Genomic DNA, 52,146 nt, shown 5'->3' with positions numbered 1-52,146 from the left:
TCGGGCCGGGTGGTCGGGCCGGGTGGTCGGGCCGGGGGGCTGCCGGGGCCGATGACAGGCGCCGGGATGGATCATCGATGTAGTCGGCCAGCAATGGGCGTCGCGAGTCTTCGGGTCGGGACCGTGCGGTCGTCGCTGTCACCAGCGCCGATCTCGGCCGCAACAGCCATCAAGGCCCGGCCTGACGCCACGAGCGCGGCAGCTCGTCACCGACTCGCACGGATTCGCGTGCTCCTCGGGCCGCAGCCCGCAAGGAGCGATCGTCAGCAGTGAGGGGCCTGTCATGTGGGACACCGTCGACACGCAAGCGCATCCACTGTCACATGAGATGCCCTGCCCCGAGTGCGGGCACCCGTGGCACACCTACCTCCCGTGCTCCGACGAGTGCGCCTGCGCCGCGACCCGACTGCACGACGTGGCTCGGGCCGACTGACGCCGACCCGGTCCCCGGCATCCGGGAGAGGTGCCGGGGATCGTCGAGACGGCGTCGAGGCCGGCCGGCGACTCGAGGAGCCGTACCTGCAGCTCGTCCAACGCACGTAGCCGGAAAGGTCCTTCCCGATGTGTTCGACCGCTGAGCCGGGCGGATCGTCGTACGACCACGCCCGCATCAGCGTGCACGCCGCCTGCCGTCCGCAGGTCCGGGTAGCGAGCCTGTCCCTTGCAGCGTCACGCGTACGGGTTGGGCTGCCTGCGAGCCGGTCCCGATCGACCGCGTCCCGCTGGCAGGTACTGGCTGCCACCGATCTGGATCAGGTCGTCTTCGGGAGTCTCAGCAATGATCGAGCCGCCAGCTCATGCATCAGGATCGTCAACCGCTGCCTCACGTGTGGTCGGTCGCATCGCCGGCCCCCGTCATCCCGGCCCGCCGCCCGGCCGTCAGCGGCTCAGACTCTCCGCGAACCCGGCGCCGGTAGTCGGGGAACTTGTCCAGGAAGCGGGCGACGCTGTCGCAGTAGTTCGCGACCCTCGTCCCGGCGGCGACGAGGTCGTCGAGGGCACTCGCGATCAGTGTCGTCCCCAGACCGTGACCCCGGCGATCCTCTCGGACCACGGCGTGCGTGATCCCGACCTGCTGCAGGTTCTTCTCGTACACCAGCAATGCGACCGAGGTGCCGTCGGCCAACAGCTCGTAGAACCTGTCCTCCGCGTGGTGCACCACCTCGACAACCCCCTGTCCCGCCAGGTCGCCCAGGTCGCCCAGGTCACTCAGAGCGACGGGCTGCCCGGCGTCCGGCCCGTAGCGGGCCGCGGGGGCGGCAGGCCGGCTCGCCGGAGGACCTTCGGTGGGAGCTGCGATCGATGCTGCCGAACTGTCTGAGGTCGTCACGGTTTGATCCTCGTCTCTCCTGCTCGCCGGGGTTGCTGCGGCAGCGGTCCCCGTTCCTGACCCAGTGAGTCGCCCCTCGCGCCGCCGTTCTTACCCTCCTGCGCTGCGGGTTCCCGTGGCCCGGGCGGGCGACGTGGTCGAGTGAACCCGGACGAGTCGCGAGGTCCGTAAGGCCTGCCCGCTCCGGCGTCACCAAGACCAGTGGACGACCCGGTTATCAGCGCGAGAGGCGGGAGGGGCAGATGAGTGTCATCAGCAGGGGATTCGGCGGTCGCGGCAGTGGGTCGGACCCCAGGGTGCCGCCGGGACAGTACGTCACGGACGACTTCCCGGTGCTGTCGGCGGGTCCGACTCAGTACGTCGACACCGAGGACTGGCGCTTCGACATCACGGACATCGACGGCTCGCGCACCACGCTGACGTGGGAGAGGCTAATGGCCCTTCCCAGCGAGGAGTTCACGGTCGACATCCACTGCGTCACCAAGTGGAGCAAGCTGGGCACGACCTGGCGCGGGGTGCCGGTCAGCTCGCTCTTGGACGGCCTCGGCACCGAGGCGGAATATGCTCTCGTCCACTGCTACGGCGGCTACTCCACGAACATCCCGCTCGAGGATCTGCTCGACGGGAAGGCCTGGATCGTCTTCGAGTACGACGGCGGGGAGCTGGACCCGGTTCACGGTGGACCGGCGCGGTTGCTGGTCCCGCATCTGTACCTCTGGAAGTCGGCCAAGTGGGTCAATGGCATCGAGCTGCGTCTGGACGAGCAGCTGGGATTCTGGGAGAGCCTCGGGTACCACGAGTACGGCGACCCGTGGCTGGAACAGCGCTACATCGGCGATTGATGAGCGGAAGCCTGCGACGCGGCGCACTCCGCTGGCTCCGTGCGCGCCTTGAGGCGAGCCGTACGGAGACCACCTCGGCCCGGACGCTCCGGTTGACCGTGCCGGGTTGGTCCGGCCACGAGGCCGGCCAGCACGTCGACGTCAAGCTGACAGCCGAAGACGGTTACAGCGCCCAGCGCAGCTACTCCATCGCGTCGGCCGCCGATGGAGACGGCCTGGAGCTCACGGTCCAGGCCGTCGACAGGGGGGAGGTGTCGCCGTACCTGGTCGAGGTCATGCAGCCCGGCGACGAGCTCGAGCTGCGAGGGCCGATCGGCGGATGGTTCACGTGGTCGGCGAAGCTCTCCGGGCCGATCCTGCTCGTCGGGGGTGGATCGGGGATCGTCCCGCTCATGGCGATGCTTCGACAGCGCATCCGCGCGGGCTCGGCGAGTCCGTTCCATCTCGTGTACTCGGCACGCAGCCCGGACCACGTGTTCTACCAGGACGAGCTGCAGGACATCGGCCGGCGATCGCGGGGCGTGACCATCGACAAGATCTTCACCCGCTCGGGCTCCCTGGGTGACGAGCGATCGCCCGGGCGGCTGAGGGCCGAGGACCTGCCGGCGGCATCGGGGGAGATCTCCCCGGCGACCGGACCCACGGCGTCGGACGCGGCCGGGCGAACCCGCGTGTACGTGTGCGGCCCGACCGCCTTCGTGGAGAGAGCCACGCAGCTGCTGATCGAGCGTGGGCACCCGGCTGACGTAATCCGGACCGAACGTTTTGGCCCCACAGGAGGATGAGATGAACCACCCAGACGACTTCGCACTCGACGGGAACGCCGTCGCCGGGCCGCTATCGGAGATCTTCGGTGTCGACGTCACCTCGATCCGGGTCACCTGCGAAGATTGCGGGGCTACGGCACCCCTGGCCAGGGTCGCCGCGTACGTGCGCGGTCCCGGATCGGTCCTCCGCTGTCGCAGCTGCACCTCGGTCATCGGGCGCTTCGCCAGGAGCCGCGACTCCATCTGGTTGGACCTGCGCGGATCGACCTCCTGGCAGCTCCGCGCGACGTCGTGAGCGGCGGGCCGGACCCGAAGGACTTTCCCGGACCGACGGGTGCGAACCCAGGTCGGGTGAAGTCGGCACGCGTGGCCGTGCTGGGCACGGGCGTCATGGGAGCAGGCGTGGCGCGTTCGCTCCTGAGGGCCGGGCACCGGGTCTCGGTCTGGAACCGGACCCACGACAGAGCCGCGCCCCTGGGGCGGAGCGGTGCGATCGTGACGACCGAAATCGGCGAGTGCGTCCTGGATGCCTCCGTGGTGATCACGCTGCTGTACGACGCCTCCGCCACCCTCGACGTGAAGCCGCACCTCCTCGAGTCGATGGGGCCGGAGGCTGTATGGGTGCAGTCGGCGACCATCGGCCCGGACGGAGCACGACAGGTGGCACGAGGCGTGCGACGGTTCCTCGATGCTCCAGTGCTCGGGACCCGAGGACCGGCGGAAGCCGGTCAGCTGGTCAGCCTCGTCTCGGGTGCCGCTGACGTGGCGGCCGCAGCCAGGCCTGTCATCGACGGCTACAGCAGTAGGGTCGTCGAGGCCGGTCCCGAGATCGGACGCGCGAGTGCGCTCAAGCTGGTCTGCAACGCCTGGGTCGATCTCCTCGTCGCGGGGGTGGGTCAGTCGATCGCGATGGCCGAGCAGCTCGACCTGGATCCCGCCCTGTTCCTGCGGGCGATCGAAGGTGGACCGGTCGACGCGCCGGTCGCACAGGCCAAGGGTGCCGCCATCCTCGATGATTCGACGGGAGTTCCCTCCTTCGCACTCCCCGGCGTGGTGAAGGACATCGGTCTGATGTTCTCAGCGGTCGCTGCGACCGAGCTACGCACCGAGCTGATGGTCGCGATGCGCGATGCGTACGAGAGGGTCGAGGAGACGGAGTACCGCGACCACGACATGGCCGCAGTCTGGCGGGGATTCCTCCGCTAGGACGGATAGGCCGGCGAAAGATCGGGCCGGGGCGACGGCACCCACAGGACACCCGGGCACAGCGCTCAAGCCGGCCATCACGTGCCGGGGCGCTCGCAACGGTGGGGGCGGTGCACGTGCGCCCGCACTCCGAGTGCCCTGCGCAACCACCACATCGAACAGGTGCAGCTCATGCAGGCAGCCAACGGATCCGTCCGAGTGATCATCAATCCGATCTCCACGCAGTTCGAGGCCGTCCGAGGTGCGGAGGCGGTCGGAGTCCTGGCCTACGAGCGCGCGGGCAAGCGCTTCGACCTGCGTCACACCTTCGTGCCGAAGAGTCAGCGCGGGCAGGGGGTCGCCGGCGCGCTGGTGAAGGGTGCCCTCGACGCCATCCGCGTGTCCGGCGGGGCCATCACGCCATCGTGCACGTACGTCGAGTCGTTCGTCCAAGCGCATCCCGAGTACGCGGACCTGATCGATCCGGAACCCTTCCCGAGGCGAGAGGAGCCGTCGGCCGCTCCGTCGCCGCTCGCCGACATCACGGACCGCACCCGGATGGACCTCGTCAACGTGCAGATCGACGAGATCGCCAGCAACCGACTCGTCCTCCGGCCCTGGTCCCTCGACGACACCGACAGCGCGCTGCCCATCTACCAGGACGAGGAAGTGGTCCGGTGGACGCTGCCGCCCATCGGCCCTGAGCCGGACCGGAACGCGATGCGTCGTCGAATTGACGGGTGGATCTCTGAGTCCAACCGGGCGCCGCATCCGCAAGGGCGGTGGGCCATCGAGCTCGCCGACTCTGGTGCGCTCGTCGGTGGAACGTCGCTCTTCGACCTGGCCCTCGACGGCGTCGAGGTGCTCACGATGTCGTGGGAGCTGGCCTCGTCGGCGACCGGGCACGGCCTGGCGGCCGAGGCCGGGCATGCGCTGCTGCACTTCGCGTTTCAGCTGAGCAACGCGCGCGCGGTCCATTCCGTGGTGCAGCGCGGCAACCGTCGCGGCGTGGCGACCCTGCAGAGGCTCGGGATGGTCCGACTGTCGGGAGCTCACCTGCTCCACGGACGCGAGGTGGATCTGTACGCCGTGAATCGGGACGACCTCGAACTGAGTGCCGCCCGCCGGTCGCTCAGCCTGACCGATTGACGGACTGACCGGGGCCGGCTTGCACGCCGTCGGCGAGTTCCTCGACGACGCGAGGCGCGCGCACTCCACCGGCTCCGCGTGTGTGACGTGGGCCGGGACCCGTGCTCTCCCTGATTCGAACGACCCGCACAGAGGTCAAGCGTGGCACAAGCCGCTGAACGGCCGGCCCACCGTCAACCAGGGAGGCGACCATGCCCGACGTCCACCACCGCTACGCCACGATCGACGGCCATCAGATCTTCTATCGGGAGGCCGGATCGACTGCGGCGCCGACAGTCGTCCTGCTGCACGGATTTCCCACGAGCAGTCTCATGTTCCGCAACCTGCTGCCGGCGCTGGCCGACCGCTTCCACGTGATCGCGCCGGATCATCTCGGCTTCGGACTCTCCGATGCCCCCTCGGTCTTGGAGTTCGACTACACGTTCGACGCGCTGACTGATCTCACCAGCGCGCTGCTGGAGCACCTGGGAGTCGACCGGTACGCGCTCTACGTCCAGGACTATGGCGCGCCGATCGGGTGGCGCCTCGCGCTGCGGACCCCGGAGGCCATCACCGCGATCATCAGTCAGAACGGCAACGGCTACACCGACGGCTTCGTCGAGAGCTTCTGGATGACGGTCTGGGCCTACCAGGCCGAGCAGAACGCAGACACCGAGGCGGCGATCCGTACGGCCCTCAGCCTCGAAGCGACCAAGTGGCAGTACCTGACCGGAGTCCCGGACGAGACGCTCGTCGCGCCGGAGATCTGGTTGCACGACTTCGCACTCCTCTCCCGCCCGGGCAACGACCAGATCCAGCTCAAGCTGTTCCGGGACTACGCGACCAACGCCCCTATGTATCCGGAGCTCCACGACTACCTGCGAACCAGCGCGGTTCCGCTGCTTGCCGTGTGGGGCAGCGGTGACGAGATCTTCGGCCCGGAGGGCGCCAAGGCGTTCGCCGCCGACGCCGTCGCTCCAGAGATCCACCTCCTCGAAGGAGGGCACTTCCTGCTCGAGACCGCCAACGACGATGTCGCGAGGCTCGTCAGGGACTTCCTCGACCGCCGGCTGCCCGACACTCCCGGGTGACTGCCACATCGATGTGCAACGCGGCTCCCGACCGGGCAGGTCCGGCTGACCGGGCACCCCCCTGATGCGAAGCAGCGCAGCCGCGACGAACGTAGCCAGGGCGGGGTCGCCGCGCTCGACGCGGGCCCCGAACCGATGTCCGTAGGTACGAGGAAGGAAGATCGATGAGCAAGACCTTCGAAGGCCGCAAGGTGATCGTGGTGGGCGGCAGCAGCGGGATCGGCCGCCGCACGGCGACCCACATCGTCGAGCACGGCGGCAGTGCGGTCGTCATCGGACGACGGCAGGACCGAGTGGACGAGACCGTCCAGGCGGCGGCCGACCAGGGCAAGACCTGGGGGATCACTGCCGACCTCTCGGACCGCACCCAGGTCGAGGACCTGCGCCGGCAGCTCGCCAGTGAGCACTCCGACGCCACGCTGCTGGTCAACGCCGCGGGTGTCTTCGTGCCCACGGGCTTCCTCGATCACGACGGGCGGGCCTACGACTCCTACCACGAGCTGAACCGCGCGATCTTCTTCCTCACGCAGACCGTCGCCGGCGCCATGGTCGCGGGCGGGAACGGCGGCTCGATCGTGAACATCGGGAGCATGTGGGCCCACCAGGCCATCAAGGCGACCCCGTCGAGCGCCTACTCGATGGCCAAGGCCGGTCTTCATGCGATGACGCACAACCTGGCCATGGAACTGGCGGACGCGTACATCCGGGTCAACGCCGTCGCTCCCGCGGTGGTGGCCACGCCGATCTACGAGGCCTTCGTCCCCGCCGACAAGATCCAGGAGACACTGGAGGGCTTCGACGCCTTCCATCCTCTGGGTCGCGTCGGTACGCCGCAGGATGTGGCCTCGACCATCTGCTTCCTCCTCTCGGACGACGCCGCCTGGATCACCGGCGCCATCGTGAACGTCGACGGCGGTGTGATGGCTGGCCGCAACTGACATGTGGCCAGGTGCTGTCGAGGGGCAGGGCGAGGCGCCTGTCCTGATCGTTCGGGACGGGCGCCTCGTCCCTCGTCGTCGGCTACATGCGCACTGTGCCTGCTGGTCACCACCGACCGGCGTCACATGTGACGGTCTCTGAATGCGGCCGCCGGCGTCGTGGGCGGGGCCGCTGGCGGCGCGCGTCTACGTGTGCGGACCCTCCGGTCTCGTCGGCCACGCCACCGACCTGCTTCGGGGACTTGGATACCCCGACGACTGCATCCGCACTGAAGATCTGAACCTACTGGAGCTGACCGATGACTTCCGATGTCTCGACCTCAACCACCAATCAATACACGGACCGACGACGCGCGGTCCTGGACGGAAGTGCAGCCGCCGGCGAGTTCGCTGGAGTTCTCGCAGGCGATCCCACGACCGTCACAGTTCGCTGCGGCTTCTGCGCTGCAACACAGCCATTCGGGCGACTGCGGGCCTATCGGGGCGGACCAGGGACAGTGCTGCGCTGCCGCGAGTGCGAGACGATGGTTGCCCGAGTGGCCCGGACGGCTCGGGGCACGTGGCTCGACATCTCGGGCTCGAGCTCGTGGTTGTTCCTTCCCACGCCCGACTCACCCTAGTAGGGGTCGCCACCGGTCTCGGGCTCCGGCTCAGCCTCGCCGGACCGGCATGGCGTCGGGGCACGGGATAGGACCGAACATGCCGCCCGAGACCACCGTTGACTGTTCGAGCGCGAAGGCTACTTCGGCTGAGTCGGTTCGAGATGGTCATGCGCGCTCCGCTCCGCGTCGACCGGCGGTCCAGCTCTGCGAAGCCGTCGGGAGCGCTGGATAGGGGATCCCCTGGGTTGCGGTGTAGCCGGGGCTCACTTCGGGTGCGCTTTGAATCGCAAGGGACCGGAGTCCGGGCCGACGCGTTCAAGCTCCCATCAACGCAGCGCCTCAGGTCAGCCCGCACCTTCTCTCGAGATTGCAGCTGTCGACAGGGGATGTCTCTCACGCTCAACCACGTCTGAGTCTTCCCGATGACCCACCAAGTGGCGTGCGTGGCGCTGCTGGGGCCGGCTCAGCGGCGCGAGGCGTAGACCCGCCGCACGATCTCCTCGACGTCCGGCTCCTCGATCGCCAGGTCGACGATCTCGGTCCGACCGGCGAGCGCGGCGAGGACCCGCGCCGCCGTCGTGGCGTCGGGGTCGAAGGCGAGTCGCTGACGCAGACCGTCGCCCTCGCTGCCGAGATGGCGCGTGTCCGGCACGTCGACGAGGTCGGGCGTGGGGGTGGCGAGGTCGACGACGAGCACCCGCTCGGCGCCGACCGTGCGGGAGAGGCCGGCCAGGGTGCCGTCGTAGACCAGCGAGCCGCGATCGACGAGCAGGATGCGGTCGCAGAGCCGCTCGACGTCGCCCATGTCGTGGGTGGTGAGCAGCAGCGTGGTGCCGTGCGTGCGTCGCTCGGCCACCAGGAACTCGCGCAGTCGCTGCTTCGAGAGCACGTCGAGTCCGATCGTCGGCTCGTCGAGGATCACCAGGCGCGGCGAGTGCAGCAGGGCCGCCGCCACCTCGGCGCGCATCCGCTGCCCCAGTGACAGCTGGCGCACCGGCGTCCCGAGGAACTCGCCGAGCTCGAGCCGGTCGACGAGCTCGTCGGTGCGGGTGCGCTCGGCGGCGGGGCCGAGGGAGTGGATCGAGGCCAGCAACCGCAGCGAGTCGCGGACCGGCAGGTCCCACCACAGTTGGGTGCGCTGCCCGAAGACGACTCCGACCTCGCGCGCCAGCCGGCGCCGGTCGGCGACCGGGCGCAGCCCGCACGTCGTGACCGTGCCGCGGGTGGGCACGAGGATGCCGGTGAGCATCTTGATCGTCGTCGACTTGCCGGCGCCGTTCGCACCGATGTAACCGACGGCCTCGCCGGGTTCGATGCGCAGGCTCAGCCGCTCGACCGCGACCACCGTGCGTCGGCGTACGCCGTCGCGGACCTTGAAGTCCCGGCCGAGGCCGTCGGTCTCGACGATCGTGTTCACCCGCCACCTCCTTGGTAGTGACGTACGCCGGCGCGCCAGGTCAGCAGCGCGAGCGCCCACGCCCAGAGGGCCGCGAGCGGAGCGCACCAGCCGAGCCAGCCGGGCATCCAGTCCGGCCCGGGCAGGCCGAGCAGCGTGACCACCGGCAGGTAGGCCGTGAACGCCATCGGGAAGAAGAAGCCGAAGACGACGACCAGCGGTCGGCCCCAGACCGAGGCCGGCTGGGTCGCGGCGTACCGCCCGCCGTAGACGAACGCGTTGGTCGCCTCGGCGCCGTCGACGAGGTAGAACTGGGCGCCCGCGGCCCAGACGAACATCGCCGCGAACGTCGCGACCCCGCTGACCAGCGACAGCACGACGAGCGCGACCGACCCCACGCTCCACGGCACGTCGTTCACCGCGAGCCCGACGCCGAGCGCGACGGCGCCCACGGCGGCGCGGGCCAGCCGGCGCAGGGAGATGTCGCTGGTGACCAGCTGGAGCAGGAGCGGCTGGGGGCGGAGGTAGAAGACGTCGAGGGTGCCGGCGCGCAGGTAGGTCGGCAGCGTGTCGCAGTGGCCGAAGGCCAGGTCGGCGAGCGAGAACGCCAGGTCGGCGAGGCCGAAGACCAGCACGACCGCGGCGAGGTCGAGGCCGCCGAGCTCGGTGACGGCGTGGAAGACCACCCACACCTCGGCCAGCTCGACGAGGCCGACCAGGACCGAGCTCGACAGGTCGAGCAGGAAGCTGGTGCGGTAGCTGCGCTGCGCGCGGATGCGCGAGCCGAGCACCGCCCGGTAGGGCGCGGTCAGGCCGGCCAGGTCACCCACCCTGCACCTCCAGTCGTCGTCGACCGGCCCGGGTCGCGAGCTGGCCGGCGGTGACCGTGACGGCGAGCCACAGCACCTGGAGCGCGACCAGGCCGACCGCGGCCGCACCGTCGACGCGGCCCGACAGCACGTCGACCGGATACATCATCATCGACGGGAAGGGCGTCACGGTCGCGACCACCCGCAGCCAGTCGGGGAACATCGCGATCGGCACGAAGAGGCCGGCCAGGAAGCCGGAGACGACCATGTAGAGGATCGCCACGCCGCGGGTCTCGAGGAGCCAGAACCCGCAGACGCCCACGAGGTAGACGGTGGTGGCGGAGACGACGATGCCGAGCAGCAGGCTGACCGCGCCGAGCGGATAGGCCCAGGGGTCGTCGGGAAGCGCCATGCCGACCAGCAGGGCACCGATCACCACCGACGGGACGCCGCGGGGGATCAGCGCGAACACCGCCCGGCCGACCTCGGTGGTGACGCTCGCGAGGTGCACGTCGAGCGGGCGCAGGAAGTCCACGGCGACGTCGCCGCTGCGGATCCGGTCGGCGATCTCGGTGCGGCCGTGGAGGTTGACCGAGCCGAGCATCCCCTGGGAGATCCAGATGTAGGTGCTCATCATCGCGACGTCGTACCCGGCGAGCTCCCCGCCCGACGTGCGCACCGCGGCGAAGAGCAGGGCGACCTTCAGCAGTCCGAACGTGGTGTTGGCGACCAGGCCACCGAGGGCCGCGAGCCGGTAGGTCGACTGGCGCCGGAACCCCGCGACGAAGAGCCGGAGGTAGGTGCGCACGATCACCGGAACATACCGGGTCTCGTTCGAATCTCGTCTCGGCATCGTGTATCTTGACGTCAAGAGATATGGCGTCGGCCTCCGCCCCGGAACTTAGGGGAGCCTTCCTTTTGTCGCGCTCGCGCGCGGCGGCAGGATGGAGGCGCGATCACACCGGGACGACGAGACATCAGGAGATGACGGCTGTGGCCAGTCAGAACAGCTTCGGTGCGAAGAGCACCCTGGACGTGGACGGCAAGTCCTACGAGATCTTCCGCCTCGACGCGGTCGAGGGCGAGGGCCTGGACGTCGCGAGCCTGCCGTTCAGCCTCAAGGTGCTGCTGGAGAACCTGCTCCGCACCGAGGACGGCGCCGACATCACCGAGGACCACATCCGCGCGCTCGCGGGCTGGGACTCGGACGCCGAGCCCGACAAGGAGATCCAGTTCACCCCGGCCCGCGTGGTGATGCAGGACTTCACCGGCGTCCCGTGCATCGTCGACCTCGCCACCATGCGCGAGGCGATGGCCGACCTCGGTGGGGACCCGTCCAAGATCAACCCGCTGGCGCCGGCCGAGCTCGTCATCGACCACTCGGTGATCGCCGACGTCTTCGGCACGCCGGAGGCCTTCGAGCGCAACGTCGAGATCGAGTACGAGCGCAACCGCGAGCGCTACCAGTTCCTGCGCTGGGGCCAGGGCGCGTTCGAGGACTTCAAGGTCGTCCCTCCGGGCACCGGCATCGTCCACCAGGTCAACATCGAGCACCTGGCCCGCACGGTCTTCACCCGTGAGGTGGACGGGGAGCTGCAGGCCTATCCCGACACGCTGGTCGGCACGGACTCGCACACCACGATGGTCAACGGTCTCGGCGTGGTCGGCTGGGGCGTCGGCGGCATCGAGGCCGAGGCCGCGATGCTCGGCCAGCCGGTGTCGATGCTGATCCCGCGCGTGGTCGGCTTCAAGCTGAGCGGCGAGCTGCCCGAGGGCGCGACCGCCACCGACCTCGTGCTGACGATCACCGAGATGCTGCGCCAGCACGGCGTGGTCGGCAAGTTCGTGGAGTTCTACGGCGACGGCGTGGGCGCCGTGCCGCTGGCCAACCGCGCCACGATCGGCAACATGAGCCCTGAGTACGGCTCCACGATCGCGATCTTCCCGATCGACACGGAGACCACCAAGTACCTCGAGCTCACCGGCCGGTCGAAGGAGCAGATCGCGCTGGTCGAGGCCTACGCCAAGGCCCAGGGCCTGTGGCACGACCCGAGCGCCGAGCCGCGCTACTCCGAGCGCCTGGAGCTCGACCTGTCGTCGATCGTGCCGTCGCTGGCCGGCCCGAAGCGGCCGCAGGACCGGGTCGAGCTCGCCTCCGCGAAGGCGTCCTTCCGCGGCGCGCTCAAGGCGTACGTCGACCACGAGGAGCCTGCGATCTCGGGCGCGTACGACGAGGCGCTCGAGGAGTCCTTCCCGGCCTCCGACGCCCCCGCGGCCCACGAGGACGTGCACGGCCAGACGCCGGGGCGCGACTACCTCTCGACCGCACCGAAGGACAACGGCCGCGCCAGCAACCCCGCGACCGTCACGCTGGAGGACGGCACGACGTTCGAGCTCGACCACGGCGCGGTCGCGATCGCGGCGATCACCTCGTGCACCAACACCTCCAACCCGTCGGTGATGATCGGCGCCGCGCTGCTCGCCAAGAAGGCGGTCGAGAAGGGTCTGCAGCGCAAGCCGTGGGTCAAGACCACGCTGGCGCCCGGCTCGAAGGTGGTCTCGGACTACTACGAGAAGTCCGGCCTCACGCCGTACCTCGACAAGCTCGGGTTCAACCTGGTCGGCTACGGCTGCACCACCTGCATCGGCAACTCCGGTCCGCTGATCCCCGAGGTCTCGACCGCCGTGAACGAGAACGACCTCGCGGTCGTCTCGGTGCTCTCGGGCAACCGCAACTTCGAGGGCCGGATCAACCCCGACGTGAAGATGAACTACCTCGCGTCGCCGCCGCTGGTCGTCGCCTACGCGCTGGCCGGATCGATGGACCTCGACCTGTTCGACGACCCGCTGGGCCAGGACACCGACGGCAACGACGTCTACATGAAGGACATCTGGCCGTCGCCGTCCGAGGTCGAGGAGGTCATCGCCCAGGCGATCAACTCCGACATGTTCGGCGAGAGCTACAAGGACGTCTTCGCGGGCGACGAGCAGTGGCAGTCGCTGCCCACGCCGGAGGGCAAGACCTTCGCGTGGGACGAGGACTCGACGTACGTCCGGAAGCCTCCGTACTTCGACGGCATGCCCGACGAGCCGGCGCCGGTCGCCGACATCGACGGCGCGCGGGTGCTGCTCAAGCTGGGTGACTCGGTCACGACCGACCACATCAGCCCGGCCGGCGCGATCAAGAAGGACTCGCCCGCGGGCAGGTACCTCGCCGAGCACGGCGTCGAGCAGCGCGACTTCAACTCCTACGGCTCGCGACGCGGCAACCACGAGGTGATGATCCGCGGCACGTTCGCGAACATCCGCCTGCGCAACCAGCTCGCGCCGGGCACCGAGGGTGGCTTCACCCGCGACTTCACGGGCGATGGTGGCGTGACCACCGTGTTCGAGGCCTCCGAGAAGTACCTCGAGGCCGGCACCCCGCTCGTGGTCCTCGCGGGCAAGGAGTACGGATCCGGCTCGTCGCGTGACTGGGCCGCCAAGGGCACCTCGCTGCTGGGCGTGAAGGCCGTCATCGCCGAGTCCTACGAGCGCATCCACCGCTCGAACCTGATCGGCATGGGTGTCATCCCGCTGCAGTTCCCCGAGGGCGAGAGCGCCGAGTCGCTGGGCCTGACCGGCGAGGAGGAGTTCTCGATCACCGGCATCACCGAGCTGAACGAGGGTCGCACCCCCCGGACGGTCAAGGTCCAGGCCGGCGGCGTGGAGTTCGACGCCGTCGTCCGCATCGACACCCCCGGCGAGGCCAACTACTACCGCAACGGCGGCATCATGCAGTACGTCCTGCGGAACCTCCGCCGGGCCTGATCCACCACGACGCTGACCCGCCCGAAACTTTCGGGCGGGTCAGCGTCGTTTCGGACCCAACCCTTCCGGTGGGCCGGCGCGTGGGTGAGGGTGTGACTGCTCTCCGGGAGGACCGATGATCACCCTGCTGCGCGACCGGCTCGCCGATCTGGCCGAGGACGCCCCCGTGGGTGGTCCCGACGCCACGCTGTGGGTGCGGGGCCGGAGGCTGTCCCGACGCCGGCGCACCGGAACCGCGGTCATCGTCGCCGTCGCGGTGCTGCTCCTGACCGCCCTCAGCACGCTGACGTGGCAGCGCTCGCAGCAGCCGCCGAGCCCGGCCGGGCCGCCCGGGTGGGCGACCGACGCGTTGCGGCTGCCGGATGAGTTCTTCGTGCCGGGCGCGCGCCTGGACGGCACGGACGACGCGGGGGAGATCGGGCCCCTTGCCGCCGTGCTGCGCGCGCCCCGGCACGGCGAGGGCCGAGGGCTGGCCGGGATCTCCGGCGAGACGGGCGACTACCGCTTCCTGGACCTCCCGGGCTGGGTGCAGGACGACCACGTCTCGCTCTCTGCCGACGGCGCCCGGGTCGCCTACTGGGACGACGAGGGGGTCGCGGTCTACGACACCGCCAGCGGCGCCGTCTCCTCGCACCCGGTCGCATCCGCTCCCGGCGCGGAGCCGGAGCCGCTGGTGCTGGTCGGCGACGAGCTGTGGTTCCAGCGCGGCGGTGCGGTGACGGCGTGGCGGATCGGAGGTGACGAGGTCCGCACCTGGCGGCCGGCCGAGGGCCCGGTGCCCTCGCTCGGGGCCGCGACCGGCGTCGGCACCACGCTCGTCGAAGGGGCCGGCCATCGGATGCGCCTGTGGTCCAGCGGCCGCGCGCGGCCCGAGGTGCACGAGACCCGCCGACCGGTCGGAGGCCGGATCGTGCCGGCACCCACGGGACGGGCGTACGTCGCCGTCGTCGACCGCGACGGACCGTCGACGGGCGACACCCGTCCGAGCGCGGTCACGATGCTGCTCGCCGCCGGCCCCGGCCGGCTGAGGACACCGCTGGTCCCCGGCTTGGAGACCAACGAGGTCGTCGGGTGGCGCGACGACACGACGTTCGTGACCTTCTCCGCCGACGACGCCGTCTTCTCCTCGGTCGCACTGGGGACCGGGTCGCCGAAGCCGCTCACCCGCCTCGGCGCGGACGTGGGCGACGTCGACCTCCAGGTGGCGGCGGACGCCTGGCGAGGTCGGGTCTACGAGGCGCAGCCGCCACCCGACCCGTGGGGGCCGTGGGTGGTGTCCGGCGCGGCCGGTGGCGTGGTCGTCCTCGGTGCGGTCGCCGTCGTGTGGTGGAGGCGCCGTGTCCGAGCGTGATCTCCGCGCCTCCTTCGAGGAGTACGTCGCCGCGCGCCGCGGCGCGCTGCTGCGCACGGCGTACCTCCTCACGGGCAACGCACACGACGCGGAGGACCTGGTCCAGACGGCGCTGCTCAACGTGGTGCCCAGGTGGGGTCAGATCGCCGCCAACCCCGAGCCGTACCTGCGGACGGTGCTCGCGCGGGAGAGCGTCAACCGCTGGCGCCGCCGCAGGTGGCGCGAGATCCACACCGACCGGCTCCCGGAGGCACCGACCGAAGGTCCGGGAGCCGATCGGGTGGCGTTAGGGGCGGCGCTGGCGCGGTTGGCGCCACGGCAGCGGGCGGTCGTGGTGCTGCGGTACTACGAGGACCTGACCGAGCGCGAGACCGCGCAGGTGCTCGGCATCTCGGTCGGCACCGTGAAGTCGCAGACCCACCACGCCCTGGCCAGGCTGCGCACGCTGGTGCCGGACCTGGGCCATGACCTGCGGCACGTCAGGGGCTGACATGGTCGTCCTCCTCGGACGGCACGAGCGAGAGCGCGGCGTCGGCGAAGCGGCCCGGGGCGCCCGTGGGGTCGAGCCGGCGGGCGACCGCCTTCGCCTCCGCTGACATCGTCATCGCCCGGCGCACGGCGCCGCGGAGCCGCTCGGGCGTGAGGCGCTTCGGGCGCAGGGTGACGCCGGCTCCGGCCTCGGTGACGCGCCGTGCGATCTCGGGTTGGTCGCGCCCGAACGGCACGACGACGGCGGGGACGCCGGCGCAGGCGGCCTTCGTCACGATGCCCATGCCTCCGTGGCAGACGACGGCGGCGGCACGCGGCAGCACGTGGCCGTGCGGCACGAAGCGCTCGACGCGGACGTTCCCGGAGGTCGTGAGCGCGGCGTCGTCGTACGCGTCGGCGAGCGTGATCAGCACCCGCACCGGTTCGTCCCGCAGGGCCTCGGCGGCGACCCGGGCGAGCCGTTCGTCGCCCTGGTAGTCGGTCGAGCAGGTCACCAGCACCCACGGGTCGCCGGGCTCGTCGAGGTACGGCGGGCGCTCGGCGGGCGGGTCCCACGGCTGGGTGCCGACGAGGTGGATGTTGGCCGGGAGGTCCGTGCGGGGGTACTCCAGGGGCTCCGCCGTCATCGCGATCGCGCGGCGCGGCGGGCGCCAGCTGTCGAGAGGGCTCGCGTACTCCCGGAGGCCTGCGTCGCGGCGCAGGTCGTTGAGGCCGGGCAGCATCGCCTTGGCGAACACGCGCTCCACCAGCTTCCAGACCACCGCGTCGCGGGCGCGCCCGAGGGGTCCGCCCATCGGCTTCATGCCGACGCCGTACGGCGGGACGCCGCGGCCCGGCACCGGGACGACCGAGGGCATCAGCGTCGCCCACGGCAGGCCGGAGGCCTCGGCGCGCACCTGGGCGCCGTACGCGTTGACGTCGACGAGCAGCACGTCGGGTCGCACCTCGGCGAGCGCGGCGAGCAGGTCGGGGCCGTCGTGGTCGCCGCGGGCGATCAGGTCGCCCTGCTCGAAGGCCGGACCGGACAGGACCTCCGGTATCACGGCAGTGGCGTCGACGCCCGCCTCGGTCAGCACCGGCACCAGCGACGGCATCGCGCGGACGTGCACGTCGTGACCGCGGCGCTGGAGCTCGAGCAGGCCCGGGACGAGCGGCAGCGTGTGGCCGACCGCCGGGGAGAGGTAGACGAGAAAGCGGGTCATGGAGGGGCTCCGTCGCGTCGTGGGAGTGGCGCTGGTGTTTTGATTAGTGTCCCGCTATATTGATTTGTGTCAAGCCCAATCTGAAAGGCGTGCCGTGGCACGACGGTATGAGATGTCCGGCCGTACGGCGGCGATGCGGCGCACCCGGGAGGCGATCCTCGACGCCGCGGTCGAGCTGTTCGGGCCGGCCTGGTTCGACGAGGTGACGCTCGCGGACGTCGCCACCGCTGCCGGCGTCTCCCAGCAGACCGTCGTCAACCACTTCGGCAGCAAGATCGGCCTCTACCTCGCCGGGGTCTCCGAGCGGTTCGTGCCCGAGGTCACCGCGCTGCGCGGCCAGACGGTGCCGGGCGACGTCGACTCGATCGTCGCCACGGTCCTGGAGGACTACGAGCAGTCGGGCGATGGCACCTACCGCATCCTCGTGCTCGCGGAGCGCGTCGCGGAGCTCCGCCAGCTCGTCGAGGGTGGTGGCCGGGCCCATCGCGCCTGGGTCGAGCACGTCTTCGCTCCTCAGCTCGAGGGACTCCGCGGCCGGCGCCGCGAACGGACCGTCGTCCTGCTCGCCGCCACGCTCGACGTGTCGATGTGGAAGCGGCTGCGCCGCGACGAGGCCCTGTCGGCCGACGAGACCGCGGCGCACCTGCGTGCGCTCGTCGACGGCGTGCTGGCTACCGTTGCGACATGATCGTCGCGTTCAGCATCTCCCCGACCATCGGTGACGAGACCGGCAGCGTGTCGGCGGCGGTCGCGGCCGCCGTCCGGGTCGTCAAGGAGTCCGGACTGCCCTACGAGCTGAACTCGATGTTCACCAACGTCGAGGGCGAGTGGGACGAGGTGATGGCCGTGGTGAAGCGGGCCGTCGACGTGGTCGCCGAGGTCTCCCCCCGCGTGGGGCTGTTGCTCAAGGCGGACATCCGACCGGGCTGGGAGGGGCAGCTCACCGCCAAGGTGCAGCGGGTCGAGCGGCTGCTCGCCGACAGATGAGCGGCACGCCGCCGCCGTATCTGCCCCCGCCGGGTCCGCCGCCCGCGGGCCCGCCCCCGACGTTCCTGGTCTCGTCCGGTCCACCGCCCCCGCGCCCCTCGCGCGGGCCGGTGATCGCTCTCGCGGCCATCGGCGTCGCGATCGTGACCTGCCTCGCGGTCGCCGTGCCGCTGCTCCTCACCGACGACGAGACGCCGGCCGACCTCGGCGCCGTGCGCGCCTACGACGACCTGCCGGTCGAGCACACGCGCGACGACGTCGACTACCCGCAGCGCCCGGCCGTCGGGGGCGAGCACGATCCGACCTGGCTCGACTGCGGCGTCTACGACGAGCCCGTGCGCGAGGAGAACGCCGTGCACGACCTCGAGCACGGCACCGTGTGGATCTCCTACGACCCCGACCTGGGCGCCGACGACGTCGAGCGGCTGGCCGACCAGCTGCCCCAGAACGGCATCCTGGCGCCGTACCCGGGGCTGTCCGCCCCGGTGGTCGCGACCGTCTGGGGACGACAGCTGGAGCTCGAGGGCGCCGACGACCCGCGCCTGCCGCTCTTCATCCGACGGTACGGCGGCGGCGAGACCGCGCCGGAGCCCTTCGCGTCGTGCGCCGGCGGAGTGTCCGACCCCGGCGGGACCGACTCTCCGGAGGAGCCCGGGACCAGCGTCTGACCGGTCCTGCAGGTCAGGCGGGCGGCGTGCGCTGCGCCTGGAGCTGGGTCTCGGTCTCGTCGAACCCGACGGACCGGTAGATCCGGATCGCGAGGTAGTCCGGATCGGCGACCATCACGAGCTCGCGTGCGCCGAGCTCGTCGAAGCCGTAGCGGCTCACCCGGTGCACCAGCGTCCCCGCCAGGCCGCGCCCGCGCGCGTCGGGGTGGGTCTTGACCTGCTGGAAGCGCGCCAGCCCCGGGCTCGCCGCGAAGAGACCCATCGAGGCCAGCAGCCGGTCCCCGACGAACGCACCCCACCACGCGCCCACGCCCCGGGCGCTGAGCGCGCGCTCGGACGCGGTCTTCGCGACGACGAAGTCGCGGCCGCTCACCTCGTGCTCGCCGGCGATCGAGAGCTCGAGCTGCTGGTGCCAGTCGTCGTCGCCGGCCAACGGCCGACAGGTGGCCTCCCGGTGGGGGTGGGGTGGCTCGTGCACGGACGTCGCGGTCATGACCGAGGACGCGTCCACCTCCAGCCCCGCCACCCGGAACGGCTCAAGGTCGTCGCGCCCCCCGGAGCCTCCGTCGACGCCGAACGCCAGGTGCCGGGATCGGGGGTACGTCGCGCCGAACCGATCGACCCACTCCGGCAGCTCCTCGGTCGTCGGGGCGTGGGGGAGCAGCAGGAAGTTGCCCCAGTAGTAGGTCGGGTTGTCCGGCGTCCGCACGGCGACGTAGGAGCCGTGGTCCTCGACCTCGCTGCCGGCCAGTCGCAGCAGCGCGAGATCGGTCCGGAAGGCCAGTGAGCGCACGTGCATGGAGCGACGCTACCGAGGCGTGACACGATCGTCGCCGTGGACAGCGAGACCCGCAGCTACCGGACCGGACGCGACGAGGTCGTGCTCGACCTCACCGACGACTGCCGAGCGTTCGTCGCCGGCCGGGGGGACGGCCTGCTCAACGTGTTCGTGCCGCACGCCACCGCGGGCATCGCGATCATCGAGACCGGTGCCGGCAGCGACGATGACCTTCTCGCCGCGCTCGGCGACCTGCTGCCGGCTGACGACCGGTGGCGGCACCGCCATGGCAGCCGCGGACACGGCCGGTCCCACGTGATGCCCGCGATCGTGCCGCCGCACGCCACGGTCCCCGTGCTCGACGGCCGGATGTCGCTCGGCACCTGGCAGAGCGTGTGCCTGGTGGACCTGAACGTCGACAACTCCGAGCGCGAGGTGCGCTTCTCGTTTGTCGGTGGCGCGTGAACGCCCGAGTCGAGATGGTGCACTACCCACCGCCGCCCCGGTCGGCCTGGCCGGCGGTGGGTTCTGCACCCTTTGCGTCCACCAGACGGTGCATCATCCACCGCCACCCCCGGTCCGCCTGCGCACCTCAGGGCAGCAGCAGCATCGAGTCGCCGAACTCGTGCCAGAGGTACGTCGGAGCGCCGCTCGCGGAGAGGTCCGCGTAGCCGCGGTCGACCAGGTCGCGGCCGGCCACCGCGGCGAGCAGGTGCAGGTGGGAGGCCTCGGGCTCGTGGAGACCGGTCAGCAGCCCGTCGACGACCCGGGCCGGACGAGAGGGGTCGAGGACCAGCGACGTCCAGCCCGCCGTGGGCACGACACGGCCGTCGGCGGTGGCGGCGGACTCGAGCGCCCGGACGACTGTGGTGCCCACGGCGACGACGCGGCGGCCGGCGGCCCGGGTCGAGGCGACGAGCCGGGCGGTCGCCGCCGGCACGGCGTACTCCTCCGGCTGCGGCGGCTCGTGCTTCTCCTGGCTGGCGACGCCGGTGTGCAGGACGACGGGCGCGACCACGACGCCGGCGGCCATCAGCCGCACCAGCAGGCGCTCGGTCAGCGGTCGGCCGGCGCTCGGCATCTCGGCGCTGCCGGGCTGGGACGCGTAGACGTTCTGCAGCGTGTCGAGGGGCCACGAGCCGTGGACGTAGCGGTAGCGGATCGGGCGCCCCCAGGCGTGCAGGTACGCCGTCCGGTCGACCGCCGGGGCCGGGACCGCCCGCCACAGGCGCGACTGGCCCGCCGGGTGCGCGGCGTCGACCCGCAACGTCAGCCCGCCCGGCAGGGTCAGAACCTCGCCCGGCACCGGCACCGCCGGACCGCTGTTGTCGGGCTGGCGCACCTCGATCACCCAGCTGCCGTCGTCGAGACCCGTGGACACGTGCACCCCGAAGCCGGCACCGTCGACGGCCGACGGCAGCGTCGCGCTCGTGTTGACCACCAGCAGGTCCCCCGGACGCAGGTGCTCGGGGAGCTGACGCGCCCGGGTGTGGGTCGTGCCGGTCGGCGTCACGACCGCGAGCCGCACGCCGTCCCGTCCGACCCCGCGTGCCTCGGGCGGGACCGTGGCCTCGTGGATCGTGACCGTCATGCCCGCACCGCCGTCACGGGTGTCAGGTCGGCGGCCCGGTAGCGACCGCTGGGAAGCTGGCCGGACACGAGGGCCATGAGGTGCGGTACGACGGTGGCGGGCTCCGGTCGGTCGGAGATGTCCTCCCCGGGGAACGCCGCCTGGTGCATCGCGGTCCGCAGGTCGCCGGGGTCGACGGCGTAGACGCGGAGCTGCGGCTCCTCGGCGGCGAGGACGCGCGTCGCGTGGTCGAGGGCCGCCTTCGCCGACCCGTAGCCGCCCCACGTCTCGTAGGCCTCGACCGACGCGTCGGACGTCACCGACACGATCCGGCCGCGCCGCTCGCGCAGCTGCGGGAGCAGCAGCCCGGCGAGGGCGACGGGGGCGACGACGTTCACCTCCAGGGTCCGCGCGTACGTCGAGGGGTCGAGGTCGGCGAGGCGGGGGAGCGGGCTCGCGCCGCCCGTCTCGAAGCCCAGGGTGCTGGCGTTGTTGACCAGCAGGTCGGCGCCGCCGAGGTCGGCCGCGGACGCGGCGAGGGCGCCGCGGTGCCAGGAGTCGGTGACGTCGCCGGGCACGGCGAGGTGCGGTCCGCCGGGCAGGCCTCCGACGGCCACGGCGAGGCGGTCGGCGTCGCGCGCGTCGGCGACGACGGACCAGCCCGCGTCGGCCAGTCCGTGGGCCAGCGCGAGGCCGAGCCCCTGGGATGCTCCGGTGATGACGGCGACAGGCATGTCGGGTGTCTCCTAGGGTCGAGTCGTCAGTTCGTCTCCAGAAGGCTGCAAGTTGAAGTGAACTTCAAGTCAAGCGTTCGTCCGGCGGAACCGGGTGAGACCCCCGCGGTGCACGCCGCCGTCGAAGCCGCGTTCGGTCCGGAGGAGGGTCCGACCGTGGCGCGGCTCGTCGGCGCCCTCGACGCCGCCGGCAGCACGCGCGCGAGCCTGGTGGCGGACCTGGACGGGCGGATCGTCGGACACGTCCAGCTCAACCGCTCGTGGCTCGATGCGCGGCGCTCGCTGGTCGACGTGCTCGTGCTCAGCCCGCTCTCGGTGCACCCCGACCACCAGGGCGAGGGGATCGGCGGACAGCTGCTCGACGCCGCCGTTGCCGAGGCGGAGCGGCTGGGAGCGCCCGCGGTGTTCCTCGAGGGCGACCCCGGCTACTACGCCGCCCGCGGGTGGTCCGCTGCCGGACCCCTCGGGTTCGTCAAGCCCTCGGCCCGGATCCCCGACCCGGCGTTCCAGGTCGTGCTGCTGCCGGCCCACCAGGACTGGATGCGGGGTGCGCTGGTCTACTGCGAGCCCTTCTGGGCGCTCGACTGCGTCGGGCTGCGCGACCCGCTGCTCGCCCGGCTCGAGGGCGCAGGCGCCACCGAAGATGGTCCGCCTGGATGACGCGGACTGCCTGCTGGCGCCCCTAGCGTCGGGCCATGAACAGCCGGCACGGTTCGGAGACCTTCTCCATCGAGGGCGAGGGTGTGGTCAACACCCAGCTCGGCGGCCGTCGCGGAGACGAGCCCGATCCGATCACGGAGCCGGAGGCGCGACCGGTCGCCCCCGCGGACGCCCGCACGGCAGCGGCGCCGTTCCGCTTCTCGCGCGTCGGCCCGAGGGGGCGCGCCGTACCCGAGCCGCTCAGCCTGGCGCTGGCGAAGGCGATGACCAAGGGCGGCGGTGGCCGTGGGGACGTCCCGGCGGGCTACACCTACCTCGGCCAGTTCATCGACCACGACCTGACCATGGACGCGACCGACGTCAGCCTGGGTGAGGACATCACGCCCGCCGAGCTGCTGCAGGGTCGGTCGCCGACGCTCGACCTCGACTCGCTCTACGGCGCGGGGCCGGCCAACGCGGGTTCGGCGAAGTTCTACGCGGCCGACGGCGAGCACTTGAGGACCGGCGACACGATCCGGATCGGTCCCGACCGCGAGAAGGCGGGCCACGACCTGCCGCGCGTCGGGACGGGCTCCCGCAGGGAGCGCCGCCGGGCCCTCATCCCGGATCCCCGCAACGACGAGAACCTGATCGTGGCGCAGACCCACCTCGCGATGATCCGGTTCCACAACCGCGTCGTCGACAAGCTCCCGGCGAGCGTGCCGGCCGCCCAGCGCTTCCGGCGGGCGCGCAAGACGGTGACGCTGCACTACCACTGGCTGATCCGCCACGACTACCTGCCGCGGATCGTCGACCCCGCGATCGTCGACGACGTCTTCGCCAACGGACGCAAGCTGGTCGACCCGGCACCCGCGCCCACCGAGATGCCGCGGATGCCCGTCGAGTTCTCGGTCGCCGCCTTCCGGCTGGGGCACAGCATGGTGCGGCCCGTCTACGACTGGAACCGGCGCTTCCCGAAGGGCATCGGATTCCTGGACTACATGTTCCAGTTCTCCGCGCTCGGCGGCGACCTCGGTGGCGAGGAACGCTTGCTGAGCAACTGGCTGGCCGACTGGCGGCGCATGTACGACTTCCCGGCGGGCGGACACCCGGCGCTGGCGCCTCCCGACGAGGTCAACATGGCGCAGCGGATCGACACGCTGCTGACCGATCCGCTGAAGAACCTGCCGCCGAGCACGTTCGGGGGCGGCGCGGGGATCCCGTTCGACGACCGGAGGCGCAACCTCGCCTTCCGCAACCTGGTGCGCTCCTCGATGCTCAGGCTCGCCAGCGGGCAGCAGATGGTCGACGCCCTGCGGGCGGCGGGCGTCGCCGTACCACCGCTGAGTCGGCGCCAGATCGTCCAGGGGTCCGGGGGAGCGAAGCTCGACGGGCTCACCGACCGCCAGAAGGACGCGCTCGTCGAGCGCACGCCGCTGTGGTTCTACGTGCTGCGCGAGGCGGAGACCGGCGACGGCCGGATGCGCCGCGTCGGCGGTCGCATCGTCGCCGAGACCTTCCACCGGGCGATGGAGGGGAGCCGGTTCTCGCTGCTGCGCAACCCCGGCTTCCACCCTGCCCACGGACGCGGCGACGCGTTCGAGATGACCGACCTCCTCTTCTTCGCCTTCGCGGGCAGGAGGGCCGGCATCAACCCCCTTGGTGGCGCCTGAGCGACTCCCGCGTGCCGCAACCGTCGATCGCCGTCCGTATGAGATGGTGTCCCGGTTTCGTACACGACGGGGGTGTGGGACGTGAGGCGTTGGCGGTACCGGCCGTTGCAGGCCGCCGCGGTGGCAGCGCTGGCCGCCCTGATGACCGCCTGCGCGGCGTTCGCACCGCTCTACTACCGGGCGATGCAACAGGCGCTCACCGACATCACGATCACCGACGCCCCGGTCGTCAGGTCGAGCCTGGTGCTGTCGTCGGCGCCCGGCGACGGCGCCTTCACGTCGGCACCTGTCCTCCCGCCCGAGGGCGTCGCGGCGTTCGTGCCACCGGACTACCGCGGCGACTTCCACGCGCCCGTCCTCGGCTACACGGCGAACGCGGTCGTCGTGCCGGTCACGCCGACCTCGTCATCCGGGGACCTGATCTGGCGTGACGGGATGTGCGACCACCTGACCTTCGCCGACGGGCGCTGTCCCGACGCTGCCGATGAGGTCGCGGTCAGCGAGGACGACCGGCGCGTCCTCGGGTACGACGTCGGGCAGCGCGTCATGGTGGCGGGCGCGACGGGGCCGAACGGCGCCGCGGCCCAGATCACCCTCGAGATCGTGGGCATCTACCACCAGGGCGGCGGCGACTACTGGTTCGGCCAGTCCCTGACCGGCCGGTCCGGGGCCGTCCAGGGTGCCGGCACGACGCCGGAGCACGACGTGTGGGTCGCTCCGCGGGAGCCGTTCGAGCAGGCGGCGGACGGGTTCGACGTGCGGGAGTCGAGCGCGGGCTACCTCCTCGACACCGAGGCGGTCGACGTCGACGACCTGATCGCGCTCGGCGCCGCCGTCGACGCGCTCGCCCACACCCGACCGGACGTCGGACAGGCACCACTGCGGGTCGTGTCCGACCTGCCCGGCCTCGCCTCGAGCGTGCAGGACCAGATCGACCAGTCGCGGGTGACCGTGCCCCTGCTGATGGCACAGCTGTGCCTCCTCGCGGTCGTGGTGCTGTGGCTGGTGCTGCTCGCCATCACCGAGCAGCGCCGACCGGAGGTGGCGATCGCGCGCCTGCGGGGCCGCGGCGGTCGCGGCGCCCGCCGGCTCCTGCTCGCCGAGCTGCTGCCGGTGACGCTCGCCGCCGTGCTGCCGGGCGCCGCGCTCGCCGTGCTCGCATCGTGGATCGCCCGGACGGCCGTCCTGCCCGGCAGCCCGCCGTTCGAGCTGGGCTGGTCGTTCGTGCTCGTCCTCGGCCTCGCCGTCCTGGTGCTGGTCGCGGTCACGCTGGCCGCGGTCGGTCGGGTCGCCCGCGAGCCGATCGAGCGGCTGCTGCGCCGGGTGCCCCCGCGCGCCGCGGGGTGGGCCCTCGGCGCGACCGACGCCGTCGTCATCGCGGGGTGCGGCGGCATCGTGGTCGTGTTCGCGACGGGCGGTCTGGACGGACCGATCGCGCTGGCCGCGCCGGGCCTCCTCGCGATCGTCGTCGGGCTGCTCCTCGCCCACCTGACGACGCCGACCGCGGCCGTGCTCGGCCGTCGACGGCTGCGCCGCGGTCGGCTGCGGGCCGGCGTCAGCCTGCTCGACGCCGCGCGCAGCCCGGCGACCCGCCGGATCGTCGCGATCGTCACGCTGGCGTCGGCGCTCGCGGTGTTCTCCGCCGACGCGCTCGTGGTCGGTCAGCGCAACCGCGCGGCGGCTTCGGAGCAGACCGCGGGTGCGCCCCGCGTCGCCGAGCTCCGGGGCAACGACCTGCTCGCCATCCGCGCCGCCCTGGCGGAGGTCGACCCCGACGGCACGACCGTGACGCCGGTCGTGCGGGTGAGCCCGCCCGGCGACGGCGCCGTCGACACGGTGGCCGTCGTGCCCGACGGCTTCTCGCAGGTCGCGCTCTTCCCGGGGGGTGCGCCGTCCTCGGACCTGTGGGACAAGCTCGCGCCTCCGGACGCCGAGCCCATCGTCCTCACCGGCGACTCGTTCGCCGTCGACCTCGTCGACTCGAGCCTGTCCTCGCAGCGGCAGGACGGCAAGGACCACCCGGTCACCGTGGGCCTCGACCTCGTCACGCCGCGTGGAGAGACCCTGCACACCACGGTCGGCCAGATGCCGAAGGGCACGCGCACGGCGTCGTTCTCCCACCAGGTCAGCTGCACGGACGGCTGCAAGATCAGCGGCGTCTGGGTGAGCAGCCTGCCGGGCGCGTCGATCCACGGGGCCGTCACCCTGCGCAACCTCACGGGAGGCGACGAGGCCGTCGGGATCGGGCCCGCGGACCGGTGGACGCCGTTCGCGGACCGCTCCGTCGGCACCGTGGAGCCGCACTCGACCTCGGCCGACCACCTCACCGTCGAGGTGGACTCCGCCAGCGCGACCGTGCTGACCATGCAGCAGAACTGGCTGCCGACCACCGTCCCCACGCTGGTGTCCGGGCCGCTGCCCCCGGGCAACGAGCGCAACCGCTTCGCGATGGCCGGCCTCGACGGCGAGGCCCAGCCCGCGGCGCGGGTCGGCCAACTGGCCCGGGTCCCGGCGTCGTCGGCCAACACCATCGTGGGCAATCTCGACACGCTCGAGCGCGGCCGCTCGGTGCTGGCCACCGACCGGCTCGAGGTCTGGTTCGACAGCGACGACCAGGAGCTCTACGACCGGGTCGAGGACGCGCTCGCCGAGCAAGGCGTGCAGATCGCGACGACGCGGACCCTCGGCGAGGTACGCCGTACCTACGACGACTCGGCCGCGGCGTGGAGCCTGCAGCTCGCGGCCCTGGTCGGCGCCGTCGCGATCCTGATCGCCCTGCTGGTGCTCGTCGTCAGCGCAGCCAGCAGCTGGCGCCTGCGCACCCGCGACCTCGCCGCGCTGCGGATGACCGGCGTGCCTCCCCGGTCGATGCGTTCGATGGCGGTGGCCTCCCAGCTGCCCGCGGTCGTCGTCGGCGTGGTCGCCGGTGGGCTGTCGGGTCTCGTCGGCGCCCAGCTCGCGATGTCGATCGTGCCGCTCTTCGCGACGGCTCCGGAGGTGTCGACCCTCGACCTCGACACGGCCTGGCCGGCCGTGCTGTCCGCCGCCGCGGCCGCGCTCGTGGTCCTCGCGTCCGGCAGCATCCTCATCGGGCGGGCGCTGGCCGCCCGGGCAGACCTGCGACGCCTCCGGGAGACGGTGTGAGTGCACCAGTGACGATCGCGCCGGCGACGGGCGGCCTGCGGGTCAGCACGCAGCGCCTCGTGCACATCTACCGGTCCGAGGGACACGAGGTGGCCGCCCTGTCGGGTGTCGACCTCGACGTGGCCGCGGGGGAGATGGTCGGGCTGCTCGGTCCGTCCGGCGCCGGCAAGTCGACGCTGCTGAGCCTGCTCGCCGGCGTCTTCCGTCCCAGCGCGGGCAAGGTCTTCGTCGGCCAGGTCGAGCTCTCGGCCGCCACGGGGCGCCGGCTCGACGAGCTGCGCGCGCTCGACGTCTCGCTGATGCTCCAGGGCGCCGGTCGCAACCTGCTGCCCTACTTCACCCCGCTGGAGAACGTCCGGTTCGCCCAGGACGTCGCCCGCAAGGCCGGCAAGGAGCTCCCGGACCCGGACGAGGTGCTCGGCGGCGTCGGGCTGGGCACGGCGGAGGGCGGTGAGGCGCACCGACCGCTCTCGGAGCTCAGCCCCGGACACCTGCAGCTGGCCGCGCTGGCGGTGGCGATGGCGCCGCGGCCCGGGCTGCTGCTCGCCGACGAGCCCACCAGCCAGCTCGAGCACAGCGCCCGCGACCTGGTGCTGGAGCGGATGGCCGCGCTGAACAGGGAGCTCGGCACGACCGTCGTGCTGGTCACCCACGACCCCGACGTCGCCGCGTTCCTGCCCCGCACGATCACGATCCGCGACGGTCGCGTCGGCGGCGAGGGGCGCAGCGGCGAGGAGTACGCCGTGGTGACCCCCGACGGGTTCCTCCCGCTGCCGCTGCACGTCCGTGACGAGCTGCTGCCGGGCACCCTCGTGCGCTTCCACCTGCTCGAGGACGGGAGCTACACGCTGATCCGGGAGAGGGGTGAGACCGATGGATGAGCTCGTCGCGCGCGGCCTCGAGGTCCGGTACGGCGCCGGCGAGGCCCAGGTGGTCGCCCTGCGGGGGGTGGACCTGATGGTGCAGCCGGGTCAGCTGCTCGCGGTCACGGGTCCGTCCGGCGCCGGCAAGTCCACGCTGCTGTGGGCGCTCGCGGGCGCGCTGCGCCCCGACGCCGGCGAGGTCAGCGTCGCCGGCACCGTGCTCACCGACCGGGCGCAGGCGGCGTCCCTCGGCGTGGTCGTGGTGCCGCAGGGCAACGGGCTGGCGTCGTCGCTGACCGCCGCGGAGAACGTCGTCGTCCCCCTGCTCAGCGGTGGAGTCGCGGCCGACGAGGCCGCTCGACGGACCGACCACGCGCTCGCGCTCGTCGGCCTCGAGGAGTCCGGCAACCACCTGATCGAGGAGCTCTCCGGCGGCCAGCAGCAGCGCGTCGCGCTCGCGCGGGCCTTCGCGGCGCAGGCGGGCGTGCTGCTCGCCGACGAGCCGACGAGTGACCTCGACGCCGCCAACCGCGAACGCGTGATGGCCGCGCTGCGCGCCGAGGCCCAGCGCGGTGCGGCGGTCGTGATGGCCACGCACGACCCCGAGGCCGCCGAGCAGACCGACGGCGAGCTGCACCTCGACGAGGGCGTCGCCACCTGGCGGCGGCCGCTCGCCAGGCCCGTCCACGGCTGACCCCGGCCGTCCGCAGGCTGGTCCGGCCGCCAGCGGTGGGATTCGCACCCTTTTCGTCCACCAGACGGTGCAGGACCCACCGCCACCCACCTGGGAGACAGGACCGACCGGAGAGACACGAGCCTCAGGGGGCGGGGGACTCCTCCGCGCCCGGGTCGGTGCACTCCAGGACGGGGTCGTCCGGATCGGACAGGTCGACCTCTTCGCAGACCTTCACCTCGCCGTCGATGACCCACGCCGGCGCGTCCCCGAGCGGTGGGGCCCAGCCGGTGACGTCGATGCCGTACTTCTGCTCGATCTTCGCCCGGGTCGCCTCCTCCTGGGTCCGCGAGACCTCTCCGATCAGCGGGTAGGCGAGCAGGGTCGCGACGGCCGACAGCACGAGCAGGGTGACGCCGACGCGCGATCGGTGGAGGGCGAAGGCACCCACGCTGAGCGCGAGCAGCAGGAATCCGGCGACGATCGTGCACAGGAGCTGGATCTCGGTCTCGGTCATGTCGGGGGACACGCTACCGACACCTCAAGTCGGCTCCCAGTCGGCCTCAAGTGGTCGCGGTCAGAGTCGTGCCACCGGATCGACCGGCACACCTTCGACGGGAGCAACCACCGTGTCTCGCATCCTCCACCGCCTCGGCCACAGCACCGCGGCGCACCCCTGGCGGACGATCTCCGCCTGGCTCGTGGTCGTCGTCGTCGCCTTCGGCCTCGCGAACGCCTTCGGGGGCACCACCCGTGACGACTACGACATCCCCGACGCCCGCGCGCAGGTCGGCATCGAGCAGGTGCGCGCGCACGTCCCGGACGGCGGCGGCGCGACCGCGCAGGTCGTGGTCCACGACCCCGAGGGCGACCCCCTCCGGGCGGCCGACCTGGACGGTCTCGACCGGCGGCTGAGCGACCTCGACCACGTCACCTCGGTGAGCCCGCCACGCCTCTCCGCGGACACCGACACCGCCCTGGTGACCGTGGCGTACGACGTACCGGTCACCGACCCCGACCTCGTCGGGAAGAGCGGCTACCAGCCGCTCGCGGACGCGATCGAGCCGCTGCGTGCCGCCGGTCTGCAGGCCGAGCTGGGTGGCGAGCTCCCGGGCGGTGCCGAGTCGCAGATGAAGGGGACCGGCGAGCTCGCCGGCGTGATCGCGGCCCTGGCGCTGCTAGTCGTCGCCTTCGGCTCGGTCGTCGCTGCCGGCCTCCCGCTGGCGGTCGCCCTGCTGGGCCTCGCCGTCGGCTCCGCCGGCGTGACGCTGCTCGCCGCCACGATGGACGTCTCGACCGCGGCGCCGACCGTGGCGACGATGGTCGGCCTCGGCGTCGGCATCGACTACGCGCTGCTGATCGTCACCCGGCACGTGGAGTTCCTCGGGCTCGGACACGACAAGCGCGAGGCCGCCGGCCGCGCGATGGCGACCGCCGGCCGGTCGGTGGTGTTCGCCTCGCTGACCGTGCTGATCTCGCTGCTCGGCCTGCGCCTGGGGGGGCTGCCGGTGTACTCCACGTTCGGCTACGCCACCGCGATCGCCGTCGTCTCGGTGCTCGCCGCCGCGCTCACGCTCGTGCCGGCGCTGTGCGGCCTGGCCGGCCGCCGGCTGATGCCGCGCAAGGCCCGCTCGGGCCGGGTCTCCCGCGCGAAGCGGGCCCCGCTCACCGCTCGGTGGGCCGCTCGCGTCGTGCGGCGGCCGGTCGCGTTCGGGCTCGCCGCGCTGGTCTTCCTGCTGTTCCTGGCCGCCCCGGTGCTCGGGATGCGGACCTGGCCGCAGGACGGCAGCAGCGCCAGCTCCGAGACCTCGCAGCGACAGGCCTACGACCTCGTCGACGACGAGTTCGGCCCGGGCGCCAACGGCCCCTTCACCATCGTCGTCGACACGGCCGACGCCGACGCGCAGGACGTGGCCGACCGGGTGGAGGCCCACGCCGGCATCGCCGGCGTCACCGACCCCGTCACGACCCCCGACGGCGTGATCGCCGTGTTCGACGCCGAGCCGGCGTACGGCCCGGCCGACGAGCGCACCTCCGAGCTGGTCGCCGCCCTGCGCGCCGACCTGCCGGACGGCGTCGAGGTTACCGGCACGACACCGCTCTTCGCCGACATCTCCGGGATGCTCTCCGAGCGGCTGTGGCTGGTCGTCGGGTTCGTGGTCTCGGTGTCGGTGCTCCTGCTGGCGATGATGTTCCGCTCGGTCGTGGTGCCCGTGAAGGCGGCCGTGATGAACCTGCTGTCGATCACGGCGTCGTACGGCGTCCTCACCGCGGTCTTCCAGTGGGGCTGGGGCGGGAGTGTGCTCGGGATCGACCACGCCGTCGCCGTGTCGAGCTGGATCCCGATCCTCAACTTCGCGATCCTCTTCGGACTCTCGATGGACTACGAGGTCTTCCTGCTGTCGCGGATCCGGGAGTTCTGGCTGCGGACGGGTGACGCCACCGCGAGCGTCGAGCGCGGACTGGCCGCCACCGGCCGGGTGATCTCCTCGGCCGCGGCGATCATGGTCGTCGTCTTCCTCGGGTTCTCGACCGAGGCGGACACGGTGGTCAAGCAGCTCGGCCTCGGCATGGCGGTCGCGATCGTCCTCGACGCCACCGTCGTCCGGATGGTGCTCGTCCCCGCCACGATGACCCTGCTCGGCACGTGGAACTGGTGGCTGCCGGCCTGGCTCGACCGCCTGCTCCCGACCATCGCCGCCGAGAAGCACGACGACGAGGAGATCTGGGCCGAGCTGGACGAGGCCGAGTCGGCCTCCGACGGTCAGAGGGTGGGTGCCTGAGATGTCCACCACGAACAGCACCTGGCCCCGGCAGCTCCGGCTGCCGGGCCAGGTGGCGGCCGCAGAGGGACCGATCGACATGCGCATGATGTACGTGATGCACCATGCGTTCCGGCGCGACCTGGACCTGTTCGCCGCCGCCGTACGCGCGACGCCCGGGGCCGATCGGTCGACCTGGGCCCTGCTGGCCGACCGCTGGGAGCTCTTCGCGGAGGTGCTGCACGAGCACCACACCGTGGAGGACGCCGGCATCTGGCCGGCGCTCACCCGGCTGGGCACCGCCGCCGACGTCGCCGTCCTCGACGCCATGGAGGCCGAGCACGGCGAGATCGACCCGCTGCTCGACGGCTGCGCCACCGGCTTCCGGCGGCTCGCCCAGGGATCCGGCCAGCGCGGTGACGAGGACGCCCGCGCCGCCCTCGCCGTCCGGGTCTCCGCCGCCCGGGAGTCCTTGCGCCGGCACCTCGCCCACGAGGAGACGGAGGCGATCGCGATCGTCCAGCGCCTCCTCACCGCCGAGGACTGGGCCCGCATCGAGGAGGAGCACGCCGGCACGGATGTGCGCCTCTCCCAGGTCGTGCGGATCGTGCCCTGGGCGGCGTACGGCGTCCCGCGCGAGGCGCTCGACCGGGTCTTCGCCCAGCCCGGCGGCCGTGGCTTCCGGCTGGTCTGGCTGCTCACCCGCGGCCGGTTCGCCCGCAGGCACGCGCGGACGTTCCGCTACGCCTGAGCCTGAGCCTGAGCCAGAGCCGCCCCGGCACGCGCTGGGAGGGTCGGCGTCCGCTCAGATCCCGAGCCGCTCCCGCTCGCGCACGCACCAGTCCCGCGCGAGCGGGATCTGCCAGGCCTCGCACAGCTCGACGGCGCGCTCGGCGTGCCGGGCGGCGAGGTCGTCCTGGCCGGTGGTGTGCGCGGCCATCGCCAGGAAGATGTCGACGGGCCCGATCGTGCTGCCGGAGCCGGCGCTGGCGGTCTGGCCGGCGAGCGGTGCGAGCAGGGCGTACGCCGTGGCCGCGAGCTCGCGGTCGTCCAGGTAGCAGGCGGACTCGGCGGCCATGCTCCACGCCATGGGGGAGTACCACGTGTCGGCGTCGATCGCCCGGTCGACGTACTCGCGCTGGGTGGTGAGGTAGGCGCGCGCGTCGTCGAGACGCCCGGTGCGGCACAGCATGGTCAGCATCGGGGGAGCGGTCGGGACGAACCCGTCCACGGGCATCGTCTCCAGCACGGCGAGCACGTCGGCCTCCCCGCCCTGCCACAGCGCCTGCATCATCAGCGCACCCGCGATCGACTCGGCCGTGCCGGGGATGGTGACGACCTGACCGATGTCGGCCATCTCGCCGATCCGCTTCGCGACCTGGTCGAACTGCCCGCGCATCGCCGACCAGGAGACCTCGAGCGAGTCGAGGAAGAGCTGGGCGTAGACGTGCCGGATCCGGTCCGCCTCGGGGCGCCCCTCCATGAGGCACTCGTCCAGGGCTGCGACGTCCCCGAGCTCGCCGGCCGCCTCGGCCCGCAGCGCGAGGGCGGAGACGAGGCCGACCGTGTCGCCGAGCTCGCGGGCGAGCCGGACCGCCTCGGTCGTCATGTCGAGGCGGAGCGCCGCGTTGGCGCCGCGCCAGATCCCGATCGTGGACTTGACCAGGGCGTTGAGCACGAGCACCGGGTCGTCGAGGCGGCGCGCCATGGCGACGGCCTCCTCGGCGAGGGCCTCGCGCTCCTGGGGGGTCGTGCCGTAGTAGATCTCCCCGGCCAGCGAGAGCATCACCCGGCAGCGCCGCGGATCGTCGCCCTCGGGCAGCCGGTCGAGCGCGTGGCGCAGCGACCTGACGACGACCTCGTCGACCTCGCCGCCACCGGGCGTCCAGAGCGCGCCGGTACTCGTCATCGCGGCGGCGCGGATCAGCAGGTCGAGGTCCCCGGCCTCGTCGGCGACCTCGATCGCCTCGTGGGCGACCTCGCGCAGCTCCATCCAGCGCCCGGCGCGCCTGAGCACGTCGGCGAGGTCGGTGAGCACCTCGAACCGGTCCGCCGGCGTCGAGGCCGGGTCCTCGTCCTGGGCGCTCAGCGCGTACTCGAGCATCTCGAGCGCCTCGACGTACGCGAAGACGGTCGTGGCCGACCGGGCCGCCACCTGCGCCGCCGGCCAGGCCTTCGACAGGTGCCGCGGCCCCGCGGCCAGCCAGTGCCTGGCCACCTCGGTCTCGCGTCCGGTCCGGCCGCCGACGGCCTCCGCCGCGCGTGCGTGCACCCGCGCCCGGCGCGACTGCGGCAGCCCGCTGAGCACGGTGTCGCGAATCAGCGCGTGGCTGAAGCGGAACCGGTCCACGCCGTCCTCGGCGACCAGGCCCGCCTCGATCGCCGGGTCGAGGCGGTCCAGGGCGTCGTCGTCGTCCAGGCCGGCGACCTGCGCGAGCGTGCGCAGGTCGAAGATCCGGCCGAGCACGCTCGCGGTCTGGAGCAGGTCCTGCGTGGTCTCCTCGAGGTGCGCCAGCCGGCGCGAGAGCACCTCGTGCACGGCGGCCGGCGGTCGGCCTTCGGCGACCAGCGCGGCGAGGTCGCCGTCCTTGGCCAGGCGGGCGTACTCGACGACGAAGAACGGGTTGCCCTCGGTACGCCGCCGCAGCGTGTCGGCGTCGGCGTCGGTGGGGTCGGTCTCCGCGACCTGCGAGAAGACGTGTGCGGCGGCCTCGGCCGAGATGCCGCGCAACTGCAGCCGCAGCGCGTGCTTGCGGGCGAGGGCCTCGGTCACCTCGGCGAGCGGGCCGGTCGGCACGGGGTGCTCGCGCCACGTCGACACCACCAGCAGCCGGGCGGGACTCTCCTGCGCGACCGCCTCCGTGAGCAGGCGGAGCACCCGCAGGCTCGAGGTGTCGGCCCAGTGCAGGTCGTCGAGCACGAGCAGCAGCGGTCCGCGCCCGGCGGCGTCGAGCACGGTCTGCACCACGGTCTCCCAGGCCCGGAACGCCGCGGCCTGGTCGTCGCCGTCCGCCGCCGAGGGCAGCTCCGCGCCGAGCCGCTCCAGCACGGTCGCCCACGGCCACAGGGCAGGGGCGCCGTCGTCCTGCGAGCAGCGGCCCCACGCGATCGTGACGCCCTGCTCCGCGGCGTACGTCGCGAGCTCGATCGCCAACCGGCTCTTGCCGATGCCGGGCTCGCCGGTGAGGGCGACGAAGGCAGGGGACGCGCCGGCGCCGGTGACGACCCGGTCGACCAGGTCGCTCAGCGCCGCGAGCTCCTCGTCGCGGCCGGCCAACGACCACGGCCACAGGCTGGGGAACGGCAACGGCGCGTGGGTCTCGACGCCGCCGGACGCCTCGGCCGGCGGCGCCGGGCCCACGGCGGCGGCCGGCTCGGCCGTCGCGATCTGCTCCTGGCGCAGCACGGCGCCCTGCACCGCGCGCAGCTCGGGACCGGGCTCGAGCCCCAGCTCCTCGTCGAGCACGTCGCGCACCTCGCGCAGCACGGCGAGCGCATCGGCCTGACGCCCGGAGCCGGCGAGCGCGAGCGCCCGCAGCGCCCAGGCCCGCTCGCGCAGCGGGTGCGCGCGCGTGAGGGCGTCCAGCTCGGCGGCGGCGGTGGCGTGCAGGCCGAGCAGGATGCCGAGCGCGGCGCGGTCCTCGCTCGCCAGCACGCGCAGCTCCTCGAGGCGGGCGCGCTCGGCGACCGCGGCCGGCACGTCGCCGAGCTCGGCGAACGGCACCCCGCGCCACATCCCGAGCGCCTCCTCGAGGCCGTCGTGGAGCGTGATCAGGCCGCCGGCGTCGGGTGAGCCCGGCGGCAGCGGCCGACCGCGGCACAGGGCGTCGGCGAGCGGGGCCACGCCGGTGTGCGCCGACGCCACCACGGCCTCGAACGCCACCGCGTCGAGGCCGTCGTCGGGCAGCCGGAGGGCGTAGCCGGGCTGCTCGGTGACCAGCAGGGTCGCCGAGCCGCGCGTGGTGCGGTCGGGCTCCAGGGCCCGGCGGAGCCCGGCGACGTACCCCTGGAGCGTGCCGGAGACGCCCGGCGGCGGCGCGCCGTCCCACACGAGGTCGGCGAGCGTGTCGGCGGCGACCGCGCGGCCACGGTGCAGCGCCAGGGCCGCGAGCAGCGCACGCTGCTTGGGCCCGCCCAGGTTGACCGGACCGGCCGACCCGGTGGCAACGGTCGTGCCGAGGACGCCGATCCGCATGGGCGAAGGATAGGGCCGGCTCCGGGGACGTGGGCAGGACAAGCCGGCGATGTGCCCGGGACGGGGTATGCGTCGTCGCGGGGGCGCGCCCCGATAGCGTGCGGGCATGGTCCGGTTGGCGTGCGTCCTGCTCGTCGACCGACGCGGCCGGGTGCTGCTGCAGGAGCGCGACGAGCACGCCGCGGTCGACCCGGAGAAGTGGGGACTGGTCGGCGGGCACGTCGAGGACGGCGAGGACTACGAGCCCGCGGCGTACCGCGAGCTCGAGGAGGAGACCGGCGTCGTCCTGCCGCCCGGCGCCCTGCGGTTCTGGCGGGAGGTCACCCGCAGCCGCCCGGACCTCGACGACGCGACGTTCCGCATCTGGTGCGCCGGCACGTACCTCGACGACGCCGACATCGTGGTGGGTGAGGGCCGCCAGATCGTCTTCGTCGACCCGGCCCGGATCGGCGGGCTCGACCTCGCCGACCTCGCGGAGGCGGTGCTCCCGGAGTTCCTGGGCTCGGCCGACTACCGGGCGCTGCGCGGCTGATGGGCCGCTGATGGGTGGGCTCGACCCGGGCGTGTTCGCGCTCGTCTTCGCCGCCGTGCTGATCGGATCGACGGTGCAGTCGGTGGTCGGACTGGGCGTCGGGCTGGTCGCGGCGCCCGTGATCACGCTGGTCGAGCCCGACCTGATGCCCGGCGTGATGCTCGCGCTGGCGTTCGTGCTGCCCTGCGTGACGCTGGTGCACGACCACGACGACATCGACTGGCGCGGGCTCGGCTGGTCGCTCCCGGCGCGGGTGGTCGGCTCCGCGGTCGGAGTCTGGGTGGTCGCGACCTTCAGCGCCGACCAGCTCGGCGCCTTCATCGGCACGATCGTGCTGCTCGCCGCCGCCCTGACGTGGCACGCCGTCACGGTGCCGATCACCCGGTCGACGCTGGGCACCGCCGGGTTCGTCAGCGGCGTGACCGGCACCGCGACGTCGATCGGCGGGCCGCCGTTCGCCCTGCTCTACCAGCACCGGCCGCCGACGCAGATCCGCACCACGATGGCCGTCTACTTCGTGGTCGGCGCCGCGCTCAGCCTCGCCGGGCTCACCATGTCGGGCGACCTCGAGCTCCACCAGGTGGCGGTCGCCACGCTGCTGCTGCCGGCGCTCGGCCTCGGGGTGCTGGCCGGCGTCCCCCTCCGGCGGAGGGTGCCGGCCGAGCGGGTCCGACCGGCCGTCCTGCTCGTCTCCGCGGCCTCGGCCGTCGTGCTGGTGGTGCGGTCGCTGGTGTGATCGGCCCGCCGCGCAGGAGGGGCCCCGGCCCGCGATCGCGGTCGTCGACCCGCGGGACCGTAGACTCGAGCGCTATGGGCATCCTCCAGTCGATCGCGTCTCCGGACGACCTGCGCCGCCTCGACGACGCGCAGCTGGACGCACTGGCGACCGAGATCCGTGACGTGCTGATCCGCACCGTCGCGACCAACACCGGCCATCTCGGCCCCAACCTGGGCGTGGTCGAGCTGACCCTGGCGATCCATCGGGTCTTCGACTCGCCGAGCGACCGGATCGTCTTCGACACCGGCCACCAGTCCTACGTGCACAAGCTCGTCACCGGACGGGCCGCGAGCTTCGACACCCTGCGCCGTGAGGGTGGTGTCAGCGGCTACCCGAGCCAGGCAGAGTCCGACCACGACATCGTCGAGAACTCCCACGCCTCCACGGCTCTCAGCTACGCCGACGGCCTCGCGAAGGCCTACACGGTGCGCGGTGAGGACCGCCACGTCGTCGCGGTGATCGGCGACGGGGCACTCACGGGCGGGATGGCCTGGGAGGCGCTCAACAACATCGCGATCGCGCGGCGCAGCCGGCTGGTGATCGTCGTCAACGACAACGGCCGCTCCTACACGCCGACGATCGGCGGCCTCGCCAACGCCCTCACCGCGCTGCGCACCAACCCGCGCTACGAGAACGTGCTCGACCTGGTCAAGCGCCGCCTCAACGCCGTCCCGGGCGTCGGCCCCGCGGCGTACGACGCCCTCCACGCGATGAAGAAGGGCCTCAAGGACGCGCTCGCGCCGCAGGGCCTCTTCGAGGACCTCGGCCTCAAGTACGTCGGCCCCGTCGACGGCCACGACCGCGACGCGATGGAGCACGTGCTGGCGCAGGCCAAGCGGTTCGACGGGCCGGTGATCGTGCACGCGATCACCCGCAAGGGCTACGGCTACGACCCGGCCGAGCGCCACGAGGCCGACCAGTTCCACGCGCCCGGACCCTTCGACGTGCAGACCGGGGCGGAGAAGCCCAAGGGTCGGATCTGGACCGACCACTTCGCCGACACGATCGTCGAGATCGGTCACCGGCGCCCTGACGTCGTCGCGATCACCGCGGCGATGATGCACCCGGTCGGGCTCGACAAGTTCCAGGCCCGGTTCCCCGACCGCACCTTCGACGTCGGCATCGCAGAGCAGCACGCGGCCACCTCCGCCGCGGGTCTCGCGCTCGGCGGGCTGCACCCGGTCTTCGCCGTCTACGGCACGTTCCTCAACCGCGCCTTCGACCAGGTGCTCATGGACGTCGCGCTGCACAGGTGCGGGGTGACCTTCGTGCTCGACCGCTCGGGCGTCACCGGCGACGACGGTGCGAGCCACAACGGCATGTGGGACATGTCGATCCTGCAGGTCGTGCCCGGTCTCCGGCTCGCGGCCCCCCGGGACGCGACCCGTCTCGACGAGCTCGTCAACGAGGCCGTTGCGGTCGACGACGCCCCGACCGTGGTGCGCTTCCCGAAGGGCCCGCCGCCCGCGGACATCGACGCGGTCGGCAGGGCCGGCGGCTGCGACGTGCTGGTGCGCAACGGCACCAAGGACGTGCTCGTCGTCGCGGTCGGGTCGATGGCGACGGTCGGAGTCGGGGTCGCCGAGCGCCTCGTCGCCCAGGGCATCGGCGTCACGGTCGTCGACCCGCGCTGGGTCAAGCCGGTGGACCCGGCCCTCGTCGAGCTGGCCCGCGAGCACCGGCTCGTGGTCAGCATCGAGGACAACGGTGAGACCGGCGGCTGCGGCGCCGTGCTGCTGCAGACCCTGAACGCGGCCGGTGTGCACACGCCGTTCCGGCTCCACGGCATCCCCCAGGAGTTCCTCGGCCACGCCAAGCGCGACGCCATCCTGGAGCGGATCGGCCTCACGCCGCAGGCGATCGCCCTGGCCATCGTGGAGGAGATGGGCATCGTGGAAGACATGACGTCGTTCTCCGACGGTCGTTCTCCCCTCGATGTCGAGCACACGACGTAGTCGCCTCGCCGTCGGGCTGACGAGCGCCGCGCTCGTCCTGCTGGTCGGCTGCTCCGACGACTCCGGCCGGCGCGCGGCCGCGACGCCCGAGGGCGACGTCGTCGTGGCGCTCGAGCGCGCGCTGCAGGCACGGGCCACGGCCGTGCGCCGCGCCGACGCCGACCACTTCGAGCGCACGCTCGGCGGCGGGCAGGCGTTCCGGGCGGAGCAGCGCACGTGGTACGCCAACCTCACCCAGCTGCCGATCGAGCGCCTCCGCTACCGATTCGACCCCGCGAGCCTGGTGCGCGACGGTGACGGCTACTGGGTGACCGTCGACGAGGTGCTGCAGCTCGACGGGTACGACGAGGCGCCGGTCGTCTCACCCGATCGGTTCCGCTTCCGGCCCGCCGGCAACGGCTCGGGCCGGATGCGACTGGTCTCGGTGACCGACCGGGAGTGGGAGCGGACCCACCAGGTGCAGCCGCAGCCGTGGGACCTCGGCCCGATCGACGTGCGCGCCGGGTTCGGGGTCCTCGGCATCTTCGACGACGGCTCGGTCGGGAGGGCCGGCCCGCTGCTCACCTCGGTCGAGTCCGGCATCTCGGACGTCTCGGCGCTGGTGCCCTACGACTGGTCCCGGTCGGTGGTGGTCTACGCGCTGTCCGACCCGACGTTCATCGCCGGCCTCGAGGACGTGCCCGGCGGCGACCCCGAGGATCTCGACGCGGTGTCGTTCCCGGTCGGCGGGGGCACCCGCTTCGTCCTCAACCCGCGCGTCCTCGCCGCGTCCGGCACCGAGCGGGACCGGCTCGTGCGCCACGAGCTCACCCACGTGGCGGTCGGCACCGCCGACGACCTCGCGCCGATCTGGCTCTCCGAGGGGCTCGCCGAGTGGGTGTCGGTGCAGCCGCTGCCGCCCGCGGAGCGCCGCATCCCCGACGCCGCCGTGACCGCCGCCGAGGAGGGCGTCGCCGACCTGCCGCAGGACGAGTCGTTCAACGACGCCGACTCCCAGGCCCACTACGGGCTGGCGTGGTGGGTGGTCGAGTACGTCGCCGACTCCTACGGCGAGGACGCGCCCTGGCAGCTGCTCGCCGCGCTGGGAGCGCCCGGAGCCGACCCCGACCAGGTGCTGCGGGACGACTGGGGGACCAGCACGCCGGAGCTGGTCGCGCAGGCGGAGACGAGGATCCTCGCGACGTACCGCTGACCGGCGCGGGACTGGTTTCGTCCTCACGCGGGGAGGACAGTGTGGGGACATGAGCACCCCACGAAATCGCGAGCTTCCCCCGCTGCGCTCCTCCAGCCCACGATTCCGCGGGGACCCCGCATGAGCCTGTTCCGGACGAAGTCGATCGAGCAGTCGATCGCCGACACCGACGACCCCGATCACAAGCTCCGCAAGGAGCTCGGCGCCGCCGACCTCGTCGTCTTCGGCGTCGGCGTGATCATCGGCGCGGGCATCTTCGTGCTCACCGGCACCGTGGCGGCCTCCAACTCCGGGCCCGCCCTCGCCCTGAGCTTCCTGATCGCGGCGATCGCCTGTGGGCTGGCCGCCCTCTGCTACGCCGAGTTCGCCTCGACCGTGCCGGTCGCCGGGTCGGCGTACACCTTCAGCTACGCGACGCTCGGCGAGCTGATCGCCTGGATCATCGGCTGGGACCTGGTCCTGGAGTTCACGATCGGCGCCGCCGCCCTCTCGGTGAGCTTCTCGGGCTACCTCCAGGAGCTCCTCGACGGCACGCCGTTCGAGGTCCCGACGTCGCTCGCCTCCGCGTCCGACGGCGTCGTCGACCTGCCGGCGGTCGTGATCGCGCTGGTCGTGATGGCGATGCTGATCCGGGGGACGAAGTTCTCGAGCCGCGTCAACCAGGTGGTCGTCGCGATCAAGCTCGCCGTCGTCGCGACGGTGATCGTCGTGGGAGTCACCTTTGTCGACCCCTCCAACTGGGTGCCGTTCATCCCCGAGTCCCAGCCGGTGGCAGAGGGCGAGGGCGGCTTCCGGCAGCTGCCGCTGATCACCACGCTCTTCGGCATCGAGCCGGCCGTCTTCGGGTTCGCCGGCGTGGTCGCCGGCGCCGCGGTCGTGTTCTTCGCCTTCATCGGCTTCGACATCGTGGCGACCACCGCGGAGGAGGCGAAGAACCCGCAACGCGACGTGCCGATCGGCATCCTCGGCTCCCTGCTCATCGTCACCGTCCTGTACGCCGCGGTCAGCCTGGTCGTGACCGGCATCCAGCCGTTCGACGAGATCGACCCGGAGGACGCGGCGCCGCTGGCGACGGCGTTCAACGCCGCGGGGGTCGAATGGATGGGCGACCTGATCTCCGTCGGCGCCTGCATCGGCCTGGTCGTCGTCGCGATGATCCTGATGCTCGGCCAGTGCCGGGTCGGCTTCGCGATGGGCCGCGACGGCCTGCTGCCCCGCTGGATCTCGAAGGTGCACCCGACCTACGGCACGCCGTACCGCATCACCGCCATCACCGGCGTCGTGGTGGCGGCCATCGCCGGGTTCGTCGACCTCACCACGCTGGCCAACCTGGTCAACATCGGCACGCTCTTCGCGTTCATCCTGGTCAGCATCGCCGTGGTCGTGCTCCGACGTACGCGACCGGACCTGCCGCGCGCGTTCCGCACCCCCGCGGTGCCGGTCGTGGCGACGCTGTCGGTGCTGATGTGCTTCTACCTGATGCTCAACCTGACCGGGGAGACCTGGGAGCGGTTCCTGATCTGGATGGTGATCGGCCTCGTCGTCTACTTCGCCTACGGCCGCCGCCACTCGCGCCTCGGCCAGCGGCTGGCCGAGAGGTCGGACGTGCCCTGACCGGTGACGACGCCGACCCGCCCGAAACTTTCGGGCGGGTCGGCGTTGCTTCGGGGCTGGGTCAGCGCTCCTTGCGGGCCACGATCTGACCGAGGACGGCGTACCCCACGCACAGGTGGGCGGCGCCGACGAAGCCGGCGACGGTGCTGCCGAAGGCGCCGTACGCGGGCACCGACACGATCGCCCAGCTCTCGGCGACCAGCGGCCACCAGCGCGAGGCGCCGCGCCAGCGGCCCGCGATCGCGATCCGGACGCCGATCAGGAACATGCCCAGCATCGACAGCGGCCAGCAGAGGTCGAGCATCATCCAGCCGGCCTGGTCGAGGTCGGAGACGCTGATGCCGTCGACGAAGGTCGAGGCCATCGCGAGCAGCAGGACGAAGCCCTCGAGGCGGAGGAAGAACCGCGCGACCTTCCCCTCGCCGAGGGCCTGGCTCTGCCAGAGCACGGTCAGCAGTCCGAGCAGGCCGACCTGGAAGAGGCCGGACAGCGTCGAGTAGACGGCCTCCTCGGTGGCGCCGTGGGGGTCGGAGCCCATGGTGACCATCGCACCGGCCCAGGCGAGCGCCCCGGCCGTGAGCAGCATGCCGCGCTTGCGGAAGGGACGGGTGGGACGGCGGGAGTCGGCCGGCGTGCGCCGGACGTCGGACCGGGCCGGAGCCGGGGTCTGCTCGATGGTCATGGCTTCTCCTGGGTGAGGGGCGGCACCGTTGCCGCCGATGACCCGAACACTCCCGGGGCGAGCGCCCCGGGCGGCAGGGAGCGGCGTCCCTCGTGCGGTCCCTCGTCGGTGTCCCGTCCGGGCGGGACCCTGATCCCGGGACGGCGGGACGCAGCTGCGCCGATACTTCTCGCGTGAACGCAGTCCTGGGGGAGGCCCACCGGCCTCCCGGGCGCACGCTCGTCGTCGTGCTCGCGGCCGTGACGCTGCTGACGATCGTCGCCTGCGTCTGGCTCGACGTCGTCAACGACGCGGCGGACCGTGAGCGGGCGATGATGGGCTGGGGCACGATCTCGGTGTCCGTCGGAGCGATCGCGGTCGCCACGCAGCTCCCGGTCCTCTGGCGACACCCCCGCCACCCGGTCGCCTGGGTGATCACGGCGACCGGCCTGCTCTGGTCGTTCGACGCGCTCTGCGAGTCCTGGGCGGCGTTCGGCATGGCGCACACCGCCCAGGACGGGCAGAGCCTCCCGCTCACCGGGTTCGCGGTGTGGGTGTTCGCCCAGCTCGGCGCGTTCCTGCTGGTCGGCCTGCCGCTGGTGCTGGTGCTCTACCCGACCGGCCGCCTGATGTCCGGACGGTGGCGGGTGGTCAGCGTCGCGGTCGTCGCGATGGCCTGCGCGATGCCGCTGCTGCTGCTCTTCGCGCCCGTCTCCGCGCTGACTGCCGACGGCTACGAGCTGCCGATGGACACCGGGATGCCCGAGATCCCGCTCTCCCGCGACGTCTTCGTCGTGCTGCTGACGGTCGGTCGGCTGCTCACGCTCCTCTCGCTGCCCCTCGCGGTCGTGGTGGTCTTCGCGCGGCAGCGGCGGGCCGGCGGGCGCGAGCGCATGCAGCTGCGGTGGCTGGTCTGGGCTGCGGTCGTGTGCGTGGTCATGAGCGGGATCGCGCTGTGGCTGCACAACGGCTGGATCCCGACGATCGCGCTCACCGTGGCGCTCGGCGTCACCGGCGCCTCGATCGCGATCGGGATCCTCGACCCCGAGGTCCGCGACGTCGACGCGCTGATGGGCGGGACCGTCGTGTGGGCGACCGTCGCCGGGACCGTGATCGCGCTCGACCTGCTCCTGGTCGCCCTGCTCGACCGCCTGCTCGGCGAGCGGCTCGACGAGCGGGACGCCACGCTGCTCCTCCTCCTGGTCGCGGTGACGATCTATGCGCCGATGCGCAGCCGGGTCACCGCGCTCGTGCGCCGCGTGCTCGTCGGGCGGCGTGGCGACCGCTACTCCGTGGTCACCGAGCTCGCGGCGCAGCTGGAGGAGTCCGGTGACGTGCGCACCCAGCTGCCGGCATTGGCGCAGGCCGTCGCCGCGGCGTTCAAGCTCGACTACGTGCGGGTCGAGGTCTTCGGCCACGGCGGCGGCACGATCACGGCGACGTACGGCGACCGCCCGCGCGACGTACGCGAGGTGCCCATCCGGTACGGCGAGGAGCAGGTCGGCCGTCTCGAGCTGCCGGCCCGCGGCGTGCGGTCGATGCTGTCGCGGCGCGACCAGGCGCTGCTCTTCGACATCGTGAGACAGGCGGCGATGGCGGTGCGCAGCGCCCGGCTCGCCGACGACCTCCAGCAGTCCCGCGAGCAGCTCGTGCTGGCCCGGGAGGAGGACCGGCGCCGGATCCGCCGCGACCTGCACGACGGGCTGGGGCCGGTCCTCGGCGGGGTCGCGATGCGGCTCGACGCGGCCGGCAACGCGTTGGAGCGCGACCCGGAGACCACCCGCCGGCTGGTCACCCAGTCGCGTCAGGACATCACCGACGCGCTCGCCGACGTCCGTCGGCTCGTGCACGGGCTGCGCCCACCGGCGCTCGACGACCTCGGGCTGCTCGCGGCGCTCGACCAGCAGGCCGAGCGGATGAGCTCTTCGTCGCTCGCGGTCACGGTCGACGCAGAGGACGTGCCCTCGCTCTCGGCGGCGGTCGAGGTCGCGGCGTACCGGATCGCCTCGGAGGCGCTCACCAACACCGCCCGTCACGCCGGCGCCCGGCACGCGACGGTCCGTCTGGTGGGTGGCGACCACGCCCTGCTGGTCGAGGTCGCCGACGACGGTGCGGGCATCGATCCCGGCGTGCTGGCGGGCGTGGGGCTACGGTCGATCCGCGAGCGCGCCGAGGAGCTGGGCGGACGCACCGAGATCACCTGTCCGACCGAGGGTGGCACGCTCGTCCGGGCCTGGCTGCCGACGACCCCGACGCATGCGGAGGAGAACTAGATGTCCGAACCCGTGCGAGTGCTGATCGCCGACGACCACCCGGTCTTCCGCGACGGGCTGGCGTCGTTGCTCGGCACCCAGCCCGACGTCACCGTCGTCGCGACGGCCGGTGACGGCGCCGAGGCCGTGGCGCTCGCGTCCGAGCACCGGCCCGACGTGGTCGTGATGGACCTGCAGATGCCGGTCATGAACGGGATCGACGCGACCCGTCGGCTGACCGAGACGCAGCCCGGCGTGCGGGTGCTGGTCTTCACGATGGGCGAGGAGGACGGCACGGTCCTCGCCGCGATGCGGGCCGGCGCCCGCGGCTACCTGGTCAAGGGGGCCAGCCAGGACGAGGTCGCCCGCGCCATCTCCACCGTGCAGGCGGGCGGACTCGTCTTCGGCGCCTCGCTGGCGTTGCGGATCGCCGACCTGCTCTCGGGTACGGCGACGCCGGATCGCTCGGCGTTCCCGCAGCTCACCGAGCGCGAGCTCGAGATCCTCGACCTGATCGCGGCCGGCAGGAACAACGCCCAGATCGCCTCGGCGCTCTACCTGGCCCCCAAGACGGTCCGCAACAACGTCTCCAACATCCTCACCAAGCTGCAGGCGACCGACCGCGCCGAGGCGATCATCCGGGCGCGGGACGCCGGCCTCGGCGGGCAGTAGCCGGTCGTCAGTCGTCGTCGGGAAGCGTCTTCTCCTCACGGTCCCCGATCACGGGCCGACCCTGGTTGCAGTAGACCTCGATCTCGATCGACCGGTCGCCACTGGCGAAGACGGCGTCGACGTCGTCGTCGGGACCCTGCTCGTAGCTCACGACGCGCCAGCCTGCGCTCGGCGTCGCCGCGAGTCCGTAGGCGACGGCGCCGCGGCACTCCACCTCGAAGGTGCCGAACTCGTCCTCGATCGTCCGCCCGACCACCGCGGCGTCGGGGTCGGGGCTGCGGGGACCCTCGGCCTGCTCGGGGACGGGTACGTCGTTGCCGAGCGGGCCGCGGTCGCGAACGCTGGCGCCGACGGAGCTCACGGCGAACACCCCGACCGTGACGGAGACGGCGGCCGCGACCAGCCACGCGAGCACGTAGCCGAGCATGCGCCGTCCGGTCACGGGACCAGTCTGTCCGGCCTCGTCACCGGCAGGCGCTAGGAAACGGTTAAGACCACGCTAAGGACGACCGGCCGCCCACGCGGAGTCGTCTAGGTTGCTGACCGTGGCCCAGGTGCTGATCATCGAGGACGACCCGCGCATCAGGCCGTTGCTGATGCGGTCGCTCGACGAGCGCGGCCACGCGGTGTCGTCGGCGGCCACCGGGATGGGTGGCCTCGCGATGGCGGTGGACAACCGCCCGGACCTGGTGATCCTCGACCTCGGCCTGCCCGACGTCGACGGCACCCAGGTGCTGCAGATGCTGCGAGCGGTGAGCGACGTTCCCGTCATCGTGGCGAGCGCCCGCGACGACGACCCGTCCCTGGTCCGCTGCCTCGACGCCGGGGCGGACGACTACGTCGTCAAGCCGTTCACGACCGACCAGCTCGATGCGCGCATCCGGGCGGTGATGCGCCGCGCCGGCGCGGCGGCGTCCCCGCGCGGACCGCTGGTCGTCGGCGGCCTCGAGATCGCACCGGCCGCCCGCCGCGCGACGCTCGACGGCCGCCCGCTCGACCTGAGCCCGCGCGAGTTCGACCTGCTGCTCCACCTCGTGGAGCGTCCCGGCGAGGTCGTCACGAAGCGGGAGCTGCTCACCGAGGTCTGGAACCAGCCGTGGGGCGGCTCGGACAAGACCGTCGACGTCCATCTGTCCTGGCTGCGGCGCAAGCTGGGGGAGTCGGCCGCCGAGCCGCGCTACCTGCACACCGTGCGCGGCGTCGGCGTACGGCTGACGGCCCCGGAGTAGCCGATGCGCCGAAGCCTGATCCTCACCGTCGCCGCGGCGGTGAGCATGGTGCTGCTGGCGATGCTGGTGCCGATGGCGGTGTTGCTGCGTGGCTACGCGCTGGAGGACCGGCTGTCGCGGGCGGCGCTCGAGGTGCAGGCCACCGAGACGGTGGTGTCCGGCCAGGACGAGGGCGCGGTCGCGACGTACCTGGAGACGATCAACGAGGACGACGACGTGCAGACGACCGTGCTCTACCCGCCGGACGACCTCCACCCCGACGGCGAGGCCGTCGGACCGTCGCCCGGCGAGGACCGCGACGTCGTGCAGGCGCGGCTGACCGGTCAGGCGCGGGTGCGCGACGTCGACGGCGGTGCCGAGATCCTGGTGCCGGTCTCGTTGGGTCCGAGCAGCGCCGGCCCCGAGTCCACGCCGGTGATCCGGGTCGAGGTGCGCGCTCCGGGCTTCGAGTCCGACATCGTGCGTGCCTGGCTGGTGCTGCTCCTCCTCGGGGTGGTGTTGCTCGCCGGCGCGCTGGCGCTGTCGGACCGCCTCGGGCGCTCCTTCGTGCAGCCGATCCGTCGGCTGGCGTCCTACGCCGGCGCGCTGGGGGACCGTCGCCGCCCAGACCCCGTCCCGCCGTCCGGGCCGCCGGAGGTCCGCGAGCTCACGACGGCGATGAACCGTCTCGTGGGACGGATCGAGTCGTTGCTCGAGCGCGAGAGGGCGGGGGTCGCCGACGTCTCGCACCGGCTGCGTACGCCGATGACGGCGCTGCGGCTGCGCATCGACGGGTTGGCGGACGCCGACGATCGGACGCGGCTGAGCGCGGACCTCGACGAGCTCCAGGCCACCGTCGACCACATCGTGCGAGAGGCGCGTCGGTCCGAGCGTGAGGGCGTGGTGCCGCTCGTGGACGCCGTGTCCGTCGTCGCCGAACGCGTGCGATTCTGGGCGCCGCTCGCCGAGGACCAGGACCGCGGCTTCGACGTCCGCGTGGAGCAGGCGGGACCGGTGTTCGTCCCGGCCTCCGAGCAGGATCTGCAGGCGCTGGTCGACGTGCTGCTCGACAACGTCTTCACCCACACGCCCGAGGACGCCGACGTCACCGTCACGCTCATGCCGCGGGACGGTGGGGGGCTGCGGGTGACGGTCGACGACGGCGGGCCGGGCTTCCCGCAGGACGTCGACGTCGCGGGACGTGGAGAGTCCGGCGCCGGCTCGACCGGGCTCGGACTCTCGATCGTCGACAAGACCGCCACCGAGTCCGGGGGCGGTCTGTCGTGGGGTGCGTCCCCGGCCGGCGGGGCGCGGGTCGTGGTCGACCTCGGCCCGGCCGCCCGGTAGACGTCAGCGCGGGAAGGCGAGCTTCCGGGTGACCTTGCCCGGACCACCGACGCGGGTCAGAGTCACCTTGAACCTGTCGGGCCCGGCCGTGTTGCGGCTGCGGACCTCCCGGAAGTCGACCTCCCACCGCCCGTCGTCGCGCACCGCCGCGGCGGTGCGGGCGCCGACCCGCTCACCATCGTGGACGACGACCAACCGCCAGGTCGAACCGGCCGGCACGCCGTCGATGTCGGCGTCGACCTCGAAGCGGCGCTCCTTCTCCACCGCGATCTCGTACGTCGCACCGGCCACCCGGCCGTGGGCATGCCGTTCGGGGCCGTCGGCCTGGGCGACCGGCGCGGCAAGCAGGGCAGCGGAGCCCGCAACCAGGGCGCCGGCAGTGGTCAGGGCGATCATGCGATTCGTCATCGGAGTCTCCTCTGTGGAAGTGGTGGGTCAGCGGTCGAGCGAGGCGGTGCAGGCCTCGCCGTTCTCGGGAGCTGCGGTGGCGGTGAAGGACGAGCCGTCCTTGTCCGAGACGGTCACGTCGACGTCGAGCTCGGCGTCCTCGTCGGTCTGACGGGAGCCGGAGTAGACCTCGGCGCCGTCCTGCTCGATGAGGACCTGCCAGGTCTCGCCCGGTGCAGCGGACTGGACCTCGAAGGTCACCTCGACCCCGCCGTCCTCGTCCTCGGCGCTCAGCTCCCACGTCGCGGTGCCGCAGGTGCCGCGCTCGGTTTTCTCTCCGTCCCCGGCCAGCGCCCACCAGGCGCCACCGGCGGCGACGATCAGGACGACGACGGCTGCGACGGTCAGAAGGACTGCCTTCTTCATCGGGTCTCCCTTGTTGTTTCCTCGGAGACCCACCATCGCAACGGGCGCCTTAAGCGCGCTCCAGCGCGACACTAAGGGCAGGCAAAGGGCGGCTCGTCTCGGCGACGAGTCAGCGACCGCCGGCGGCGCGCCGAGGCGGTCGAAGGGGGTGCGCTCAGCTGGCGACGGAGATCCAGTGGTCGGCGGGTGCGGACCATCCTGCCCGGTGCGCGACGGCGACGGCGGCCAGCTGGCTGCGGACGCCGAGCTTGCTGAGCACGGACTTGATCTGGGTGCGCACGGTCGCCTCGGACACGACGGAGCGACGGGCGATCTCGGCCGTGCACAGCCCTCCCATGAGGTGGGTGACGACCTCCCGCTCGCGCGGCGTCAGCGAGTCGAGCCGGGCGCGGGCGGACCACGGGTCGGCGTCGGCGCGGCGTGCCGCCGAGAGCACGCGGTCGGTCTCCGACCTGCCGAGGACCGGCTCGCCGGCGAGAGCCCGGTCGAGCGCTTCGTGGAGCGTCGCGAGGGCGCAGGTGTGGGAGAGGACGCCGATCGCCCCCGCACGCAGGCAGCGACCCCAGCGGACGGGGTCCGCGTCGGCACTGCTCGGGCAGAGCGCGACCACGGCGACGCCCGTCCGGGCGAGTCCGTCGATCACGGCCTCGCCCTCGATGAACGGGCCGAGCCGCGTCGTCACGAGGGTCAGGTCGGGCCGGGTGGCGCGGGTGGCGGCGACGACGCCGCTGGCCGTCGAGGTGCTCGACACGACGACCTGCCGCACCCGGAAGCTGCCCCAGAGGCTGCCCTCCAGGGCGTCGGCGAACGCGACATGCTGCTCGACGATCGTCAGCCGCGGACGACGGCTGCTCAAGGTGGTGACCGACGTGGAATCGCTGCTGACGTCCATGAGAACCGATCTCCTCCGGCTGGGCCCCGCACCGCGCGGGATCATCCGCTGAGGAGCAGCGACTCGCCCGGGAAGTACGTCGCGGGCGGATCTACCTTCAGGTGCTGCGTGCGGCGTCTCGGTCGTCGACTCCGAGCGCGGCGCCCACCAGTCGGCGCAGCACGCCCAGCTGGGCGCGCATGTGCTGCGGCGAGCCGGTCGCGCGACAGAGCAGGAACGCGCCCTCGAACGTCGTGAAGACGTGGTCGGCCAGGTCCTCGACGTCTCCGAGGTCGGTGGCGCGCCCGTCGGCGGCGGCGGAGAGGAGCCGTGCGATCTCCGCGCGCCAGGCCTGGACAGCACCGCGCACGAGGTCGGCGGTGCCGGCGTCGAGCAGTTGCCGCTCGGTGAGCACGGCGACGTAGAGGCAGTTGCTCTGTGCTCCCATGATCTCGTCGCCGCGGTCCTCGTAGTAGCGCAGGAATGCGATGACGCGCTCGGCCGGATCGGCCACGTCGGCCGTCGCGTCGAGCCCGGCGTTCAGCTGGTCGAGGTCGGCGGCGACGTACCGCTCGGTCAGCGCGCGGGCCAACGCCAGCTTGGAGTCGAAGTGGTGGAAGAACGCGCCCTTCGACGTCCCGGCGGCCTCGAGCACGCGGTCGACCGACGTGGCGGCGTACCCGTGGTCGATGACGAGCTGCTCCGCGGCGTCGAGGATGCGTGCGCGGTTCGTGGACCCGTCCTTCGGCATATTCACTGGATACCAGACCAGATGGTCTGTTACAAACAGACTGTCCAGTCTGTTTCAGCACCGGGAGCATCCCATGACCGAGCCCGACCTCTCCTGGCTCTCCTCCGGCCGCTACGTCAGCGACGGGGGCCTCGAGACCGACCTGATCTTCCATCGCGGCGTCGACCTGCCCGAGTTCGCCTCGTTCCCGCTCGTCGAGGACGCCGGCGGCCGCGAGCTGCTGCGGCGCTACTACGACCGGTACGCGGCGATCGCCCGGCGCGCCGGAGCCGGGCTCACCCTCGAGTCGCCGACCTGGCGCGCCAACCCCGACTGGGGGGTGCGCGTGGGCTACGGCGCCGCCGCGCTCGCCCGGGTGAACACCGCTGCCGTTGACTTCCTGCACGGCCTGCGCGAGGAGTACGCCGACCTCGACGACGTCCGCCTGATCGGTGTGGTCGGGCCGCGGGGCGACGGGTACGTCGCGGGGCAGTGGGACGACCCCGACGACGCCGCCGAGTACCACCGGCCCCAGGTGGCGGCTCTCGCGCACGCCGGCGCAGACCTGGTCGCGGCGTACACGCTGACCACACCGGAGGAGGGCATCGGCATCGTGCGCGCGGCGCGGTCGGCGGGTGTGCCCGTCCTCGCCGGCTTCACCGTCGAGACCGACGGGAGGCTCCCCGACGGCACCACGCTCCGCGACGCCGTCGAGCGGGTCGACGCGGAGGACGCACCCGACGGCTTCATCGTCAACTGCGCCCATCCGACACACATCGCACCCGGCCTGACCGACGGGGCCTGGCGCAGGCGGATCGTGCAGGTCAACCCGAACGCCTCCACCCAGAGCCACGCCGAGCTCGACGCAGCCGAGACCCTGGACGAGGGCGACCTCGACCTGCTGACCTCGTCGTACGACGCGCTCCGACCGTTGCTGCCCTCGCTGGGCATCGTGGGCGGTTGCTGCGGCACCGACGCGCGGCACGTCGCCGCGTTGTGGGGCGTGGGGGCGACCGAGCGTCAGAGCACGCGGACGCGGGTGTAGGTGCCGGCGGTCCAGCCCCAGACCCGGCGGGCCAGCGCGGCGGACAGGCGCACGCAGCCGTGGGAGACGTCGAGGTTCGTGCCGAGGTACCAGTCGGGGTGCATCTGCCGACCGGTCGACTTGTAGCGCGGGATCCGGTGGAACCCGATGCCGCACGGCGCGAACCGCACGAAGTCGTCCATCCACACCGCGCCACTCTGGTTGAGCCGTACCCGCGCCGGCCGACCGCAGTAGGAGCCGGTGCCCCAGGAGCCCTTGTGCAGCACGGCGGCGTTGTCGACCATGCCGCCCTGGGCCACGATGCGGCCGCGGCGGTCGACCAGCCAGACCCAGTTCTGCGCCTGCGACACCACGATCCGGCGTCCGTGTCCCGAGGCGCGCGGCACCGGCCGGCGGTCGCAGCGCGGCGCGTCGTCCTCGCGCAGACGCCTGCGGGTGCGCTCGTCGAGCACCCCGGTCTGTCTGATCCCCACACGGGACTGGAACCTGACGATCGCCGACCGGGTGTGCCGGTCGATGCGGCGGTCGGCGCGACCGGCGTCGCAGTGCAGCTCGTTGAGCACGCGCTCGGGCTTGAAGCGGCTCGCGCCGGCACCGGCGGCCGCGGCGGCGGTCGGCGCCAGCACGAGCATGCAGGCGACGGCAGCCAGGAGGGCGACGAAGCGGTTCACGTCGTCATCGTGCCCGGCGCCGGGCCGTTGAGGAAGGCGCGCCAGCGTCACCGGTGGTGGAGGGAGGCGCCCCGGCGCCTGTCTCGAAACCACCCGAGCCTTGCGGTGGTTGAGGAAGGCGCCCTGGCGCCTGTCTCGAAACCACCGCAGGGTGGTCGGGGGCGGGTGGTCGGATACGC

The 52,146-nt window shown here is 72.5% G+C and carries 48 protein-coding genes; 31 read left to right on the top strand and 17 right to left on the bottom strand.

Annotation, left to right across the window (positions count from 1 at the left end):
* Window positions 1-823: 823 nt before the first annotated feature.
* The gene (locus PZ894_RS22370) at window positions 824-1,330 is read right to left on the bottom strand and encodes a GNAT family N-acetyltransferase (protein WP_275748194.1); all 507 of its coding nucleotides are present in this window, start codon (window positions 1,328-1,330) and stop codon (window positions 824-826) included.
* A 242-nt stretch (window positions 1,331-1,572) separates the two neighbouring features.
* On the opposite strand from PZ894_RS22370, the gene PZ894_RS22365 reads away from it, so the two are divergent.
* The 7 genes from PZ894_RS22365 to PZ894_RS22335 all read left to right on the top strand — a co-directional run bounded on the left by PZ894_RS22365 (window position 1,573) and on the right by PZ894_RS22335 (window position 7,281).
* A complete protein-coding gene (locus PZ894_RS22365; protein WP_275748193.1) occupies window positions 1,573-2,172 on the top strand; it encodes a molybdopterin-dependent oxidoreductase in 600 nt (199 codons plus the stop codon).
* Window positions 2,172-2,957: a ferredoxin reductase gene (locus PZ894_RS22360; RefSeq protein WP_275748191.1), complete on the top strand. Its 786-nt coding sequence runs from the start codon at window positions 2,172-2,174 to the stop codon at window positions 2,955-2,957. Before PZ894_RS22365 ends, PZ894_RS22360 begins: the two co-directional genes overlap by 1 nt.
* Window position 2,958: 1 nt before the next feature.
* Window positions 2,959-3,234 (top strand): DUF6510 family protein, encoded by a 276-nt coding sequence (locus PZ894_RS22355; RefSeq protein ID WP_275748189.1) that lies wholly within the window; start codon window positions 2,959-2,961, stop codon window positions 3,232-3,234.
* Complete coding sequence (locus PZ894_RS22350) at window positions 3,231-4,145, top strand: NAD(P)-dependent oxidoreductase (RefSeq protein WP_345799167.1); 915 nt, start codon at window positions 3,231-3,233, stop codon at window positions 4,143-4,145. The genes PZ894_RS22355 and PZ894_RS22350 overlap by 4 nt, the downstream gene beginning before the upstream one ends.
* A gap of 171 nt (window positions 4,146-4,316) precedes the next feature.
* Window positions 4,317-5,273, top strand: coding sequence for a GNAT family N-acetyltransferase (locus PZ894_RS22345; protein WP_275748186.1), 957 nt, complete (start codon window positions 4,317-4,319; stop codon window positions 5,271-5,273).
* 191 nt (window positions 5,274-5,464) lie between these two features.
* Complete coding sequence (locus PZ894_RS22340) at window positions 5,465-6,343, top strand: alpha/beta hydrolase (RefSeq protein WP_275748184.1); 879 nt, start codon at window positions 5,465-5,467, stop codon at window positions 6,341-6,343.
* A gap of 164 nt (window positions 6,344-6,507) precedes the next feature.
* Complete coding sequence (locus PZ894_RS22335) at window positions 6,508-7,281, top strand: SDR family oxidoreductase (protein ID WP_275748182.1); 774 nt, start codon at window positions 6,508-6,510, stop codon at window positions 7,279-7,281.
* 1,065 nt (window positions 7,282-8,346) lie between these two features.
* Here PZ894_RS22335 and PZ894_RS22330 read toward each other — a convergent pair.
* The 3 genes from PZ894_RS22330 to PZ894_RS22320 are packed head-to-tail and all read right to left on the bottom strand — an operon-like array spanning window position 8,347 to window position 10,896.
* Window positions 8,347-9,300: an ATP-binding cassette domain-containing protein gene (locus PZ894_RS22330; protein ID WP_275748181.1), complete on the bottom strand. Its 954-nt coding sequence runs from the start codon at window positions 9,298-9,300 to the stop codon at window positions 8,347-8,349.
* Complete coding sequence (locus PZ894_RS22325; protein ID WP_275748179.1) at window positions 9,297-10,109, bottom strand: ABC-2 family transporter protein; 813 nt, start codon at window positions 10,107-10,109, stop codon at window positions 9,297-9,299. Before PZ894_RS22325 ends, PZ894_RS22330 begins: the two co-directional genes overlap by 4 nt.
* Window positions 10,102-10,896 (bottom strand): ABC-2 family transporter protein, encoded by a 795-nt coding sequence (locus PZ894_RS22320; RefSeq protein WP_275748177.1) that lies wholly within the window; start codon window positions 10,894-10,896, stop codon window positions 10,102-10,104. Before PZ894_RS22320 ends, PZ894_RS22325 begins: the two co-directional genes overlap by 8 nt.
* 176 nt (window positions 10,897-11,072) lie before the next feature.
* On the opposite strand from PZ894_RS22320, the gene PZ894_RS22315 reads away from it, so the two are divergent.
* The 3 genes from PZ894_RS22315 (at window position 11,073) to PZ894_RS22305 (ending at window position 15,739) form a co-directional block, all read left to right on the top strand.
* The gene (locus PZ894_RS22315) at window positions 11,073-13,898 is read left to right on the top strand and encodes an aconitate hydratase (protein ID WP_275748176.1); all 2,826 of its coding nucleotides are present in this window, start codon (window positions 11,073-11,075) and stop codon (window positions 13,896-13,898) included.
* 115 nt (window positions 13,899-14,013) lie between these two features.
* A complete protein-coding gene (locus tag PZ894_RS22310; RefSeq protein WP_275748175.1) occupies window positions 14,014-15,249 on the top strand; it encodes a hypothetical protein in 1,236 nt (411 codons plus the stop codon).
* Entirely contained in the window at window positions 15,236-15,739 is a 504-nt protein-coding gene (locus tag PZ894_RS22305; protein WP_275748174.1) for a SigE family RNA polymerase sigma factor, read from the top strand. The genes PZ894_RS22310 and PZ894_RS22305 overlap by 14 nt, the downstream gene beginning before the upstream one ends.
* Here PZ894_RS22305 and PZ894_RS22300 read toward each other — a convergent pair.
* Window positions 15,729-16,940: a glycosyltransferase gene (locus tag PZ894_RS22300; RefSeq protein ID WP_275748173.1), complete on the bottom strand. Its 1,212-nt coding sequence runs from the start codon at window positions 16,938-16,940 to the stop codon at window positions 15,729-15,731. The genes PZ894_RS22305 and PZ894_RS22300 overlap by 11 nt on opposite strands.
* 94 nt (window positions 16,941-17,034) lie before the next feature.
* Here PZ894_RS22300 and PZ894_RS22295 point away from each other — a divergent pair, with 94 nt between their 5' ends.
* The 3 genes from PZ894_RS22295 to PZ894_RS22285 all read left to right on the top strand — a co-directional run bounded on the left by PZ894_RS22295 (window position 17,035) and on the right by PZ894_RS22285 (window position 18,595).
* Window positions 17,035-17,628 (top strand): TetR/AcrR family transcriptional regulator, encoded by a 594-nt coding sequence (locus PZ894_RS22295; RefSeq protein ID WP_275748172.1) that lies wholly within the window; start codon window positions 17,035-17,037, stop codon window positions 17,626-17,628.
* Window positions 17,625-17,927 carry an MTH1187 family thiamine-binding protein gene (locus PZ894_RS22290; RefSeq protein ID WP_275748171.1) on the top strand — a complete coding sequence of 101 codons (303 nt, stop codon included), beginning with the start codon at window positions 17,625-17,627 and terminating at the stop codon, window positions 17,925-17,927. The genes PZ894_RS22295 and PZ894_RS22290 overlap by 4 nt, the downstream gene beginning before the upstream one ends.
* A 110-nt stretch (window positions 17,928-18,037) precedes the next feature.
* Window positions 18,038-18,595 (top strand): DUF3105 domain-containing protein, encoded by a 558-nt coding sequence (locus tag PZ894_RS22285; RefSeq protein ID WP_275748170.1) that lies wholly within the window; start codon window positions 18,038-18,040, stop codon window positions 18,593-18,595.
* 13 nt (window positions 18,596-18,608) lie between these two features.
* Here the strand turns inward: PZ894_RS22285 and PZ894_RS22280 are convergent, their stop codons facing one another.
* The gene (locus PZ894_RS22280; protein WP_275748169.1) at window positions 18,609-19,394 is read right to left on the bottom strand and encodes a GNAT family N-acetyltransferase; all 786 of its coding nucleotides are present in this window, start codon (window positions 19,392-19,394) and stop codon (window positions 18,609-18,611) included.
* Between the two features lie 36 nt (window positions 19,395-19,430).
* Here PZ894_RS22280 and PZ894_RS22275 point away from each other — a divergent pair, with 36 nt between their 5' ends.
* Window positions 19,431-19,838, top strand: coding sequence for a secondary thiamine-phosphate synthase enzyme YjbQ (locus PZ894_RS22275; protein ID WP_275748167.1), 408 nt, complete (start codon window positions 19,431-19,433; stop codon window positions 19,836-19,838).
* A gap of 127 nt (window positions 19,839-19,965) precedes the next feature.
* Here the strand turns inward: PZ894_RS22275 and PZ894_RS22270 are convergent, their stop codons facing one another.
* Window positions 19,966-20,964, bottom strand: coding sequence for an S-adenosylmethionine:tRNA ribosyltransferase-isomerase (locus PZ894_RS22270; protein ID WP_275748166.1), 999 nt, complete (start codon window positions 20,962-20,964; stop codon window positions 19,966-19,968).
* Window positions 20,961-21,677 carry an SDR family oxidoreductase gene (locus PZ894_RS22265; protein WP_275748165.1) on the bottom strand — a complete coding sequence of 239 codons (717 nt, stop codon included), beginning with the start codon at window positions 21,675-21,677 and terminating at the stop codon, window positions 20,961-20,963. Before PZ894_RS22265 ends, PZ894_RS22270 begins: the two co-directional genes overlap by 4 nt.
* Here PZ894_RS22265 and PZ894_RS22260 point away from each other — a divergent pair.
* The 5 genes from PZ894_RS22260 (at window position 21,621) to PZ894_RS22240 (ending at window position 28,690) form a co-directional block, all read left to right on the top strand.
* Window positions 21,621-22,337: an N-acetyltransferase gene (locus PZ894_RS22260; RefSeq protein ID WP_345799166.1), complete on the top strand. Its 717-nt coding sequence runs from the start codon at window positions 21,621-21,623 to the stop codon at window positions 22,335-22,337. The genes PZ894_RS22265 and PZ894_RS22260 overlap by 57 nt on opposite strands.
* Before the next feature lie 35 nt (window positions 22,338-22,372).
* Window positions 22,373-23,989 carry a heme peroxidase family protein gene (locus PZ894_RS22255; protein WP_275748162.1) on the top strand — a complete coding sequence of 539 codons (1,617 nt, stop codon included), beginning with the start codon at window positions 22,373-22,375 and terminating at the stop codon, window positions 23,987-23,989.
* An 81-nt stretch (window positions 23,990-24,070) separates the two neighbouring features.
* Window positions 24,071-27,133, top strand: a complete 3,063-nt coding sequence (locus tag PZ894_RS22250; protein WP_275748160.1) for an FtsX-like permease family protein — start codon at window positions 24,071-24,073, stop codon at window positions 27,131-27,133.
* A complete protein-coding gene (locus PZ894_RS22245; RefSeq protein ID WP_275748158.1) occupies window positions 27,130-28,014 on the top strand; it encodes an ATP-binding cassette domain-containing protein in 885 nt (294 codons plus the stop codon). Before PZ894_RS22250 ends, PZ894_RS22245 begins: the two co-directional genes overlap by 4 nt.
* Window positions 28,007-28,690, top strand: coding sequence for an ATP-binding cassette domain-containing protein (locus PZ894_RS22240; protein WP_275748157.1), 684 nt, complete (start codon window positions 28,007-28,009; stop codon window positions 28,688-28,690). Before PZ894_RS22245 ends, PZ894_RS22240 begins: the two co-directional genes overlap by 8 nt.
* 124 nt (window positions 28,691-28,814) lie before the next feature.
* Here the strand turns inward: PZ894_RS22240 and PZ894_RS22235 are convergent, their stop codons facing one another.
* Complete coding sequence (locus PZ894_RS22235) at window positions 28,815-29,186, bottom strand: hypothetical protein (RefSeq protein WP_275748155.1); 372 nt, start codon at window positions 29,184-29,186, stop codon at window positions 28,815-28,817.
* A 112-nt stretch (window positions 29,187-29,298) separates the two neighbouring features.
* Here PZ894_RS22235 and PZ894_RS22230 point away from each other — a divergent pair, with 112 nt between their 5' ends.
* Complete coding sequence (locus tag PZ894_RS22230; protein WP_275748153.1) at window positions 29,299-31,452, top strand: MMPL family transporter; 2,154 nt, start codon at window positions 29,299-29,301, stop codon at window positions 31,450-31,452.
* A 1-nt stretch (window position 31,453) separates the two neighbouring features.
* Window positions 31,454-32,182 (top strand): hemerythrin domain-containing protein, encoded by a 729-nt coding sequence (locus PZ894_RS22225; protein ID WP_275748151.1) that lies wholly within the window; start codon window positions 31,454-31,456, stop codon window positions 32,180-32,182.
* A 54-nt stretch (window positions 32,183-32,236) separates the two neighbouring features.
* Here PZ894_RS22225 and PZ894_RS22220 read toward each other — a convergent pair whose 3' ends face one another.
* The gene (locus PZ894_RS22220; protein ID WP_275748149.1) at window positions 32,237-35,626 is read right to left on the bottom strand and encodes a BTAD domain-containing putative transcriptional regulator; all 3,390 of its coding nucleotides are present in this window, start codon (window positions 35,624-35,626) and stop codon (window positions 32,237-32,239) included.
* A 106-nt stretch (window positions 35,627-35,732) separates the two neighbouring features.
* On the opposite strand from PZ894_RS22220, the gene PZ894_RS22215 reads away from it, so the two are divergent.
* The 5 genes from PZ894_RS22215 to PZ894_RS22195 all read left to right on the top strand — a co-directional run bounded on the left by PZ894_RS22215 (window position 35,733) and on the right by PZ894_RS22195 (window position 41,697).
* A complete protein-coding gene (locus PZ894_RS22215; protein WP_275748147.1) occupies window positions 35,733-36,158 on the top strand; it encodes an NUDIX domain-containing protein in 426 nt (141 codons plus the stop codon).
* A 10-nt stretch (window positions 36,159-36,168) separates the two neighbouring features.
* Entirely contained in the window at window positions 36,169-36,894 is a 726-nt protein-coding gene (locus tag PZ894_RS22210) for a sulfite exporter TauE/SafE family protein (protein WP_275748146.1), read from the top strand.
* Between the two features lie 74 nt (window positions 36,895-36,968).
* A complete protein-coding gene (dxs, locus tag PZ894_RS22205; protein WP_275748145.1) occupies window positions 36,969-38,891 on the top strand; it encodes a 1-deoxy-D-xylulose-5-phosphate synthase in 1,923 nt (640 codons plus the stop codon).
* The gene (locus tag PZ894_RS22200; protein ID WP_275748143.1) at window positions 38,872-40,083 is read left to right on the top strand and encodes a hypothetical protein; all 1,212 of its coding nucleotides are present in this window, start codon (window positions 38,872-38,874) and stop codon (window positions 40,081-40,083) included. Before dxs ends, PZ894_RS22200 begins: the two co-directional genes overlap by 20 nt.
* A gap of 120 nt (window positions 40,084-40,203) precedes the next feature.
* Entirely contained in the window at window positions 40,204-41,697 is a 1,494-nt protein-coding gene (locus tag PZ894_RS22195; protein ID WP_275748142.1) for an amino acid permease, read from the top strand.
* A gap of 61 nt (window positions 41,698-41,758) precedes the next feature.
* Here the strand turns inward: PZ894_RS22195 and PZ894_RS22190 are convergent, their stop codons facing one another.
* Window positions 41,759-42,379, bottom strand: coding sequence for a hypothetical protein (locus PZ894_RS22190; RefSeq protein ID WP_275748140.1), 621 nt, complete (start codon window positions 42,377-42,379; stop codon window positions 41,759-41,761).
* A 173-nt stretch (window positions 42,380-42,552) separates the two neighbouring features.
* Between PZ894_RS22190 and PZ894_RS22185 the strand changes: the two genes are divergently transcribed.
* Together PZ894_RS22185 and PZ894_RS22180 are read left to right on the top strand one after the other, a co-directional pair.
* Window positions 42,553-44,631 (top strand): GAF domain-containing sensor histidine kinase, encoded by a 2,079-nt coding sequence (locus PZ894_RS22185; RefSeq protein WP_275748138.1) that lies wholly within the window; start codon window positions 42,553-42,555, stop codon window positions 44,629-44,631.
* Window positions 44,632-45,282, top strand: a complete 651-nt coding sequence (locus tag PZ894_RS22180) for a response regulator transcription factor (RefSeq protein ID WP_275748136.1) — start codon at window positions 44,632-44,634, stop codon at window positions 45,280-45,282.
* Between the two features lie 7 nt (window positions 45,283-45,289).
* Here PZ894_RS22180 and PZ894_RS22175 read toward each other — a convergent pair whose 3' ends face one another.
* Entirely contained in the window at window positions 45,290-45,724 is a 435-nt protein-coding gene (locus tag PZ894_RS22175; RefSeq protein WP_275748134.1) for a hypothetical protein, read from the bottom strand.
* A gap of 103 nt (window positions 45,725-45,827) precedes the next feature.
* Here PZ894_RS22175 and PZ894_RS22170 point away from each other — a divergent pair, with 103 nt between their 5' ends.
* Together PZ894_RS22170 and PZ894_RS22165 are read left to right on the top strand one after the other, a co-directional pair.
* Window positions 45,828-46,511 carry a response regulator transcription factor gene (locus PZ894_RS22170; RefSeq protein ID WP_275748133.1) on the top strand — a complete coding sequence of 228 codons (684 nt, stop codon included), beginning with the start codon at window positions 45,828-45,830 and terminating at the stop codon, window positions 46,509-46,511.
* 3 nt (window positions 46,512-46,514) lie between these two features.
* Window positions 46,515-47,837, top strand: a complete 1,323-nt coding sequence (locus PZ894_RS22165) for a HAMP domain-containing sensor histidine kinase (RefSeq protein WP_275748132.1) — start codon at window positions 46,515-46,517, stop codon at window positions 47,835-47,837.
* A gap of 3 nt (window positions 47,838-47,840) precedes the next feature.
* Here the strand turns inward: PZ894_RS22165 and PZ894_RS22160 are convergent, their stop codons facing one another.
* From PZ894_RS22160 to PZ894_RS22145, 4 genes are all read right to left on the bottom strand, one after another.
* Window positions 47,841-48,245, bottom strand: a complete 405-nt coding sequence (locus PZ894_RS22160; protein WP_275748131.1) for a hypothetical protein — start codon at window positions 48,243-48,245, stop codon at window positions 47,841-47,843.
* Between the two features lie 27 nt (window positions 48,246-48,272).
* Complete coding sequence (locus PZ894_RS22155) at window positions 48,273-48,650, bottom strand: hypothetical protein (RefSeq protein WP_275748130.1); 378 nt, start codon at window positions 48,648-48,650, stop codon at window positions 48,273-48,275.
* A gap of 154 nt (window positions 48,651-48,804) precedes the next feature.
* Window positions 48,805-49,542, bottom strand: a complete 738-nt coding sequence (locus PZ894_RS22150; RefSeq protein WP_275748129.1) for a response regulator transcription factor — start codon at window positions 49,540-49,542, stop codon at window positions 48,805-48,807.
* A gap of 97 nt (window positions 49,543-49,639) precedes the next feature.
* On the bottom strand, window positions 49,640-50,272 hold the full coding sequence (locus PZ894_RS22145) for a TetR/AcrR family transcriptional regulator (RefSeq protein WP_275748127.1): 633 nt from the start codon (window positions 50,270-50,272) through the stop codon (window positions 49,640-49,642).
* A gap of 73 nt (window positions 50,273-50,345) precedes the next feature.
* On the opposite strand from PZ894_RS22145, the gene PZ894_RS22140 reads away from it, so the two are divergent.
* Window positions 50,346-51,296 carry a homocysteine S-methyltransferase family protein gene (locus tag PZ894_RS22140; protein ID WP_275748125.1) on the top strand — a complete coding sequence of 317 codons (951 nt, stop codon included), beginning with the start codon at window positions 50,346-50,348 and terminating at the stop codon, window positions 51,294-51,296.
* On the opposite strand, the gene PZ894_RS22135 is transcribed toward PZ894_RS22140, so the two are convergent.
* Window positions 51,272-51,967, bottom strand: coding sequence for a L,D-transpeptidase family protein (locus tag PZ894_RS22135; protein ID WP_275748123.1), 696 nt, complete (start codon window positions 51,965-51,967; stop codon window positions 51,272-51,274). The genes PZ894_RS22140 and PZ894_RS22135 overlap by 25 nt on opposite strands.
* Between the last annotated feature and the right edge of the window lie 179 nt (window positions 51,968-52,146).

This window comes from Nocardioides sp. YIM 152315 (genome assembly GCF_029210375.1).
Lineage (GTDB): Bacteria > Actinomycetota > Actinomycetes > Propionibacteriales > Nocardioidaceae > Nocardioides.
This window is presented reverse-complemented; position numbering and strand designations above follow the sequence as displayed.

Excerpts from the sequence above, each read along its gene's own strand:
- PZ894_RS22235 (WP_275748155.1), bottom strand. The coding sequence starts at position 29,186 with ATGACCGAGACCGAGATCCAGCTCCTGTGCACGATCGTCGCCGGATTC.
- PZ894_RS22270 (WP_275748166.1), bottom strand. The coding sequence starts at position 20,964 with ATGACGGTCACGATCCACGAGGCCACGGTCCCGCCCGAGGCACGCGGG.
- PZ894_RS22180 (WP_275748136.1), top strand. The coding sequence starts at position 44,632 with ATGTCCGAACCCGTGCGAGTGCTGATCGCCGACGACCACCCGGTCTTC.
- PZ894_RS22160 (WP_275748131.1), bottom strand. The coding sequence starts at position 48,245 with ATGACGAATCGCATGATCGCCCTGACCACTGCCGGCGCCCTGGTTGCG.
- PZ894_RS22290 (WP_275748171.1), top strand. The coding sequence starts at position 17,625 with ATGATCGTCGCGTTCAGCATCTCCCCGACCATCGGTGACGAGACCGGC.
- PZ894_RS22265 (WP_275748165.1), bottom strand. The coding sequence starts at position 21,677 with ATGCCTGTCGCCGTCATCACCGGAGCATCCCAGGGGCTCGGCCTCGCG.
- PZ894_RS22365 (WP_275748193.1), top strand. The coding sequence starts at position 1,573 with ATGAGTGTCATCAGCAGGGGATTCGGCGGTCGCGGCAGTGGGTCGGAC.
- PZ894_RS22220 (WP_275748149.1), bottom strand. The coding sequence starts at position 35,626 with ATGCGGATCGGCGTCCTCGGCACGACCGTTGCCACCGGGTCGGCCGGT.
- PZ894_RS22165 (WP_275748132.1), top strand. The coding sequence starts at position 46,515 with ATGCGCCGAAGCCTGATCCTCACCGTCGCCGCGGCGGTGAGCATGGTG.
- PZ894_RS22280 (WP_275748169.1), bottom strand. The coding sequence starts at position 19,394 with ATGCACGTGCGCTCACTGGCCTTCCGGACCGATCTCGCGCTGCTGCGA.
- PZ894_RS22310 (WP_275748175.1), top strand. The coding sequence starts at position 14,014 with ATGATCACCCTGCTGCGCGACCGGCTCGCCGATCTGGCCGAGGACGCC.
- PZ894_RS22315 (WP_275748176.1), top strand. The coding sequence starts at position 11,073 with ATGACGGCTGTGGCCAGTCAGAACAGCTTCGGTGCGAAGAGCACCCTG.
- PZ894_RS22145 (WP_275748127.1), bottom strand. The coding sequence starts at position 50,272 with ATGCCGAAGGACGGGTCCACGAACCGCGCACGCATCCTCGACGCCGCG.
- PZ894_RS22200 (WP_275748143.1), top strand. The coding sequence starts at position 38,872 with ATGTCGAGCACACGACGTAGTCGCCTCGCCGTCGGGCTGACGAGCGCC.
- PZ894_RS22195 (WP_275748142.1), top strand. The coding sequence starts at position 40,204 with ATGAGCCTGTTCCGGACGAAGTCGATCGAGCAGTCGATCGCCGACACC.
- PZ894_RS22150 (WP_275748129.1), bottom strand. The coding sequence starts at position 49,542 with ATGGACGTCAGCAGCGATTCCACGTCGGTCACCACCTTGAGCAGCCGT.
- PZ894_RS22240 (WP_275748157.1), top strand. The coding sequence starts at position 28,007 with ATGGATGAGCTCGTCGCGCGCGGCCTCGAGGTCCGGTACGGCGCCGGC.
- PZ894_RS22140 (WP_275748125.1), top strand. The coding sequence starts at position 50,346 with ATGACCGAGCCCGACCTCTCCTGGCTCTCCTCCGGCCGCTACGTCAGC.
- PZ894_RS22360 (WP_275748191.1), top strand. The coding sequence starts at position 2,172 with ATGAGCGGAAGCCTGCGACGCGGCGCACTCCGCTGGCTCCGTGCGCGC.
- PZ894_RS22190 (WP_275748140.1), bottom strand. The coding sequence starts at position 42,379 with ATGACCATCGAGCAGACCCCGGCTCCGGCCCGGTCCGACGTCCGGCGC.
- PZ894_RS22345 (WP_275748186.1), top strand. The coding sequence starts at position 4,317 with ATGCAGGCAGCCAACGGATCCGTCCGAGTGATCATCAATCCGATCTCC.
- PZ894_RS22155 (WP_275748130.1), bottom strand. The coding sequence starts at position 48,650 with ATGAAGAAGGCAGTCCTTCTGACCGTCGCAGCCGTCGTCGTCCTGATC.
- PZ894_RS22340 (WP_275748184.1), top strand. The coding sequence starts at position 5,465 with ATGCCCGACGTCCACCACCGCTACGCCACGATCGACGGCCATCAGATC.
- PZ894_RS22210 (WP_275748146.1), top strand. The coding sequence starts at position 36,169 with ATGGGTGGGCTCGACCCGGGCGTGTTCGCGCTCGTCTTCGCCGCCGTG.
- PZ894_RS22255 (WP_275748162.1), top strand. The coding sequence starts at position 22,373 with ATGAACAGCCGGCACGGTTCGGAGACCTTCTCCATCGAGGGCGAGGGT.
- PZ894_RS22225 (WP_275748151.1), top strand. The coding sequence starts at position 31,454 with ATGTCCACCACGAACAGCACCTGGCCCCGGCAGCTCCGGCTGCCGGGC.
- PZ894_RS22300 (WP_275748173.1), bottom strand. The coding sequence starts at position 16,940 with ATGACCCGCTTTCTCGTCTACCTCTCCCCGGCGGTCGGCCACACGCTG.
- PZ894_RS22215 (WP_275748147.1), top strand. The coding sequence starts at position 35,733 with ATGGTCCGGTTGGCGTGCGTCCTGCTCGTCGACCGACGCGGCCGGGTG.
- dxs (WP_275748145.1), top strand. The coding sequence starts at position 36,969 with ATGGGCATCCTCCAGTCGATCGCGTCTCCGGACGACCTGCGCCGCCTC.
- PZ894_RS22355 (WP_275748189.1), top strand. The coding sequence starts at position 2,959 with ATGAACCACCCAGACGACTTCGCACTCGACGGGAACGCCGTCGCCGGG.
- PZ894_RS22335 (WP_275748182.1), top strand. The coding sequence starts at position 6,508 with ATGAGCAAGACCTTCGAAGGCCGCAAGGTGATCGTGGTGGGCGGCAGC.